We start from the raw sequence: 57671 nt of genomic DNA, 5'->3' as shown, positions 1-57671 counted from the left end.
TATACGCCGTGTTTTTTTATTAATGGTCAATAAATGATCAATAGAAGCTAAATCACTGTTTAGTAACACGACATCAGCGCTGTTTTTAGAGATATCAGCCCCTGATTCCATGGCAATAGATAAATGCGCGCTGGCAAACACGGGACTGTCGTTTACGCCATCGCCCACCATAGCAATTATTTCACCTTGTGAGGACCAGCGGTTAACAGCGTCTTGTTTATCTTTTGGACTGCAACTGGTTTGCACTGAGTTGAGCTTTAATTTTTTAGCAACTTTTGCGCCAGCATCGGAGGCATCCCCTGTCAACATATGACAGCTAAGGTTACTTGCTTTTAAAGAATCAATGAGTTTATCAGCATTTATTTTTATTTTATCTACAAAATAAAAGCGTGCAACTGCTTTTTTATTAATATAAAGCGAGGCTTGGGCATTGGTTTTTTTAGTGTCAAACCAGCCACTTTTACCAATGGCATAATGGGTGTTTTCATACTGAGCGCTGATCCCAATACCTGGGTGAAGTTGTACGTTATCAAATTTACGCTGTCCTTTAAATTCTTTAAACGCACTGGCAATAGGATGCTCAGAATAGCTTTCAAGTTGCGCTGCAATATCTAAAATTTGCTCTTTGGTGTAGTTATCATTAAGTATGTCAACAGCATCGAGGCTAAATTTACCTTGTGTCAGTGTGCCCGTTTTATCAAAAGCGAATAAAGTCAGCTTTGATAAGGTTTCTAGTACATGCGCTTGTTTGATTAATATACCTTTGCGAGTTAAGGTGGCCACAGCGCAGGTTAATGCGGTAGGGATGGCTAAACTTAATGCGCATGGGCAGGTGGCCACGAGTACTGAAATAGTGATCCAAAAAGCAAGGTCAGGGTCAATTTGATACCAACCAATGGCCGTTAAAGAGGCAAACACCAGTAATACAGCAACAAACCACTGCGCCACTTTATCGGTAATTTCTACTAATCTTGGGCGTTTTGTCAATGCGTTATGCTGTAGGCGAATTATTTGGTTCAGTAGGGTATTTTGACCTAGCTTATTGATTTTTATTTCAATAATACCATCATGATTAACACATCCTGCGTATACGTTATGATCAACATACTTTCGTACTGGCTGATGTTCGCCGGTCATCATTGATTCATCAACGCTGGTATGACCTTTTATTAAAATACCATCGGCAGGAATGGTTTCACCAGCCTTAATTAACACGATATCATTGAGTTTAAGCTTTTTGGCAGAAATGATGTCCTCATTCCCTTGCTCATCAAGTGTACGCGCTGTCAGTGGCAATAACTTTTGCAAGTTAGCGGTAAATTCACTCGCCTTTAACCGCGCTCTAAATTCTAGATATTTACCTAGTAACAGCAAAAAAGTAAACATACAAATTGATTCAAAATACACTTCGCCTACTTCCATTACCGTGGCGTAACAACTGGCACCATAGGCACCAAAAATGGCTAACGATACGGGTAAGTCCATATTTAGCTGTTTTGCTTTTAAGCCGTTAATAGCGTTACTTAAAAATGGCAGGGCGCTGTATAAAATAACCGGGGTGGCAAGTACTAGGCTGATCCATCTAAAGTACTGCTCAAAATTACTATCCATGCCAGAAAACATGCCAAAATACATAGCAAAGGCAAACATCATGACTTGCATGGTCATTAAGCCTGCAACACCCAGGCGGCGAATGTAGGCTTTGGCAGTTTGTTGTTTTTGTTGTTCTTCTAAATCAGATTGGAATGGGTAGGCTTTGTAGCCTATTTCAGCCAGTGAGGTGATCAGTTCACTTAAGGGGGTGGTGCTTTTATTCCACTGAATCATCGCACGGTTTGTTGCGGTGTTTACATCCACTCGTTTTACCGATGTAAGCTTAAGTAATTGCTTTTCAATCAGCCAAGCACAGGCCGCGCAGGTTATCCCCTCAACACTGAGCAGTACCTCTGAGCTATCGTTATGTGTGGAAATAAATTCATCTTGAATATCTTCGTTATCATAACTTTTAATAAAAGCGAGTTGTTCAGGTACCAGTTGCTCTACTTTACCGGCACTGACGGTACGGTATTTGTAGTAGTCGGTCATTCCTTGGTCAACGATATTTTGTGCAACCGCCTGACAGCCAATGCAACACATTGGCTGTGCGGTATTGTCTATAACAACCTGTGCGCTAAATCCTGCGGGCACACTTTCAAGGCAATGAAAGCAACTTTTAGACATACTAAATACTACTTATAATTAGGTGTAACTAAAACGGTGGCTGTGGTTGGTAAAGTGATACTTTCTTTCATTTTCCAACTCGTATCGAAAGGTTCAATAAACACCGAGTAAGCCCCTGGAGTGTAATCATCTAATAATGCAGTGAATTCTTGATTAGCATTAGGGGTAAGTGTTGCCTCAAAGTCGTGCACTTTAATTGTGCGATGAAAAAACGACAATTTTAGTGCGTGAATATTACTGGTATCGCCTTTAGTAAATTTAAAACTTACTCGTTTATCAGATACATTAAGGTCGCCATGTAAATACAAGGCTTTTGCTTTATCAAATTTAACAAGCTCTAAGTTAATCGCTTTGCCTTTTTTATAGTAGTCATCCACTACCATATCTGGACCATTACCGATGGCGGTAATAAATAACGAAATACAGCCGATCACGGTAACTAAAGGAAGAAAAATTAAAAACCAAGGCCAAAAATTTTTATACCACGGAGTAGGTTGCATAGTCGCTCAAAAAGTTAATTAGTGTGCAGCTATAGTATAATAAATAGAGTAAAAAGACTAAAAAAAAGCCTCCATTTGGAAGCTTTTTTGATTTGGATTAATCTATTGAAATAAAAAGATTAAAACTGAAACGTTTTGTTAACTTTGACGTTATTTTTGCTGCGACAAGCTATAAACATAAGCAGTTAAAAGGTGAATTTTCTCTTCGCCCAAAATCTCCTTAAATGCAGGCATTACACCCGCACGACCGTGGTTTAGTGTTTCTTCAACAGCACGTTGAGAGCCACCGTATAGCCAAATATTATCAGTTAAGTTTGGTGCACCAAATGGTAAGTTATGCGCAACTGAGCCTTTACCGTCTGCACCATGACACGCGGCACACATTGCAAATTTGGCTTTACCTGCTGCGGCATCTTTTTGATTCACAGTACGACCAGATAGGCTAAGTACATAAGCGGTCATTTCTTTTACACCTTGCTCGCCTAATGCATCACCCCAAGGTGGCATTGCAGCAACACGGCCTAAAAGTAATGTTTCTCTGATTTTATCAGGTGTACCACCGTACAGCCAATCAGCGTCAGTAAGGTTAGGGAAGCCAGTACCACCACGTGCGTCAGAGCCATGACATTGAGCACAATTTTGCGCGAATAAACGTTGACCAATTTCAACCGCTAATTGACCTTGCGTTTGCTCATGTTTGTCACCATTTTCCAGTGCAAGCTGTTGTGCTGCATCACCCGCTAGCTTAGATTCCATTAAATCTAAAACCGGTGTTTTTGCCAATTCGTTAAAAATTGGACCAAAACGTTCTTCAGCAGCGCGGTATTCAACATCTAACTTTACAAATCGACCGTCTTCTTTGGCTTGCTCAATTGCTTGTTTCGATTCTGTTAAAGAGGTAATGCCTTGGTTTGAGCTTGTCCATTTTGCTAAACCTTCCCAGTTACCTAAGCCAGGATAAGCTGCTAAATAATAAACAGCCCACACAAAGGTAGCGAAGAACATGTAAGTCCACCATTTTGGTAGTGGATTGTTTAATTCTTCAATGCCGTCAAACTCATGTCCACAGCTTTCACCTTCTTTTACGCCTACATAGTTTTTTAAGTTCCAAACTAGTAAACCAAAGATAATGATCAGGCATGCAAGGGTTAATACAATAACCCATATACTCCAAAAGCTAGTCATTTCTCAGACCCCTTTTCCTCATTAGAGAGTGTGTTGTTGTGTTTTTTTTCATCTTCAAAAATGACATTAGCAGCGTCTTTAAAGCGACTTTTGCTTCGTTTGCTATATGCCCATCCAACAATCACAATAAATAAAACTAATATTACCAGAGTTAAAATGCCTCTGTATGTTCCGTAGTCCATAATAATCTACTTTAAATGTGTACCAAGTTGTTGCAAATAGGCGATAAGGGCTTGCATTTCTGTTGCACCTTTACCGTCATTCATTGCATCAACTTTAGCAATGTCAGCAATTAGTTCTTCATCATCGCCATAACCTAGGCCATCGTAACGGTCTGTACGGCTATCGATTCCGAATTTGTCACGGAAAATTTGTAGTTTTTTCAGAGTAAGGCTTGTATCAAGCGTGTTCTCTGCTAACCAAGGAAAGCCTGGCATATTAGACTCAGGAACCACAGCACGTGGGTCAACTAAGTGAGCATAATGCCAGTCATCTGAGTAACGTTTACCAACGCGTGCTAAGTCAGGACCAGTCCGTTTAGAGCCCCATAGGAAAGGGTGATCCCATACTGATTCACCCGCTACAGAGTAGTGACCGTAACGCTCTACTTCATCACGAAATGGACGAATCATTTGAGAATGACAGTTAACACACCCTTCACGCACATAGATGTCGCGACCTTCAAATTCTAGTGCATTTAATGGACGTAGGCCATCAACCGGCTTTGTTGTATCTTCTTGGAACATTAGCGGGGTAATTTCTACCAACGCACCAAAGCTAATAGCGAACACAGTCAAGATGGCCATAAGGCCGATGTTTTTTTCAATAATTTCATGTTTATTTTGTGAATTTTTATTGCTCATTGTCTGACTCCGTTATGCTAACTGCGCTTGTTTATCAAGTTCGAGCGAGTTATTTTTCGCTGAAACTGTACGATAAACGTTATAAGCCATAACCAGCATACCTACTACAATAAATACACCGCCCAAGAAACGCATAACATAGAAAGGATGAGAGGCTTCTAACGACTGAACAAAGCTGTACATTAATGTACCGTCAGAGTTAACTGCGCGCCACATTAGACCTTGCATTACACCTGAGATCCACATTGCGACGATGTATAAAACAACACCCACAGTATGCAACCAGAAATGGGTATTAATTAACTTAATGCTGTACATACGACCTTGCGAGAATAAGGCAGGAATAAGGTGGTAAATAGCACCAATAGAAATCATTGCAACCCAACCTAATGCACCTGAGTGAACATGACCTACTGTCCAATCTGTGTAGTGCGAAAGCGCATTAACAGACTTAATAGCCATCATTGGCCCTTCAAACGTAGACATACCGTAAAAAGACAATGAAACCACTAAGAAGCGCAAAATTGGATCTGTACGTAGCTTATGCCATGCACCTGAAAGGGTCATAATACCGTTAATCATACCACCCCAAGACGGTACGAATAAGATAATAGACATAACCATACCTAAACTTTGCGTCCAGTCAGGCAGCGCAGTGTAGTGAAGGTGATGCGGACCTGCCCAAATATAAAGCGAAACAAGCGCCCAAAAGTGAACAACCGATAAACGGTATGAATAAACAGGACGACCAGCTTGTTTTGGTACAAAATAATACATCATCCCTAAGAAACCAGCCGTTAGCAGAAAACCTACTGCGTTGTGGCCGTACCACCACTGAACCATTGCATCCACTGCACCCGCGTAGATTGAGTATGATTTAGTCAGCGATACTGGCACAGCCATACTATTAACAATGTGTAAAACAGCAACAGTGATTATAAAGCCTGCATAGAACCAGTTAGCTACATAAATATGCGCTACTTTACGTTTAGCAATCGTGCCCATAAATACAATAGCGTATGTAACCCAAACAACAGCGATTAAAATATCGATTGGCCACTCAAGTTCTGCATATTCTTTTGAACTGGTAAGACCCATTGGTAAGGTAATTGCTGCAAGAACAATAACTAATTGCCAACCCCAAAAAGTAAAGGCGGCTAATTTATCTGAAAGGAGGCGCGTTTGACATGTGCGTTGTACAACGTAATAAGACGTCGCAAAAAGAGCACTTGTACCAAATGCGAAGATTACTGCGTTCGTGTGTAACGGACGAAGTCGAGAGTAAGTTAACCATGGTGTGTCAAAGTTAAGTGCTGGCCAAGCTAGTTGGGCAGCAATTAGAACCCCAATACCCATGCCAACGATGCCCCAAATCACTGTCATAATAGCGAATTGGCGTACAACTTTGTAGTTGTACTCAGTTTGTGATGCTACTGTTTGGCTCATTTTCTGGCTTCCGCTGCAATAAATGCGTTTAGAAATGAATTACCCACTTGTAAAAGTAGGACCTACTATTGTTCTAAAATATACTGCCTAAAACTTTCAATGTGAGATTATTAAAGGCAATATACTTGAGAAGTACTTGTTTTATTTGCGGTTGAAATGATAAATTTTTTGGCCTTAAAAAGATAGGTTAATTGCGTAATAATATGACATCAATCAAACTTTATTAACGTGCTGTCTATTTTTTGAGGTGATTTGTTACTTACTTGATCACTAAAGCCGATAATCAACCAACCTGCCCTGAAGTCGGGCTATACATTAAATATTTTGAGAATCTACATGAACATGTATAAAGTATATTTACTTTCCTTGCTATTATTTTTACTTGGCTGTGACTATTCTGGATCAACACCATCCCCAAAAACAACAGGTTCACAGCTAGCGTGCAAAAATAACGAACCATGCACTTTTGCTAATCAAGTTAAAGTATCGCTAAGTGAAACTAACCTATCACCTGAAACGCCCTTTACAGTTTATGCTCAGCTACCTGAAAAGTTAACGATAGTTGATGCTAAATTAGCAGGGGTTAGTATGTATATGGGTTATATTCCTCTACAGTTTAAGCAACAGGGTAGTGTGTGGTCAGCCAATACGATGGTTGGAATTTGTTCACAAAGGAACATGGTGTGGAAATTAATTTTGACTTTAGCTGACAAAAACAACCCGACAACACACCGAGTGGAATATTATTTTAATGTGACTTATTAATACCATTTAACACTGACGAATCCCCACAAAATAAAAATTAATGGTAGACTCTCATGATTATTTGTGATCAAATTTTTTCACTATAAAAAAACTCACTCATAATCATGAAAGCCACCGAAATATTACACAAAGATATTGCCATTGCCTACCCTGAAATTCATAAAACACGTTTAAATACAGTCTTTACGTTTGTTAACTCAGGCTTGCGTGACCAGCGCGTTACTGTCACTTACCTAGGCCGCGGATTAAAATCATTTTCTAATACCGATAAAAAACATGATATTAAACGCGCAGACCGTTTGATTGGTAATGCTAACCTGCATCAAGAACGTCTTTGTTTCTATGAACATATGACCGAATGCTTAGTAGGCCAGCAACAACACCCACTTATTATCGTTGACTGGTCACCTATTAATGGCGGCGAAATATTTCAAGTGCTCAGGGCAAGCATACCAATGGGGGGAAGAGCGTTAACGCTCTATGAAAAAGTGTATCCTGAAAGCGAATTAAATACCGAAGCGGCTCATCAACACTTACTCGATAGCTTGGCACAGTGTTTACCTGCAGATTGTCAGCCTATTATTTTATCTGATGCTATTTTTAGAACGCCATGGTTTAAAGCCATAGAAGATAAAGGCTGGTATTGGCTTGGGCGCGTCAGAGGCAATGTGACCTTATCTAGCGACCTTGAGACATGGCGAAATTGTAAATCATGGTTTGAGCAAGCAACAGATAAACCACACCTTCTGACACAGATTTACTACGGAAAAACAGTTCGTTTCGCGTGCCAAGGTGTTTTGTTTAGAGGGAAAAACAAGGGACGTAAAAAAATCAAAAAACGGGGTGGGCAATCTCAATGTACAACGGTTAAATACCAACAACAAAAGGCCAAAGAGCCTTGGCTACTTGTGTTTAATTTACCTACACAATTTACAGATAAGCCTCAACGGATTGTGACTTTATATAAACAACGTATGCAAATAGAAGAAAGTTTCAGAGACACTAAGAATGCAAAACTTGGCATTAGTTTAGCCTTTGCAAATTCAAGAAGCGCAGAAAGGTTTGATAATTTATTGCTCATAGCGGCGTTAATGTTGTTTGTCTTATGGTGCATAGGGTACACCGTGTCGGCACAACAAGGGGATGCGGCATTACAAGCGAATACAGAGAAAAAACGACGAGTATTGTCCTATATTTATCTTGGCAAAGAAGTGGTTGATGATCCTAGGTATGAGCCTGATGGGCAGTTCATTATTTATGTGTATAGCCAGTTGTCACTTCTGACTATACAAATTGATAATTTAGGCTAAATTCGTGGGGATCTCTCAGCATTTAACATAAGCATTTTGCTCAATTGTATTACTTTTACCACTTAGATTTAACACTCACACTTTTAACCTAAGTTTCCCCAGCCGCTAAACAGTGAACCACTTCATGCAAGACAGCATCTTTATCACCTATTTCATCTACCTGTGCATATAGCCAAATCCTGACAACCGTTGCTCATTGAGACGTGAGCAATGTGAAATCCTTAAAACATAAAATTCTCACTATTAAAGCTAGTAACCAAAGAGTTTAGACTAAATAAACAATTTACTTGCATAAATATGGTTAGTAATTAACACCTAGTTTTACCGTTTTAATAATGAGCTGTGATTAACATGTTAACTTTCCTTTTTTGGGCACATTGTTCGAATGATTACATTAAATTACAAACTACCTCCCTATGATTTCATCTGTGTTTTTTATGTGATTGGTATTGCTTTAGCTTATGATTTTAAATTGTTTTTATTAATTAACAATGAAACATTCTGCAACCTTTGTTTCTGATATGGGTCTTCCCATTTGTTGCTGTTTGCAAAATAGTCTGCTGTTAAGTTTTTATTCAGTTACAGGCGCCTAAGTTGCTCCCGCTCGCTAAAAGTTCTCAATAAAGTGAGTGTTACCAATTTAGGTAAATTTCCAACAAGTAGGGTTCATCCATGAAAAAATCAACTCTTGGTTTAGCTGTAATTGCAGCAATCCCAATGTTTTCAAGTATGCAAGTTTCAGCTGCTGAAGATGCAGCAAAATCAATCGAAAAAATTCAAGTAACCGGCTCTCGCATTAAGCGTTCAGATATGGAAACGGCTAGCCCAGTTACACTTATTAGTGCTGATGCAATTAGAGCATCTGGTGCAACATCTGTTGATAGCATATTACAACAAATGACCGCTACAGGCGGTGCAATGACAAACCCTGGCATCAATAATGGTTCTGGCGGTGGTGCATCTATAGATTTACGTGGTTTAGGTTCACAGCGTACTTTAGTACTTGTTAATGGTCGTCGTATGATCAACTCAGGTACTGGTGCGGCATCAACGGTTGACTTAAACACGATTCCTGTTTCGATGATTAAACAAATTGAAGTACTTAAAGACGGTGCTTCAGCTGTTTACGGCACAGATGCAGTCGCGGGTGTTGTTAACATTATCCTCAAAAATGATTTTGAAGGACTAGATTTAAACGTCAATACAGCGATGACTTCAAAGCATGACGCGGCAGAAACATCAATCGACTTTACCTTAGGTACAACATTTGACAAAGGTAATATGGTTTTTGGCATTCAATACACTGATCGTGGTGAAGCTAGTCAAGGCGATCGTGGTTTTTCTTCATGTCCTTTATTTGAAGGCGAGAATGGGCTTTTCTGTGGTGGCTCATCATTTAGCGAAGGCGGCCATATTCAAAGTGGAGTAACGGCTGAGATCTTCAATAAAGAAGGTGAATTAAAAGAAGCGGGGGTTGCTAATGATTCTGGTTTAAGTGGCCTTGGTGGTAACTTACATCGCTATACCGATGAAAACGATGCATACAACTATGCAGCTAAAAGTTATCTGTACACACCAATGGAACGCTTAAACATCACAGGTTTAGGTAACTATGAACTAAATGATAGCACAATGCTTTTCAGTGAATTTACCTATACTAAGCGCTGGTCTGAGCAACAGTTAGCGCCACAGCCTATTAACTTTGGCTTTAAATATGCTGAAAATATGGGTGACAGTCTGCTATCACAGACTTACGACAAGCGACAAGTCGTTGACGGTGTATTTGTAAAAGATGCTAATGATAAATACGTAACAACACCGACTAATTACGCGTTTGGTGATGAAATAAGCTACCGTCGTCGTATGGCTGAAAGCGGTACTCGTGACTTGTCGCAAACAGTTGATACTGTTCGTGTTGTTGTTGGTGCTGAAGGTTTTATTAGTGACTATTCATGGGATGTGTCAGCAAACTTTGGCCGCAATGATTCTGTTGATAAAATGAGTAATCTACACAATGTTTCTGCTATTACAGAAGACTTAGCTGCAGGCACATTTAACCCATTAAATGAAGCATCTTGGTCACAAGAGAACATTCAAAATTATATATACACAGAGCAAAATTCAGGCGGAAGCCAGTTATTTATTCTAGCGGCTTCATTGTCGGGTGAAATGTTTGAATTACCAGCCGGTTATGCTGCTTTTGCAGCGGGTGTAGAGCGTCGTCAAGAAAAAGCATGGTCTAATCCTGATTCAATTGCTGCCCAAGGCTTAGGTAACGATCCGCGTGTAGATCCAACCAGTGGTGGGTTTGATGTAAATGAAGCGTATGTTGAGTTTGCATTACCATTATTATCTGGACATCAATTTGCTGAATATGTTGAACTAAGTGCGGCGATTCGTGCGTTTGACTACAGCACGTTTGGTTCTGATGAAACATGGAAGCTTGGTTTTACTTGGAAAGCAAATGATGAACTAATGTTCCGTGGCGTGCGTTCAACCGCATTCCGTGCACCAACAGTGTATGAGCTTTATTCAGGTAATTCACCATCTTATGAGCAAGTAAAATACCCAGGTGCTGATAGCCAAGCAGAAGTCACAGTTGGCGGCAATCAAAATTTAACACCAGAAGAAGCGGATACATTAACTTTTGGTGTTGTATACGAACCACAATGGTTTGAAGGTTTCTCAATGACCGTAGATTACTACGACATAGAAATCGAAAATGCTATTTCAACATACAACAACCAATTTGTTGTTGATCAATGTATAGGTGGTGCAAGCAGCGGTTCAAGTGAACTTTGTGCAAGTACTGGTGCAATTTTACAAGCTGACGGTCGAATTGTTTTCAATAACCAACTACGTAACATTGGTTCTGAAAAGACTTCAGGAATTGATCTAAACTTAAAGTATTCATTTGATGCATTAGGTCTTAGTTGGAGAGCGGGTCTTGATACAACCTATTTAGATGAGTACGTTGTTGATACAGGTGCTGTGGTCGATTATGCAGGTTATATTACTGGTGGCGCGGGTAGTTACGCAGATATCAAATCAAACTTTAACTTAACGGTTAAAGGTGATAGCTGGGATGCGACTTATGAAGCACGTTACATTGCTGGCCTAGATAGCTTTGCGTGTATTGGTGATGAGCCGTGTCTTGCACCTACAACGCCTTCAATTGTGTATCATGATATCAGTGGTTCTTACTTAATTAATGATACAGTGACATTGTCTGCTGGTGTTAATAACTTATTTGATAAAGAGCCACCGTACTACTCAGGTAATAACGATTCAAATACTGACCCGTACACGTTTGATACGTTAGGCCGTCGTTTATTCGCTGGTGTAAACGTTAAGTTCTAATTTTTATCAATTACAACTACCAAAAGGCCTAGTTTTTACTAGGCCTTTTTTGTTGAACAAAATTAAAGAGGCACGTAAACTTAGCTTAACTAATTTAGGAGACGCTATTGTTAAAGCAAGACGAAAATTTATCTTTTGTGATTGAGCCGCAACTATCACCGCGTGCAGAGCAGCGATTAGATCTCTATTTTTCTATCCCTAACGAAATGGGTATTAACGCGCAAACACTTAGCGAAGAGTCTTACTTTAATAATCAATTTAAATCCTTCGTAGCTTATAATGCCAATAACATTCATCTTCCGTTGGTGCGAAGTCGTTTCGTAAGTAAAAACAAAGGTGAGCAACAAGGTTATCGACAAAATCTAAATTTATATTGTTATCAAGTACGCCTTGCAATTGATGCCGATATTAAAGAGGCGTTACAAATTCAACACAGTGATGAGTTTTATCAACGTGCCATTGAGCTTTGTGAACAAAGCCAAAGTTTACTTAGAAAACTTAGGCGCTACACCCCCGATAATGAAAAACTAATTCCATTTTATACCAACGCCGATAATTACCTAAGTTGGCAAATAGAACAAACGTTTTTAAAGTTACTTGATGAAGGGCCGCGCAGTAGCGATCACGCTAAAGAGCGCAATGACTTATTAAACTTTTGTAAGTCAGAGAGCGAATATCGGCAAGAGCAACAATATAATTCTGACTCAACGCTCAAAGATGCGAACAGAATTACTAATAAAATGCGTCTGTTACAGCGCTTAATAGAACACGGAGTTATTTTAAATCGCCAAACACGCTATCTTAATAGTTACCTAAAGCGGTTAGTTAAAGGCTCTGTGACCGCAGTTATTATGGCCTTTGTGATGGTAGTGATACTCAATGCGCGGTCAACATTTACTGAAATAACCGCCTCACTAATTTTAATATTAGGGGTTATTTACGGGCTCAGAGAAATATTTAAAGAAGATATTACCCGCGTTATTTGGCGTGCCATTGTCAGAGGCCGCCCAAAATGGCGTTTTATATTTAAAAATAGTATCACTAAAGATAAAGTTGCAAGTCAGTTTATTTGGTTGGAATATACGCGGTTTAAAAAAATCCCTAAAGAAGTGAGAACCATTTTTTCCAAACGACGTCAGCAAAATAAGCAAGCGGCACAATGGCTTCACTTTGCCAGTGAAACCCGGGTAAGTGCTAAAGAATTTTTGCCAGGCTACGATAGCTTACAGCAAACTTTGCAGTTTAATCTTGCGCCGTTCGCTCGTTATTTAAAAAAAGGGGAAGGGAAGCTCTATCATTTAGAGAATAATAAAATTTCTAAGCAGGGAGTTGAAAGGCGCTATCAGCTAAACATGGTGTTGGTACTCACTGAATCAGATAAAACGCTTTATCAGCGTTATAAAATTACTTTAAACCGCAGTAAAATAGTTAATATAGAGCTTATTTATAGCAGCGATGCAAATAAAGAAGAATAACCTAAGTTATTCCCCAGATTACAGGTTATTTATTGGTTAGGCCTTTTTTGTTGTACAGGGTTACCTTGTTGGATACTAGAGTGATCTCGATGTTTTTAGCGTTATCGCCCCAAGTACACTGGGTGTGTAGTGTTTTTTCTTGGCAGTTATCTGCCTTGCCTAAAATAGCTTCAACCTCGGTTTTATCCATACCAATTTTAATTTTTTCGTAATTTTCTAGGCTCACTTTAGAGCAAGCAGTTAAACTTAGTAACGCAACAACGACTAATAATTGTTTCATTATTATTTTCCTTTGATTAATGATTAAATTTTCGAATTTGTACAATCATTCCCATACGAGGGTGATCAAAATAATGAATATCCTCGCTGAATACACGTCTAAATTGTGAAAATCGTGCAGATTCTAGCTCACCGTTGTCACGCTTTTCATTAATATCAAAATCTGCAGCAATAAATAAATAGTGGCGCAAATGTATTTTAAATAATCCCTCTAATTCCCATTTTGAAGCCTGGGGTTGAGCTTCATCAAACAGTGGCACAGGGGTATTAACTAAGCTAATAAAATCAGAATTGGCGTAATTAAAAGCCGTGTTCACGTTACTTTTTAACTGACCACCTGCAAACAAATACAGACTTGGTGAATGAGACTTACTCGCGCCCTCAAACCGCCAACCTGTATGCAATAAAGGGGTGAGTCCTTTGCGGTTTAGCGCTTGGCGTTGTGATTCAAACTGCAACTGCTCAGGGGCTAACAGGTAAGTTTGCTCCATGGTCTCTTGTGCTGGCGCTTGAGGGGTAACGGGCAATACAGCGTAACTTTTTACATAATCTATGTTGTCGTTACACACTGCTGATTGCGGGTTTGAATGAATCAAAGTGTCGGCAAAAGTGCGTGTTTGAAAGCGTGGGTCGCCGTTTATACAGGCTTTCATAGCTTGGCTTTTATAAACAGGACTGAGTAAATCTAAGGTGTTTTTATCCTCTATAGGATCGTGTTTTAAACTAAAGTCTTCTTGTAAGTATGGAGCAGGGAGCTGTTTAAAAATTAATACTTCTACTTCAAACCAACGCTCTGCAAATGCAGTACTGCTAAATAAGCAGCATAAAATAACCAGCGATTTTTTCAGCAACATTAATGGCTAACCTTTTTTTCGAAATCTGCAATCATGGCAGTAATCATTTTTAAGCGTTCACGGGCATTTGCCTCGCTAATGGCAAAGCGTAATTTATTTGCGCCATCCATTTTATAAACGTGTGGTGCACTTTGTATCAAACCAATAATGAAGCTAGGATTAACTTTAGTATTTTGACTAAACTCAAAATAGCCCCCTTTTGGGTTTGCCTCTATTTTTGTTATGCCTAAATTACTCGCCTGCATTTTTAGTTGTTGTAAGCTAAATAAGTTTTTAGCTGCATCGGGTAATAAACCAAAGCGGTCAATTAATTCTACCTGCAGCTCATCCATATCGGTAAGGCTAGCACAACTAGCCACACGCTTGTACATACCTAAACGGGTGTTAACGTCATGAATATAGTCATCAGGTAACAATGCCGGCAGTTTTAAATCCACTTCGGTTTGTTTTTGTAATAAATTTTCAAGGGTTGGCTCTTTACCATTTTTAAGTGCGTTAACGGCTTGCTCAAGCATTTCCATGTATAAATTAAAGCCAATGGTTTGCATTTGCCCTGATTGATCATCGCCTAGCAGTTCGCCAGCTCCGCGAATTTCTAAATCGTGGGTTGCTAAAGCAAAGCCCGCGCCTAAATCCTCTAATGAGGCAATCGCATCTAAACGTTTTACCGCATCTTTAGAGAGTGACTTAGGGTTACCTGTAAGTAAATAAGCATAGGCTTGATGGTGGCTGCGACCAACACGTCCACGTAGTTGATGCAGCTGAGCAAGCCCCAGCTTATCGGCTCTGTCTATAATAATAGTGTTTGCTGTGGGTACATCAATACCGGTTTCAATAATAGTAGTACATACCAGCACATTGTACTTTTGATGATAAAAATCGGTCATGATCTGCTCAAGCTCTTGCTCTCGCATTTGCCCATGAGCTGAGGATACTGTGGCTTCTGGCACCCATTCACTGATTTCTTGAGCTACTCGTTCTATGGTTTCTACATTGTTATGTAAGAAGTACACTTGACCACCGCGTTTAATTTCACGTAACACGGCTTCACGAATAAGCTCTTCGTCGCGCTGGCGTACAAAGGTTTTAACCGCCAAACGTTTAGCCGGCGGGGTGGCAATAATAGATAAATCACGCATGCCGCTCATGGCCATATTTAACGTACGCGGAATAGGTGTTGCAGTAAGCGTTAGTATGTCTACATCGGCTCTCAGGGCCTTAATTTTTTCCTTTTGACGCACCCCAAAACGGTGCTCTTCATCTACAATTAACAGCCCTAAATCTTTAAACTTTATGTCTTGTTGTATAAGTTTGTGAGTACCAATAACGACATCAAGCTTGCCATTACTCATTTTTTCAAGGGTTTCTTTTTGCTCTTTGGTTGAGTTAAAGCGCGACAGTACACCTACCTCAATGGGAAAATCAGCAAAACGGTCTCTAAAATTATCATAATGCTGCTGAGCAAGCAGGGTAGTTGGTACTAAAATAGCTACTTGCTTATTATCGTTAACAGCCACAAAAGCCGCACGCATGGCCACTTCGGTTTTACCAAAACCCACATCACCACAGACTAAACGGTCCATGGCTTGCTTTGATTGCATGTCCCCTAATACAGCTTCAATGGCGGTACGTTGATCGTCTGTTTCTTCAAAGGGGAAGCTATCGCTGAATTGGCGATAAGCTTGAGCATCAAGGGTAAACTTATTGCCGGGTTTAGCTTGGCGCTGCGCGTATATGTCGAGTAACTCTGCTGCCACATCACGTACTTTTTCAGCGGCGCGTTTTTTCGCTTTTTCCCACGCATCAGAGCCAAGCCTATGCAATGGTGCACTCGCTTCTTCACCGCCAGAGTAACGACTGAGCATATGCAGCGCTGACACCGGCACATAGAGCTTTGCTTCACCGGCATAAGTAATAGTAACAAATTCAGTAACCACGCCTGCTGCATCAATCGTTTGTAGCCCTTGATAACGGCCAACACCATGATCAAGATGCACAACTGGTTGGCCTTCTTTTAATTCAGCAAGGTTACGAATGAGTGCATCTTGGCTGGCTTCATATTTGTGCTTACGGCGCCTGCGCTGTGATACCTTAATTCCAAGCAATTCTTGCTCGGTGATAATGCTCAGGCTAGGTTTAGTGCTCAGTACGACGCTTTGTTCAAGCGGACTGACAATTAAACCAACGTCATTACTGCTGTTAGTAAACTGCTCAAAGTTATCAAACTCTTTAAATTTTAAACCGCTTGGTTTTAATATACTCAGTAATGATTCACGCCGACCGTCCGACTCTACACTAATAACAACGCGGCCTTTGCTCTTTTTTTGCTCTGCCACATAGTCAATAAATGCGTTGTAGGGTTGATGCTGTTTATGATCAATGCGTATATTAGGCAATTCGTTAACTGCGAGGTTTTTATTGCCTGCTTTGGTGCCTAATTTTGCTTGCGATAAACGAATCCGGCCATAGTTGCCCAAGTTAGAAAAAAGCTCATTAATTGGCTGATATAACTCATCTGGAGGTAACAATGGGCGCAAAGGGTCCACACGGCGGTTTTCATAGCGTACATTTACATCGTGCCAAAAGTTATCTGCTGCATGTTCTAAATCACCAAACTGCATCACGGTCGTCGATTCAGGTAAGTAGTCAAAAATAGTGGCTAAGCCTTCAAAAAACAGCGGCATATAGTATTCAATACCGCCAGGCCAATTCCCTTTACTGACTTGCATATACACGGAGTCTTGCTCTGAGCTTGCGCCAAATTTTTCACGATAACTTATTCTAAATCGCTCAATATCGGTATTGTTAGTCGGAAACTCATGAGCAGGCAGTAGCTCAATCTTTTCTACTTTTTCGTCTGAGCGCTGTGTTTCAACATCAAATAAGCGAATAGTATCCAGCTCATCATCAAAAAAATCGAGCCTGAAGGGGTGCTTACTGCCCATCGGGTATAAATCAACAATAGAGCCACGTATGGCGTATTCGCCATGCTCCATGACTTGCTGCACATGTAAATAACCCGCTTGCTCTAAATTTTCACGCAGGGCGTGGGTGTCTAATCTATCGCCGACCTTAAAATTAAGTGTTGAGCCGTATATAAATGAGGCCGGGGCGGTGCGTAGCATCAGTGTTGACACCGGTACAATAAGCACGCTTTGTTGCTCTTTTTTTAACGTATTGAGGGTGGCCAAACGCGCTGAAATAATATCTTGGTGGGGAGAGAAGTGATCGTAAGGCAACGTTTCCCAATCCGGAAATATCATCACTGGGTTATCAGGAAGTAAATATTCTAATTCGGTTTCAAGGCGCAGAGCACTTGGTGTATCTGGGGTGACAATTAACACTAGGTTATCTTGTTGTTTCACACCTTGTGCTATGGCAATACTTAAACCACTGCCTAAAAGCTCGCCCCATTGAATTTTATCTTTGTTAGACTTTACCCAAGGCAAGGTTGCCCATTGCTCAAACGCCATTAATTACTCCATTTAATTAAGCTCTTAGCGACTAAGAGCCATACTATTATTTAACGTGGTTATTTAGTCGCGATATATTTTTGTTAAATCTTGATAATGATCAATTCTGCGGTCACGTAAATACGGCCAGATACGTCGTACGTTCTCGCTGCGTTTTTGATCAAGTTTAACTATTAATATTTGTTCATTTTGGTTATCGGCCTCTGCCAGCATTTCACCTTGAGGACCTGCAATAAACGAGTTGCCCCAAAATTGAATGCCGTCGCTTTGACCACTCGTATCGTTTTCATGGCCCACTCGGTTACAACTAATCACCGGAACGCCATTGGCTACAGCATGAGCTCGTTGGCTAATAACCCACGCATCTTTTTGACGAGTTTGTTCGTCTTTATCATCGCGCGGATCCCAGCCAATCGCGGTGGGATAAATTAATAGCTCGGCACCTGCCATTGCCATTAAACGCGCAGCCTCAGGAAACCATTGATCCCAACACACGAGTACGCCCAGCTTACCCACTGAGGTTTGAATAGGCTCAAAGCCTAAGTCACCTGGCGTAAAGTAAAACTTTTCATAAAACCCAGGGTCATCCGGTATATGCATTTTACGGTATTTACCCGCAATGCTGCCGTCTTTTTCGAGCACCACGGCGGTATTGTGGTAAAGGCCCGTAGCACGCTTTTCAAATAATGAGGCGACAATAACGATTCCCAATTCTTTAGCCAGCTCGCCAAGTGTGTTACTGCTTGGCCCTGGTATCGTTTCGGCTAAATCAAATACGTCGACATCTTCGGTTTGGCAAAAATATAAACTTCGGTGTAGTTCTTGTAGCACAACAAGTTGCGCACCTTTACTTGCGGCATCGCGAATACCAGCAATTGATTTTTCGATATTATCTTCAGCGTTGTTACTGTTGCTTTGCTGTACTAAGGCAACTGATAAATGTGCAGGGCATGTCATAGTGCTGCTCCAGCTAAAAATCCACGGGGTAATTGCATTGTAATGCAGTGAAGACTGCCAAATTGTTCAATAATAGGTAAACAATTTATGCCAATAATCGTGTGCTCTGGGTAGGCTTTTTGAACCTGTGCTAACGCACCTTGGTCACTCGCATCGTCATAAGTAGGCACCAATACTGTATTATTTATAATTAAGTAATTTGCATAGGTGGCGGGTAGACGCGTATTTTCATCATCGTATACGGCGTTTGGCCACGGTAACTCAATCAGGTTATATGGGGTGTTATCAGCGGTTTTAAAGCGTTGTAGTTGCTTTTGCATGGCATTAAGCGCGCTAAAGTGCTCATCATTTTTGTCATCACATTGCACATACACAAGGGTATTATTTGGTGCAAAGCGCACCAGCGTATCAATATGGCTATCGGTATCATCACCTGCTAAATAACCATGCTCAACCCATAAAAAGTCAGTGGCGCCTAAATGTGTTTTTAGTTGTGCTTCAATTTCTGCTTGGGTTAAATCAGGGTTGCGATTGTTATTGAGTAAACACTCGCTAGTAGTGAGCAATACGCCGTGTTCATTTATTTCAATACCGCCACCTTCTAGCACCATATCAAGCGCTTGATAATGGTTTTTAGTATTGCTTAGTTGTTCAACTAATGTGTGGTTTATTTGATTATCAAGGGCGCTTGCAAACTTATTACCCCAGCCATTAAAGGTGAAGTCGAAGACTTTTAATTGTTCAGGCGCATCTAAGGCGCGGCACGTTAGTGGGCCATGATCGCGTGCCCAGGTATCGTTAGTAGGAGTAACTACAAAATGAACACGGTTATGTTCAATACCTGCATTTTTGAGTAATGCGCTAATGTGGGCTTTTAATGCGTCATCATGAGCAACAATAACCAGCGCTTGTTGCGCACTAATCTGCTTGGCAAGTTCAATGTATACAGGCTCAACACGGGTTAAGTTATCAGCCCAATCGGTATTTTTGTGCGGCCATGTGAGCATAACAGCGTCTTGCTCGGCCCATTCAGGTAAAAGTCTAAAGTTCATGGATTTTTAATACAAATAAAGATGAGGCTAGTTTAGCAGCTCAATTACTGCTAAGTCACTTTTAAATAAGCGTTTGGATTGCATTTTTAGGCAATTTAAATCGCTAAATACACACTAATGTTTGTCGTGTGTGCTCTGTTTGGCTTTTTCAAGTTGCTGACGCTTTTTTAGTTGGCGTGTTTGCGCATGTAAGCTGGCTCTTACAACCAGCTCTTGGTCGCTGTCTCTTATCGACACAAATAATAAAGTATATTGATAATGCTCATTTTTTTGTTTTTCTATAGCCACCACTTCGCTATAACAATACACCGCAGACGCTTCATGCTGCAAAAATAATTTAGTACGAAATGTTTGCCCAAGTGTATAAAGCTGATCACTAGTAAACTTAATTCCACCGCCACCGTAGCTGTCACAGTAAATAGAGTCATCTTCAGCCTGTTCAGTTGCTAAAATATGGCTCATGATTAAATCTATTTTGCGCGATTGGGCTTGTAAAAAAGTAGTTAGTTCTTGGGCAATATCACCTAGGTTGCGCAAAGAGCCTAAGGCGCTTTGATCTAGACTGCTAACTTCGTTCGCAAGTTTAAACAAGGGCGGAATATCTGCGTCTAGTTCAGCTAAGCTTGTTGGTACTGCTGTATCATCGACAGCAAACAGGTTGACGCGATTACTTTCATCAATTTGAAAGTAAAGCTCAAAATCTGCTAATTTTTGATTATTCATAGGTAACTCCTCTAGCCGTCAATAGTAGCGCCGCCATTGGTAAATTACTACACAACAAGCCAATAAAAATAAGCATCTTGAAGTGGTTTGGGTATAAAAAGCGCCAGTTCAGATCACATTGTGCAACTTTTTAACCAGACATAGTAATTAAAAAACTTTAAAAGTTAATACATTTACATTGCACTGTTTATGTTAGCAACTAATAATTAACAAAATCTCTTGTAATTAACCCTAAAACTCGTAATCTTACGGTAATAATAATAACAAGGGACTACTCACGTGGCTCAAGGACTTAAACTTGCCAGTACATTTTCTGATATGTCTACTCAGTTAAGGCGTTTTGTATCTAAAATTGTGTTGCCTGACGATGTTGATGATATTGTTCAAGAAACTTTTGTTAAAAGTTATGAAGCAGAGTTAAAGCAAGATATTCAATACACTCGTAGCTACATGTTAAAAACAGCTAAACACCTTGCGCTTAACCATGTAGCTAAATGGGATAATAAATTTAGTACCCCTTTGAACCACGAAACTGAGCTCCCAAAATTGCTTAAATCAATGCAATTAGAGGATGAATACTCCTCAAAAGAACGTTTTTTATTATTTTGTCGAGCCACTGAGCAATTAAGCCCAACGGTTAGAAAGTGCTTTATATTAAAAAAAGTCTATGGGATGAGCCAAAAAGAGATCGCACAGCAAATGCAGTTAAGTCAAAGTACGGTCGAAAAGCATATCGCAAAAGGCTTGTTAAACACTATGATCTATATGCGCGAGCAGGCGCAAGATGAGAGCGAACACTGCCCAAAAAAAGCAACCCTAGGAGGGCAGTAAAATGGATAACGTGCATCAATTTACTTCAAAAGAAGTAATTTTAGAAAAAGCATCCCAGTGGATAAGTGCTATTGATCGTGGTTTAAGCGACAAAGAGCAAGCGCAATTTAAACTCTGGATGTTACAAAGCACCGCTCATCAAAATGCGCTGTATGAATTAGCTCAGCTATGGGATGATCTGAGTGTGCTTAACGAACTCAGCGTATTATTCCCTGATAAACAGCCCACACTCACTAAAAAAAAGCCTATGTATCTATTTGGTATTGCAGCAAGCGTTGTTGCGGCATTGATGATGTGCAGCTATTTACTACTAAACATACAGAGCAATTTCAAGCAAAATTTAGCTAAAGTCAATTATACAAAAATTTATAAAACAAAAGTGGGCGAGCAGGCAACCTATGTTTTACCGGATGGCACAATAGTACAACTCAATACCAATAGTTCATTGGAAGTGGCTTACAGCCAAGGACGCAGACAACTACTACTGAATCGTGGCGAGGGGCGTTTTAACGTTGCTAAAGATGCATCGCGTCCATTTAGTGTGATGGCAGGGAATAAAAGTTTTACTGCTTTGGGTACGGTGTTTAATGTACAGCGCAATACCTCCTCAGATCTGGAACTGGTGGTCACTGAGGGCAAAGTGTTGATCACCGATCCCAGCGTTGCTGTTAACGCTGATGATTTTAAAGCGTATCAGCAAGCTGACAACAGCAACCATGAAATTCGTCAAATTAATGCCAATATCGTGCTCTCAGGTGAAAAAGCCATTATCGAAAAAAGCGTGACTAAGCCGATTACGCAATTATCGGTTGATGATGTACAGCGTGATTTAGCCTGGCAAAATGGCATGTTGATATTTAATGGCGAACATCTGGTTGATGCTTTAAACGAGGTGAGCCGTTATACCGCCACGCGGTTTGAACTCTCATCTGATGAGTTAGCTCAGATTAAAGTTGCCGGTGTTTTTAAAGCGGGTGATGTGGCAGGGCTGTTAGAGAGCTTACAAAATAACTTTTCGATTGAACATGAACGCTTAGGCGAACATGTCGTTAGCCTAAAATATCAAAAAAAGTCATAGGAAATGGTAATAAAAATCACAAAAATGTTAATTTTTGCTACAGCATTTACTGCATTGTGTAACTTAAAAATTAAAAAAATGATAAAAAACGATAGAGGATTTTTGTTTGCTAACTGTTTATATACGTTGCGCAGTAACCATATGTGTCATTTAGTGCAGTTTTACTTAGTTGCATCGCTGTTTTTTAGTATCAGCGTGCAGGCAAGTCAAACTGAGGGGCAAATGATGCAATTTGATATAAAAGCGCAACGAGCAGACAAAGCCTTAATAGAATTTGCCAAGCAAACTGAACAAACAGTGGTTTTTTCGTACGAACTTGCCAAGCAATATCAGGCAAATTCGTTATATGGATTTTATTCTCAACTTGATGCTTTAAACGCATTATTAGCGGAGACACAGCTCGATGCGGTTATTGATAAAAATGGTTTACTGAGTATTCAACTCAAACAAATCAATAGGAAAGATAACAACATGATGAAGCTTTCAGGAGTGAGTGCTGCTGTATTACCCGCTATGCTTGCGGTTAATTCACCAGCAATAAATGCCGCTGAACAAAGCGCAGAACAAAACATTGAAAAAATTGCAATTGTAGGTAGCCGTGTTGCAGGGCGCTCAGTGGAAGACTTACCTGTTCCGGTAGATATTTTAAGCGCAGAAGCACTCGAAAATACCGGTCAAACGGAAGTTGGCCGCATGTTGCAGGCTATTGCACCGTCTTTTAACTTTTCAAGTTCATCCATCAGTGATGGCACTGATGCCCTCAGGCCTGCAACATTACGTGGCCTTGGGCCTGATCAAACATTGGTATTGATCAATGGTAAACGTCGTCACCAAGCCAGTATTATTCACATTAATACCTCGGTAGGGCGTGGTACAGCGGGCACTGACATGAACGCTATTCCTGCCTCAGCAATTAAACGTATTGAAGTACTGCGCGATGGTGCTGCCGCGCAATATGGCTCTGATGCAATTGCCGGTGTTATAAATATCGTACTTAAAGATGGCAGTGAAGGTGGTAAAGCCGCAGTTAACTACGGTGAGTACTCAGAGGGTGACGGCGAGACTGTTAATATAGATTTTAATAAAGGTTTTGCTTTAGGTGATAACGGCTATTTAAATACCACCATTAATTACCGCGATCGCGCGCCAACTAACCGTGCTGGGCTTCATGGTTCATGTCAATTTTACGGCTGTACGGAACTCAGTGACGGCACATTACTGGCAGGCGATCCGCGTGAATTAACCGCGCCACGCGATACATTTAGAATTGGGGATGCCGACTCGCAACAGTTTGGTTTAACAGTTAACACCGGCTACGAGTTAGGCGCGGGCGAGTTATACGGTTTTATTACCTATTCGACTCGTGATAACGAATCAGCGGCGTTTTTCCGTCATAATGCTAATGCAGGCGGTAACCCAGTACTACAAGATGGTGATGCGACTATTCCAACTGGCTTTTTACCAAAAATTAACACCACGATTGACGATATTTCATATAACTTTGGTTACAAAACTGACTTTGATAACGACGCTAGTTTAGATTTATCATACACCTATGGTGAAAATAGCATTGATTACACCACTAGCGATACGATTAACGCCTCTTACGCGAACTTCTTACGTTACGACCAAGGTTTAACTGCGGCAGATATTCGCGCTACGATTCCGCGTCAAGGTTACGCTTATGGCATGGAGCTATCACTGCAAACTATTAATCTTGATTTTACTCAAAATTTTGATGACTACTCATTAGCAATGGGGGCAGAAATACGCACCGATGAGTACCGAATTTTAGAGGGCAGTGAATACGCCTATCGCGACTACGATACCAACAACGGGGTTAATATTTATGATGGGCTAAGCGGTGGCATTGGCAGCGAAAACGCATCTGGTGGCACACAAGGCTTTGGTGGGTCATCACCGGCATCATCAGTTGATGAGTCGCGTGATGTCATTTCGTTTTATTTAGACGCTGAAGCCTATATCATTGATGATGTAATTATTTCTGGGGCATTACGTTACGATAATTACAAAGGATTTGGCGATACAGTTAACTTTAAACTAGCCGGTAATTGGTCAGTAACCGACGATATTTCATTACGTGGTGCACTAAGCTCAGGCTTTAGAGCGCCTTCAATGCAACAGTTGTACTTTAACAATATTAGCACCCAGTTTGTTGTAGACCCTAATGGCAATTTAGTCGCTGAAGAAGTGGGCACATTTAGAAACGATTCAAAACTTGCACAAAGTTTAGGTATTCCAAAACTAACAGAAGAAAAATCGCAAAACCGCAGTTTAGGTATTGTTTATAACGTAAGTAATAATATTAATGTCACCCTTGATTACTACTCAATCGATATTGATGACCGAATTGTAATTAGTAATCGCTTAGGCAAAGGTTTATCAAACGCCCTTGATGCCGCATTATTGAGCTCAGGGGCAGGTGCAGGGCAGTTTTTCTTAAATGGGGCTGACACCGAAACACAAGGTATCGACTTTGTAGCTACATGGAATACAGAAGGTCTAGGCGGCACGCTTGATTTTACATTAGCGGCTAACTTTACTAAAACCGATGTGGTGTCGTTATTTACACCAGCAGGCTCTGGCCTTGAAACCGTACCGGTTGACGATGTATTTTCTGATCAAGAAATTTCTATTATTGAACAGTGGCAACCCGAAGATCGGATCAACGTAAGTGCGCTTTATCGCCGTGATGATTGGACAGTTAATTTATCACTTAACCGTTTTGGTGAATACAGCGTTGAAGATGGCGGTCGCCAAACTTACGGCGCTGAAATTTTAACGGATATTAAAGTTAACTACTTTGTAACTGACGATTTATCAGTAAATATTGGCGCGAATAACTTATTTGATGTTTACCCAGATGAAAATACCATAGGTAATTCACGTTCAGGTACTATTGTAGATGCGCAAGGCAATACCATAGTTAGCAGCGATGGCGTATTTAAATATTCACGTCGTTCAGCGCCATTTGGTTTTAACGGTGCATACTATTACCTAGGCGCAGAATACCGCTTTTAATTCGCCTTTCTAATTAACTCCTATTGTTATTTAACAATCAAAGGGCCGTAAGGCCCTTTTATCGTTTTGAAACTTAATGTTTTTGCATTTTACTCATTTCAGCATGACAGCTTTGCATGGTTAGTAATACTTTTGATAATGCGGCTTCACAATCATGAGATTGCGGCTTTTTTAGGGCTATTTTAATTTCTTCTAGGGTTCTATCTTCTACTTGTTGCAACTCTTTAATATAGGTTTGATCGTTATTACTGGTAAACTTACTGATCAAAGCGGTAAATGCTCGACGTGCTTCAACAACAAACGATGAGCCATCTTCACGCGCACCTTGCTGATTAATTGCATAGGGTTGTAAGCTCTCAACACTGACTTTACGGGCGTCAATCATCCGCTGAAATAGGGCAACGATGGCTGGGTCTTGTACATTTTCTTGTGCTTTACTGTAAAAATCGATACCGCTATTCATTACTTGGATAATATCGGAAATATGATTAATCTCTTGTCCTTGATGGATGCTCATAATAATGACCTTAATTAGTTTAAAAACGCACTAGTATTAAAGCAAGTGGCATTCCAAGTTAGATTTTATACTTAATCGTTTGTATTTTATTGCTTTTTAAATAAAAAGAGGGGCTAGAGGCTTGCTAACCAGCTGCCAGCAAGCAAATTTTACATAAAGGCCTGTAAAAAGTTTATTTAAGCTCGTCTGCTACCTCAGCTACTTTTTGGCGTAACCAAATATGGCTAGCATCTCTATGTAACAAAGGGCTCCAAATCATATCAAGCTCAAATGGGGGGATAGGAAAGGGTGGCTCAAGTATTTTAAGCCCCGGATCGTCCATATAAATATTGGCTGCTTTTGAGGGGAGGGTGGCAATTAGATTTTTTTCTTTCGCTAAATGAATCGCTACATGGTAGTTACGGGTAAAAACAGCAATATTGCGGTGTTTTCCAAAGTGCGCCAACGCTTCATCTACCCAACCCAGTTTTTGCACATCTTTAGGGTCCATGCCAACCCCTACGCCAAAGCCTGTTTTGCTTACCCAAATATGGCGTGCTTTTAAATAACTGTCTAAGCTAAAGTTTTCAATAATAGGGTTGTCGGTTTTTACTAAGCAGCAAAAGCTATCTTTCCAAATCCGCTTATGATGAAACGATTGTGGTAAGTTTTCAAAGCGATTGATTGCCATGTCAACCTTGCCATTTTCAACATCATGAAAGGTCACGTCGCTGGGGGTTAAAATATCTAACGTGGTATCGGGGGCTTCTTCGTGTAATTTGCCTAAAAGACGAGGTGCCATAGTACTGGCAGCATAGTCACTGGCCATAATTCTAAACACCCGTTTACTTTGTTTTGCTTCAAATTCGCGATTTGGTGCCAAGGTTTCTTCAAGGGTCATTAAAATACCGCGAATAACAGGCTGTAATTCAATGGCGCGCTCAGTTGGGACCATACCATCACTGGTGCGCACTAAAATAGGGTCGTTAAAAAGGTTGCGAAGGCGTTTAAGCCCATTACTCATTGCTGGCTGAGTAATACTAAGTTGGTTCGCTGCACGGGTTACATTGCATTCGCGCAGTAATGTATCAAGGTAAACCAGTAAATTTAGATCTATTTTACTTATATTCATTGTGTGTCCTTAACGTTTACCAATCATGGATAAAACGTTGTGCTGTCGGATAGGGATAAATATGACTCACCTGTCCATTTTTTATATTTTGTTGTGCTTGTTTCCAAAAGTTCACATCAAGAAGCTCAGGGTGTGTGCTAATCAAAAATTGTTTATACATTGGATTTGGCATTACAAAAGTGCATAACTGCTCCGGAAATACATCTTGCGGTGCAACCGAGTAACTTTGTTCGCAGGTTAAATAATCGTCATAATTTTTAGCTTTAGGTAGCGCCCTAAAGTTCATGTCTGTTAAATATTGTACTTCGTCATAGTCATAAAAAATAATACGTTTGTGCTTACTTACACCAAAGTTTTTTAACAGCATGTCGCCAGGGAAAATATTCACCGCAATCATTTCTTTAAGCGCTTGACCATACTCTTCTATGGCATCGGCAGCACTTTTTTCATCGGCATTGTCTAAAAACAAATTAAGTGGGGTCATTCGCCGTTCAATATACAAATGTTTTATGATTAACCAATCCCCCTCAATCACCATTGATGAGCCTATGGTTTTATGTAATTGCGTTAATAAGTTACTATCAAAGCGTGCCAAAGGAAATACGACGTTTGAATACTCTATGGTGTCGGCCATTCGCCCAACACGATCATGGCTTTTAACTAATTGATAGCGCTTTAATACCGTATCACGACCAAATGGCTTACTTTCCCCAAATTTGTCTTTAATGACTTTAAATACATACCCAAATGAGGGCAAAGTGAACACCATCATCACCATGCCTGGTGTACCCGGTGCAATGGTAAACTCGTCATTAGAATGGGTTAAATGGTTTAAAAATTCACGGTAAAATTCGGTTTTACCTTGTTTGTGAAAACCAATGGCGTTGTATAATTCCGCTAAGGTTTTATTGGGCATAAGTTGGTTTAAAAACCGTACTAATGCTGAAGGAGCGTGAGTTTCTACCATAAAATAGGCGCGAGCAAAGCCAAAAATAACCCGCATTTGCGATGACTTGGTCAAAAGGGCATCAAGGTATAATCCTTTGTCTTCATGATGTAGCACAGCAATAATAAAAGGCTGAACGCCACTTTGTGATACTACGCGCCCTACAATATAAGCGGCTTTATTACGGTAAAACGGGGTATGTAATATATCAAAGCGCATTTGCCAGTGCTGGTGGTGTGTATCAGGTGCTTGCTTGTAAAATGCTTTGACCAATAAGCGAATATCACGCTCAAGGTTGACAAAATCTGCTTTAAAATCAAAGTGATTAATGATTTTCTTAATGGTTGGTTTTAAACCATCGACTACCGGGAAGTAGCTTCGATATTCTGCTTCTACCGGTACTGAAGGGGCATCTTTTAGAGTTGCTTCAACAAAAATAAAGTCGTTATGAAAATAACGGCGGTGATACAGGCGGCAAAATACAGAGTTATAAAAAGTTTCAGCAAGCTCTGCTTGAGGATGAAAACATAAAAAATGTTGGTAGAGCTTTTTTACTTCAAGCCATAAGCTTTCGTTTAGCTCGTCTGTTTGTTGACGTTCACGAAGCGTTTTTGTGGTTTCGTTTACCCGGTCATCGTAATAACTGATACGTAAGCGGCTAATGTCATTAATGGCTTGCCAGTCTCTTTTAGCAAACGCGTAAGGAGCCTTGGCTGTGGTTTTTTGAAACAGTAAGTAATGTTTTTTAAACCCATTTAAAATTAACTCAGCAATTTGGCGTGGTTGCATCAATACTCCTTAATAGACGTTTTGGCTGTTTAACGAATACTTTATTTTGAATTGATTACCGTTTGTTTTATAAAATAATCAAAAACTTATTACAGCGCATAACACGTATTAGAGTTTATGCTCTATAGATGTTGAGGATATGTTATTTTATATTTAAAACCAAGCTAATTAAGGTGATATTTATTTAGGTTAATTGTAAGCATCAATCTTTTTTTGTAATTTTTTAATCCGTTTTTCAATCAATGCTTTATCTTTTTTATATTGTTTATCTAAGACTTTTTGTGTGTTTTTAATATCCTTACTAATACGTTTTTTATCATCCACACTTAATATGCGGTTTAAGCGCTGTTGTTGTCTAAAATCAGCCCTGTCTTTTTCTCGTGAAAGTATCGCTAATTTATGTTGATTACTACGAAGTTCGGCTTCCAAGTCAGCGATGATTGTATCTCGTTCGAGTGCGTTTAACTGTTTGGTATAGTCTATTTCTTTACCTGTTTGCTTTGGCTCCGCTGATATAATTTTATGCATAGTTGCATCATCACTACACGGAAACTGAGAAAAAGTGGTGCCTTTAGGAGTAACGCATTTATAGTAAGTAGTTTGTGCTGCGGTGTAAGTGCTCAAGCAAAATAGCCAAGCAGCAAAGATCAGCTTAAAAAGGCTATACATAATGATTATCCTTAATTCATTGGTCATTTTTTTGATAATAAAAACTATAGCCTAGATTAGCACCAGTAGCCAGCCTGTCTCTTGATCACAAGTCGAGTTCTTTCATTAAAGCATAGGACTCGACTAAAAACACCAACTTCACCCAGCCATCCCATATGGCTTTTGTGCCAACACGCCCTGTTCGTTTACTATCGTGCCAACCTCCCAGTTTAGCTATTGCATAATATGCCCACTTTAACGATGGGGCTTCTTTTGGCATGGGAGCCTTTTGATTTGTCGCTTTAAATAGTAACTTCCAACTCAATGTGTCTAAATAGACTTCGCAGCTGACTTTTTCTGCTTCTTCTCTATTTTGAGCAAGCTCCCTTAATTGTAAGAGTCTGACCGCTATAAATGCCTCTATTACTGCTGCCTTTTTTAAATTATCTAAGTGTTGCATGCGTAACTTTTCAACTTCTGTTCCTTCCGTTTTCCAAATTTTATGGAATTCTTCTATCCGCCACCTTAACTCGTAATAACGCGCTATTTTTCTTGCCTCTGCTGCACTTGTAACCGACTCTGTTGTATACAGTAACCACTGTAATTTATTCTTGTTGTCGTTATTTTGTTCCGTACATACCACGAGGGTCAGCGGGGCTTCTTTTTCACCTTTTGCTCTTTGTGGCTTTTTCAATTTAATCGATGTAAAGCTCACATCTATATGGGCTGTTCGTGCTTTTCTCCCGCCTCTTTGTTGAATATCTATTTCATACTGACCTGCGGGAGTGAGTGTAGGTAAAATATCTTCTAATTTCTGATATTCACCTACAAGACGCCGATTGTCTTTTGCTCTAACAATAAAGCGGTGTTCATTTTGTATTTGGTAATCAAGGTATTCATACATGTCTGCTTCGCGGTCACATACGTCTATCACATTACTTAAATCACCCAGGCGCTCTTTAACTTCTTCAACGTTGTTTTGCCATTTGTAGCTTTCTTTTAGCTCTCTATCACGGCATTGCAGCGTATTTTGTTTGCCCGTTTGTTTCTTCTCTCTATACCAGTAATGTTGGTATGCAAGTCCTATTGCTTTTTCTTTTTCTTCATTTGCATCGAGCATCAGTGTTGAGTGAGCGTATAAAGTGCGACCTTTAGAGGTGCGCTTTTCATCAGATGCCGAATTGACCTCACCTAACTCATCACATACTGAATGTTTATAGCTCAGCCCTGTTGTATCTTGTAGAGCAAGCACGAGTGGTCGCTCTTTAACTATGGTGTCAGTATGCGCAAATCCAGCTTGCGCAATGTCATCAGCAGAAATATTATCGTTACGGATAAAGCGATATGCGCCTTCAACACTTGCAGGGTCTGGACAAGATGACATTAAGGACTTACCGGCATTACTTGCCAAAGAAGCGGCTATTTTTACAAGGCGTTTAGTGCGGCGAGGATCGTTAAGCTTAGCTTTACTAAAAATAAGTTGCGCCCATTCGAGAGATTCATTGCTTATCATATTCATGACCTAATTTTTTTGTTTATTAGATCATGAATATAAAAAAATAGAAACTTCTGTATAAGAGACAGGTAGCCAGCAACGAGCTTTTACACATTGCTGGCTATTGATTTTTGATTATTGAGTAAAGGTTTTGAGTTTTTTAATGCTGTGAACTAAAAAAGGAATGTCCAGTCCCTGTTCGATAGAGAACCCTTCAGCGGCTGAAATATTTCTAAAATTTCCATCACGATCAATAAGTGTAATTCTATCTTTTTTATATGCTATTACCACACCTTGCGAGTAATTAACCCCAATATTATTACTTTTACCGTATAAGTTCTCACCCAACATAGTTTGCTCTGCAAGTGTGGCACAGTTTAAGTATTGACCTAGGCTAGTGGCAATAATATCACTTGGTTGAATCAACCCATTTACTTTAGAGATAAACTTATCTGAGCTATATAGGGTTGAATTAGTTACCACTTCATTGCTATTTTGCGAAACACTAAATGCAAAAAACTCCGTGACATCTTCACGCAGCTCAGCATTTTCAACGCCTTTAATAATTCGTATGACACTGTCTTTTTGTGCTTGATCATTAATAAAGCTCAGCTCATCTATACCAAGCACCTCTACACTTCGACGTTGGCTTTGCCAGATGGGCAAAATTTGCTGCTCGATAATGTCGGTTTTATAAAATGCAGGCAGGCCATAAACCAGACCAAACAGCATGTCGCTATGATCAGTGGGTTGTAAAAACTGCTGATTTTTATAAATACCTTGCTTGTTAGCAACAAATTTTGCTACCTGCTCATCATTATCAAAAACGAGAATATCAACTTTAGCGACATTAAGGTCTTCACATTTGGCCAATGGAGCTGGCGCCAGGTAATTAATACCTTGATTATTAATTTTGACATTATGCGCTTGTTTATAGCTTTCGACATCCAATAAATCATTTTTAGCGAGTAAACTTTTTGCCGTGGTAGGGTATGAAAGCGGCAACACATTATCTTGTTTGGTAATATCAAATTTTAAATTTGCATCAGCCCATATATGAATGCTGTGGCTTAGCGCAAAACAAATTATTAAAAAAGAGCTGGCATAACGGGCAAATTTAAATTGTTTTAAACGTTCTAAATGATGCCAAGTAAAATTACTAACTGTAAGCTGAAATGCTAAAATAAGTAACACTACCCCCCCTGCGAATAAAGTAGTTAGTGCGGGGGAATTCGTTAAGCGATGCCATAATAATGAAATAATTTCAGGCAGTGCAGAGGTATTTAAGTGATAGCCTAAGTTAAAATAAACATAAGCATCTAAAGTGAGTATTGAAGCACCAATGGTTGCAATTATTGCAGCCATACCGCGTATATGCCTTGGGTAGGGGAATATCAAACTTAAAGGAAAAACCGTCAGCACAAACGCCAAAAATGCAATAAAACTCGTGTGGCTTAGCCAAGTGACCACCATGTAGGTAATACCCATAAATGTGGTCGGTGGCGAATCGGCAAATAAGTAGCTTAAGCTAATTAAAAGCACTAAGCCGATATTAGCAAAGGTAAACCAATGGCCCCAACTTAATAATTGACTCGCTTTTGATGAAAACTGGTTGTGCTGCGATAAATTCATAGTGTTTATTTAACCGACTGTGCGAGTGCTTTTGCAAAGTTCTCGGTAACAGCTTGTCTTTTCCCTGTTGGTACATGCTCTTTTAAGATATGCGTGATAGAATTTCCCAAACACATAAGACTTAAATCAACCGGCGCATTGTGTTTTGATAAAACATCAATAAGTTGATCGACGATTTGTTCTACTTCTTCATTAGAATATTTTGATAAGATTGGCATCAGTTGGTTCAATAAAAAGAGTTATATTCTCGTATTTTAACACCAGAGGCGTGAAAAACAAAGATGGCAATAGATGTTAAAAAATTAGTCGTTCACTACGTAGACAAAAAAGATGACGACACGCACATTCACCTTCGTAACGATGAAATGACAATCAACGACAAAGTGGCTGTATTCATTGAGCAACTACACCATGCCTATAATGGTAAACCCGGTAAAGGATTTTGCGCATTTAGCGGTGAAAAAAACAGTATTGTTGCCTCTACCATGCAAAGCTATCGCAACCATGAACTTGGTTTTTGGCATATGACCGAGCAGGCATCAGCCGTTCTTAAAGAAGAGCTAGATAAATACGCTTTTAATGAAATGGGCTATTTAGTATTTTGTCATTATCAATATGTTGCTACTGATTACATGCTAATTGCAATGATCAACATTAAAGAGCATTACTCTATAACTTCTGAGCTTGATTTAGCGTCATCACGTCATTTAGATATTTCACGCATGCAACTTGCTGCACGTATCGACTTGACTGCATGGGATACCCAAGCAGAAGATAATCGTTATATTTCATTTATAAAAGGGCGAGCAGGGCGAAAAGTGTCTGATTTTTTCTTAGACTTTTTAGGCTGTGAAGAAGGTATTGATCCTAAGCAACAAAGCCAAGTAATGCTAAGCGCGGTAGAAGATTACTTATCAGAGCAGCAATTTGATAAATCAGAAAAAGACGACTTACGTAAGCAAGTATTTGATTACTGTAACGATTGTGTCACCACCGGTGAAGAGGCCAATGTCAGTGAGCTTTCGGCAACGCTGACCAAAGGTGATGACAATCCGTTTGAAAGTTTTTGTAAAGAGCAAAGCTACGACTTAGAAGAGTCATTCCCAGTTGATAAAAAAACCCTAACCAGTATGGTGAAGTTTTCAGGCCTAGGTGGCGGTGTTAGCATTAGCTTTGAGCGTAAGCATTTAGGTGAACGTGTAACCTATAATGCGGAAACTGATACCTTAGTGATCAAGGGCATTCCACCTAACCTGAAAGATCAGTTACAACGGTTTATGGAACAAGAGCAAGATTAAACTCACATCGGGTTGCGGTCTACGTGGATCGGGTTTCGGGATCAGGCTCGCAACTCGTAACCCGTTAACTTTAATCTTTAACCATACGCGACATAAAGTCGCTGCTACGCCATGGTAAAATACACTGGTAGCAGCGGGTTTACCCCGCTTTCTTGATTAAACATGCGCGAGGTAAACTTCCGCCTACGGATTTGGTTGATACCGAGGTTTATTGTTTAACCTAACACCTTTAACCATACGCGACATAAAGTCGCTGCTACGCCATGGTTAAAAAAACTTGTAGCAGCGGGTTTACCCCGCGTTATTGATTAAATATGCGCTAGGTAAACTTCCGCCTACGGATTTGGTTGATACCGAGGTTTATTGTTTGACCTAACCCCTTTCATCTTTAACCTTTAACCATACGCGACATAAAGTCGCTGCTACGCCATGGTTAAATACAATGGTAGCAGCGGGTTTACCCCGCGTTCTTAATTAAACATGCGCGAGGTAAACTTCCGCCTACGGATTTGATTAACACCGAGGTTTATTGTTTGACCTAACCCCTTTCATCTTTAACCTTTAACCATACGCGACATAAACTTCCGCCTACGGATTTGGTTGATACCAAGGTTTATTGTTTAACCTAACACCTTTCATCTTTAACCTTTAACCATACGCGACATAAAGTCGCTGCTACACCATGGTTAAATACACTGGTAGCAGATGTATGGACTCCTCCCCATTAACGAGAGAGTACGGTATAAAGAAGTTGCAAAAAATCTTTTACCCAATAAGGAGTCCATACATGACACAGTCTAATTTAATTGCTATTGATTTAGCAAAAAACATTTTCCAAGTAGCGCAGTTTAAAGGCAATAAACTCAAATCTAATAAAGCAGTTAATCGCCAAGCATTACTTGAGTTATTAGTTAAAGCAAAACCATCAGTTGTTGCGATGGAGGCATGCGCAAGCGCTCAATATTTTGCACGCACAGCGCAATCCTTTGGTCATGAAGTCATGTTGCTTGACCCTTTATTTGTTAAAGCATTTAGACAAGGCCAAAAAACAGATGCAAACGATGCAATCGCAATCGCCGTTGCTAGTCGAGCCCCCAATGTTCGCTCATGTAAAATTCTTACCATTGAAGAGCAGGCTTTACAATCACTTAGCAAGGTAAGAGCGTTAGCAGATAAACAAAAAATTCAATTATCAAATCAAATACGCGGTTTGCTACTTGAGTTTGGTATTGTGATTAACCAAAGTGAAGCCGCATTTAAAGCAGCCATACCGGATATTTTGGAAGATGATGAAAATGCACTGCCGCTAGAACTAAAACATGCGCTCGCGCTGAGTTACGCTCTTTATAAACAGCAGTGCGACAATAAAGTAGAGTTGCAAAAACAAATAGAGCGTATTTCAAAACAAAATGATGGCTGTCAACGCTTAATGGCACTTGAAAGCGTCGGCCCTATAACGGCTATCGAGCTCCTGTCTTTTTTAGGCAATACATCACAGTTGTAATGGTCTAATGAAACTGGAGAGGTTTATAGCGTAAAATGAGCTAAACCGAAAAGGTATCAATATGACTAGAAAATCAAAAGTAACACTTAGCGCACAACAAAAACTCGAATATGCCAAGCTTATGGTGGAGGAAGGTTACATCAATAAGCAAATTGAAGAAATGTCTGGCGCTGGCAAGTCCGCCGTATCACGTTGGAAGCAACAATATTTATCTGAATTAGAGGGTAATAGCCCTGAAAATGCACACGCATTTACACCTGAACAGCAACGTATTCAATCATTGGAGAAGCAGCTACAGCGTGCTTTAAGGGATAATGACATATTAAAAAAAGCCACCGCTTTCTTCATTCGCGACAATCAAAACTTAAAGTAATGAAAGAATTGAAGAAAGCAAACACAGATTACACTATCACTGAATTGTGTCGTATTTTAGAGGTCAGTATGAGTAGCTATTACTATGAGCCTGTCAAACCCGATGAACAAGAGCAGGTGCTTTTAGATTTAATTGAATCGATAGCTGATGACTCCGGTTATACGTATGGCAGACGTAGAATACATGCTGAACTCAATGCGCTTGATCACACCATAGGGGTGTATAAAACGGCGACATTAATGAATAAGTTGAATATACAAGCCATTGCGCCGAAGAAAAAACATTATTATCCAGATTCAGGTGATGATCATAAATACGCACAAAACCTTTTAAAACGACAATTCAACCCAGATACACATAACACGCATTGGGTTGGTGATATTACTTACATTAGGAACCAGCAAGGCTGGAGTTACTTGGCCTGCGTGTTAGATTTATCAACGAAGGAAATTGTAGGTTATGCTTTATCAAAAAGCCCTAATGCTGAATTAGCCAAAGCCGCATTAAATAATGCGATTAAGCGCCAACAGCCGGTCCTTAATCAACTGATGTTTCATTCAGATCAAGGCTGTCAGTATTCAGCGGCCACGTTTAGAGAGCGGTTATCACAACTGACTATAACGCAAAGTATGAGTCGCCGAGGTAATTGTTGGGATAATGCCGTTATGGAGCGTTTTTTTAGAAGTTTAAAAACAGAGCGCCTGAATCGTCTTTCATTTATAAATCATGATTCAGTGGTAAGTGAGGTGGATAATTATATTCAGTTTTACAATTACAAACGCAGGCATTCAGCGCTTGATTATATGACACCACATCAGAAATATAATGAATTAAAAAATGCCGCTTAGGATCTCTCCAAAATTAGTTGACCATTACAAGTTTAGTGACGCAAGAGGTGCAGCAGCGTGTGCGGGTGTCACGCCATTACAATACTCAACAGGGGGTAAAGCAAAAATAGGCCGAATTCCAAAAAGACGAGGAGGCGCATTAAGACGCAATCTTTTTTTAGGCGCCCGTTCGGTTGTCAGTAAATTAAAAAATAGAGAAGCCAGGACAGAAAAAGAGCGGTGGATAAAAAACCTACTTACACGCAAAAGCGTCAAATGTGTTGCTATCGCATTAGCAAACAAAACAATGCGAACAGCCTATGCCTTACTTAAAAATGGAACGAGTTATGAACCAACATTACTGACAGCATAAAATAAAAGAGTAAAAAGTCAGTAAGCAACAGAATTGAACAAGCCAAGATAGAGCATTGAGTGGTGAGACCCACCCTTGAGAGCCTGAAAACCCGCTAGTGTACGAAGATACCGTGTAGCAGATAATGCACAAGGGCGCGAAAACATCAAAGTGGCCGAGGTAGCGCCTCATTAGAGCCCGTATATAAGCACGCAATCACATCATCTTAATGCAAAAAAGGCTTGTGCAATTGGAGGAGTCCATATAAGCGGGTTTACCCCGCGTTCTTGATTAAACATGCGCGAGGTAAACTTCCGCCCACGGATTTGGTTGATACCAAGGTTTATTGTTTAACCTTTAACCCTTACTCGGTCCCCGCAGCCCGAACCCCGTTACATTAATGTCAGACAATAAAAAACCGCGTTAAAAATAACGCGGCTTTTTTATGCTTTTAGCTAAACTCTGTACTTAGTCTGCACTTACAGTTTTAGTCATTGCTGAACTTGCACGACCGACAGGCTTAATCGAACCAGGGCGTAGGCCACTGCTAGGGATTAACTCGCGTTTGTCATGTGCCATTGCTACCGATGTATGCTTTGTTTCGCTATCGGCTACAGGCGTAGGCTGTGCCATTGCCGCACTTGCATGTCCTGCTGTAATCACTGTTTTAGCGTTTACATTAGTTGAACTCGATTGTGAAACTGTCTTAGGTTGATTTTCAACCGCAGGCGCTTCTTTAGCTTCTACCGGTGTTTCAGCAATGCTAACCGGCGTTGTTTCAGCTTCAACAGGCGCTTCTTCAGCTTGTACTGGTTCCTCAGTTTTCACTGGCTCTTCAGTTTGTACTGGTTCGTCAGTTTGTGCTGGCTCTTCAGTTTGTACTGGTTCTTCAGTTTGCACTGGCTCGTCAGTTTGCACTGGCTCGTCAGTTTGCACTGGTTCGTCAGTTTGTGCTGGTTCGTCAGTTTGTGCTGGTTCGTCAGTTTGTGCTGGTTCGTCAGTTTGCACTGGTTCGTCAGTTTTTACTGGTTCTTCAGCTTGAACTGGCTCGTCAGTTTGTGCTGGTTCGTCAGTTTGCACTGACTCTTCTTCAACAAGGTTTTCTTCAACCACATCAGATGCATTAACGGCTGCTTTGTGTGCTTTTGCTTTAAGCTCAGCATCGTATTCAACATCAAAACTATCAGCGTTTGTTGTCTGTGCTTTTGCTTTCAACTCGGCTTCGTACTGTGCAGCGGCTTGATCCGCAACAGGTACAAACGCAGGTGCTTCATCAGACTTGGTTTCTGTGCTTTCACCTTCAGGGCGACGACGACGCTGGCCAGATGCACGAAGATGACGCGGTGAACGACGTGAGCGTGTACGTGTTTGTTCTTGCTCTTCATCTTGTGTTGCCACGTTATCGTTTGAATCAACAACAGCTTCCGCTTCTTTAGCTGGTGCTGGTGCTTTTTCATCAACTGCAGGAGCAACCGATGTTTGCTTTTCAACAACTGGCGCTTGCTCTTTCGCTTGTGGCTTGTCTTCTTTAACTACTGGTTGCTCAATAGCCTGTTCAGCTGTTTGAACTTGCTCTTTGCTTTCGTCTTGTACACGCACTTTTTTACGTAAATTACGACGTTGACGACGAACCTTAGGATTTTGCTCTTTTGGCTCAACCGCTTTTTCAGACTTAGGAGCTGGCGTTGTATCTGGAGTTGTTTCAGATTTTACTTGTGCTACGTCTTCATTTTTATGTTCAGGGCGTTTACGCGTATTTGAACTGCGACGGCGCTTATTACGGTTCTCATTCTTTTCTTGAGTATCGTTTACAGCGGCTGATTCATTTTTAGTTTCAGTATCAGCAGGGCGCTCGTTACGTGGTTTATTACGTGGGTTATTATTACGACGACGTTGGTTATTATTACGACGGCGATTATCATTCCCGCGATTATCATTATCCCGATTGTTATTCGGTTCTTGGTTTTGCTTTTCAGTTAATTTTTCAGTTTGTTGCTTTTCTTCACTAGCAAAAAGCGATTTGAACCATTTTCCTATTGTAGTAAATAGGCTTATTTCTGCTTTAGCTTCAACGAGCGGTGCTGCTTTTGCTGCTGCTTGTGGGGCCGCAGGGCTTGAAGGCATAACAACACCTTTAAGCATGGGTTCTTCACGTACTGGTGCCGCTGGCGATTTTGACATTTCGAATGCTTCGGGCTCAGGCGCAACAACTTGATCATAACTGACGGTTTCAAGTGTTTCGTCTTGACGCAAACGCATAACTTCGTAGTGTGGTGTTTCCATGTGTTGATTAGGAATAATCACTACATCGCATTTATGCTGCTTTTCAATACGATCTACACTACGACGTTGCTCGTTTAATAAGTACGCTGCGACGGCAACAGGCACTTGTGCGTTTACTTGAGAGGTATTGTCTTTAATCGCTTCCTCTTCAATTAAACGTAAAATCGATAGCGCAATTGACTCGTTAGAACGAATCGTTCCTTGGCCACTACAGCGAGGGCAAGGCCCTTGGCTTGCTTCACCAAGTGAAGGACGTAGGCGCTGACGTGACATTTCTAGCAGACCAAAGCGAGATATTTTGCCTAGTTGTACACGGGCACGATCTGGGCCGGCGGCGTCTTTTAGGCGGTTTTCTACTTCACGCTGATGGCGCGGTGGGGTCATATCAATAAAATCAATAACAATTAAGCCACCCAAGTCACGTAAACGTAACTGTCGCGCAATTTCATCTGCCGCTTCTAAGTTGGTATTAAGTGCGGTTTCTTCAATATCACCGCCTTTAGTCGCTTTAGAGGAGTTGATATCAATAGAGGTCAGTGCTTCAGTTGGGTCAATAACAATCGAACCACCTGATGGAAGGCGTACTTCACGTTGGAATGCAAATTCAATTTGGCTTTCAATTTGGTAATGCGTAAATAACGGTGTGTCGCCTTGATAAAGTTTTACACGACTCATAAAGTCAGGACGAAAACGCTCAATGTGTGCTTTTGCTTCTTCAAATACACGTGGCTTATCAATTAAAATTTCGCCAATATCACGACGTAAATAATCGCGAATTGCGCGGAAAATCACATTGCTTTCTTGGTGAATTAAAAAGGGGGCTTTGGCGCTATCAGCTGCTTGCTGAATGGCTTCCCAGTGTACTAATAAAGCTTTTAAATCAAAATTAAGCTCTTCAAACGATTTGCCTACACCGGCAGTTCGCACAATCAAGCCCATACCTTTTGGTAACTCTAAACGGCCTAATGACTCTTTTAAATCTGTTCGTTCATCGCCTTCAATACGACGAGAAATACCGCCAGCACGAGGGTTATTAGGCATAAGTACTAAATAACTACCAGCAACGCTGATAAAGGTAGTCAGTGCGGCGCCTTTTTGGCCGCGTTCTTCTTTGTCAACTTGTACGATGACTTCTTGGCCTTCTTTGATCACGTCGCGAATATTCGGACGGCCGTGGAAAGTGTAGCCTTGCGGGAAGTAAGTGCGAGCAATTTCTTTTAAAGGAAGGAAACCATGGCGATCAGCACCATAATCAACAAATGCTGCTTCTAGTGATGGTTCAATACGTGTGATTTTGCCTTTGTAAATATTGGCTTTTTTCTGTTCATGACCTGGGCTTTCTATATCTAAATCATATAGGCGCTGGCCATCTACCAGTGCTACGCGCATCTCTTCTTGTTGCGTCGCATTGATTAGCATACGTTTCATAATGTTACTCTACTGTTTGTGTCTCTGACATGACGACGTTTCCTCGCCTGTTCAGGTGTTCCTATTTTTAGAATATGCAGCCTCACGACTGGGTCTTTAACGGAACTGCTCTGTATTTTGGTACGCAGTATTTTAAATGCTGGCAAACAATAGGGTGTTGTCACGCTATTAAATTCTTTAAAGGATACAAACTTGCCGGCTGTTTAGCATCGTTGCAAGTTTTATCCAGAAGTTGGCCTGTCATATCAATCTTATTAAGTGCATTCATATTAGGTGCGTAGGGCTCGTTAAGTTCAAACCATAATTTTGTTTTTAAAATTACCGTTATCTATTTTATGAGCAAAAATCACTACCGATATTAATGAACGCCTATTTATTAGATTTTTTAATTTTAAATAAGCTGCTGTACGGTATTACACTATTTGAGCGAATTCTGAACGGCGTGTTTAACGCCGTCACTATCAGACAAATTATCTGTTCATTGCTTTTACTATCACATTAAAAATCAATTCATGCTCAAACTTAAGCAGCAATATAGTACGCGCATTGCTGTTAATTGTACGCACGTGTTAACTGGGTATGTATAAAAGCTTTGGAAAACTTAACGCGGATCTGTATGATCGGTTACCCAGAATGTGCATCACGAATGTTTTAATGTGTTAAAAAGCACCGTTTTTATTTGCAAGTATTAACTACTCGCGCTGCTGATTATCCCACTATTATAACTGTGTTAGCAACTAAATTATTTTACTTAAATCAGTGATTAGGCAATGTCAGAAAAAACCGGCTTACAAGTAACTTTTGTCACTATCAACGAAGACCATTTAGGTCAACGTGTTGATAACTTTCTTATTACCCACTTAAAAGGGGTGCCTAAAAGCGCAATTTACAAAATTCTTCGTAAAGGCGAGGTGCGTGTAAATAAAAAACGTATTAAGCCTGTGTATAAATTGCAGCTAGACGACGTTATTCGTATTCCACCAATTAGAGTGTCTGAACGTGAAGAGTTTGTGCCTTCAAACCTTGATAAAGTGACACGCCTTGAAGATGATATTTTATTTGAAGATAAATACCTAATAGTCATTAACAAGCCATCAGGTATGGCCGTTCATGGCGGCAGTGGCTTAAGTTATGGGCTTATTGAGGCGTTACGTGTGCTACGTCCACAAGAGCGCAGCCTTGAACTTGTCCATCGTTTAGACCGTGATACTTCAGGCTGTTTACTCATTGCCAAGCGCCGCTCTGTACTGACTGCGCTGCATGAGCAATTGCGTGAAAAAACCATGGAAAAAAACTATTGGGCACTGGTAGAAGGTCAATGGGACTCTAAAACGAAAAATGTCACTGAGGGCCTACGTAAAAATACGCTCAAATCGGGTGAGCGGGTAGTGCGTGTTGATAACACCGAAGGTAAGCCATCGCATACGCGTTTTAAAGTACTTGAGCGTTTTAATGATTGCTCATTAGTACAAGCATCACCAGTAACTGGGCGTACCCACCAAATTCGTGTGCATACTCAATGCCAAGGTCACGCTATTGCGTGCGATGACAAATACGGCGACCAAGGCTTTGATGAGTCAATGCGCAAACGCGGCTTAAATCGCTTGTTTTTACACGCCCATGATCTGAGCTTTTATCATCCTAAAAATGAAACCACCATGCGCGTAGAAGCCCCCCTCGATAAAGCACTCTCAAGTTGTTTAGTTAAACTTAGAGCAGCAAAAGCATGAGTTTAACGCCGATTAAAAAATATAAGCTGGTGATTTTTGATTGGGATGGCACCATCATGGATTCAATTAATAAAATAGTTAACTGCATCCGCAAAAGTGCACAATCGCTTAATATTGAGCCGCCAAGCGACACCGCCAGTAAAAATATTATTGGCTTATCGCTTGAAAACGCAATAGCGACCTTGTTTCCTAATCACAGTGAGCATCACCAAGCGCTCATTGCAGGTTATAAACAACACTATGCGCTTGATAGTAGTGCAACACCGGTGTTTGAGCATGTAGCACAGGTACTTACTGCACTAAAAAATCAAGGCGTGATATTGGCGGTTGCCACAGGAAAAAGCCGAGTCGGGTTGGAACGTTTACTTGAAAAAAGCCAGCTGCGTCACTTTTTTAGTGCTACGCGCACCAGCGACGAGGCAAAATCAAAACCCGCTCCCGATATGCTTCATCAATTACTCCAAGAGCTAGGGATAAGTGTTGATGAAGCGCTTATGATAGGTGACACGCAAATCGACATGGCCATGGCAAAGGCCGCAGGCATGGATAGAGTAGGGGTGACAATGGGCGTTCATAATGCTCAACAACTTAACGAGTTTACGCCTGTTGCAACTGTCGATAATTACCTGCAGTTGCAACATTTACTTATTAGCTAAATTACGTGGTTGATTGGGCGCTAAGCACATCCAAACCAAACTCAGCCAATAATTGGCTGAGTTTAATCAGTGGTAAACCAATTAAACTGTTAGGATCGTCTCCGCTTAGTTTTTCAAATAAGCAAATACCAAGCCCTTCACTTTTAAAGCTGCCTGCGCAGTTATAAGGTTGCTCTGCATCGCAGTAGGCGCTAATGTGTTCATCGCTCAGGGTTTTAAAGGTAACGTTAAATGGTTCTACGCAGGTTTTTTTGTTCCCTGTTTTAATATCGTAGACGCACAGCCCAGTTAAAAAAGTGACTGTGTTAGCACTAAATAAACGAAGTTGTTTTACGGCGTTTTCTTTACTGTGCGGTTTACCTAACACGTGATTGTTAAACACGGCAACTTGATCTGAGCCGATCACTAAACCGTCACTAAAGTGTTTATTTGCCTCAGCCGCTTTTAATTCACTTAAACGTTTTACTAGTTCACTTGGTGTTTCGTTTGTATGTGGCGTTTCGTCAACATCAGGCGAAAAAGTGTCAAAAGGTAGATTAAATTTTTGTAATAAAGACTGCCTAAATGGCGAGCTTGAGGCTAATATAAGGGGGTGCTTCATGGTGTGCTTTCCTAACATAAATCAGATTGAGTTAGGATAAATCAGATCCGTGAGTAAAACACGTGAAAAACAACGTAAAATTGGTTTTTTACTTTGACTAACCCACTAACTATCTATATGATGCAGCCCCTATGCAAAAGGTGAAAATTCCCATCACTCTTCATCCAGGCAAAGCAGCGCAGCACCGTTTAAAGTACGACGGCATTGTACCGCTTGAAAAGCTTCCTCGTTTACGAGAAGTTATCCAGGAAGAAGTAGGTGAAATAGCGGTAAAAATACATTGCAAAAACGATGAGCAAGGTTTTGTTGTGATCAGTGGCAATTTGTCCACACACGTAACTGTAACTTGTCAACGTTGTAATGGTGATTTAGGGTTGGATTTGGATCAAGACTTTGTTTATTCGCCAGTCGGTTTGGATGCAGAGTCAGATGATCTTCCACAAAGCTACGATGAAGTAGCGCTTGATGAAAATGGTGAAATAGACGTGTTTGAGTTAATCGAAGACGAGCTTATTTTAGCAATTCCATTGGTGCCTACCCACAACGAAGCTTCATGCAGTTATATGCTAGAGCCTGCCAGCTTTGGTGTTTTAAAGGCGGAAGATGATAAACCAAATCCATTTGATATTTTGAAACAACTTAAGAAAGATTCTTAGGAGAAGACTATGGCTGTACAAAAAAGCAAAAAGTCTCGTGCAAGACGCGGCATGCGCCGTTCACACGATGCGATCAGTGGTCCAACTTTAACTGTAGACCAAACATCTGGTGAGACTCATCGTCGTCACCATGTGACTGCAGATGGTTACTACAAAGGCGTTCAAGTAATTTCTAACTAAGAGATTGCTATATGCTGAATAATCTAACCATAGCGTTAGATATGATGGGGGGCGATTATGGCCCCCGTTCATCTATCCCCGCAGCCGTTAACGCGGTAAATGCTAATGCCAACTTAAAACTCATTTTATGTGGCAACGAGCAAGTAATAGCTAAACAATTAGAATCACTCGATTCGCTTTCTCACCCTAGGCTAATAATTCGCCATTGTAATGACGTTGTCACCAATGCTTGCGAACCCGCTGTTGCTATACGTACAAAAAAAGATTCCTCAATGCGTGTTGCCCTCGATTTAGTTAAATCGGGTGAGGCGCAAGCCTGTGTTAGCTCGGGCAATACCGGGGCACTATTTTTTATGGCGCACTATGTATTAAAAATGCTACCAGGGGTTAAACGTCCGGCGCTTATATCTGCCGTGCCCACAGAGCGTAAAAACCCCGTTTACTTACTTGATTTAGGTGCCAATGTGCATTGCGATGCGCAAATGCTGTATCAGTTTGGCATTATGGGTTCAATCGTCGCTGGCCAAGCACTTGGATGTGATAACCCAAAAGTGAGCTTATTAAATATTGGCGCTGAAGATATAAAAGGTCATGACGAAATTAAGCAAGCTGCGCAACTCATGCAGCAAAGCGAGCTGATTAATTATATTGGATATAGCGAAGGCAGCGATATTTTTTCCGGTAAAGCCGATGTTATTGTCTGTGAAGGCTTTGTAGGTAATGTTGCACTTAAAACCTGCGAAGGCATTGCCAAACTTATCATGAAAAAGTTTAGCCGTGCGCTTGAAAAGCACCTAGTTTATAAATGTATGGCGTTTATGTTGGCGCCAATCATAAAAAAACTCTATAAAAGGGTGAACCCCGACCAGTATAACGGCGCTTCTCTGGTAGGATTGCGCGGTATTGTTGTTAAAAGTCATGGAAATGCTTCAGCTAAAGCTTTTCATGCCGCAATCGACGAAGCAGTGAAAGAAGTAGAACGTCAACTTCCTGATAAAATAGCTGCTATCTTCGAAAAAACACATTCTAAAAACACGGCGGTTGAATAACATAGTTAACGTGCCGTGTTACATATAATTTATTTTGTTTAATTAAAAGAGCAAACTATGGCACAAAAAATTGCACTTCTTTTTCCAGGTCAAGGTTCGCAAACTGTGGGTATGTTACAAGAGTTACTTGAGCGCTCAGACATAGTAAAAGCCACCTTTGCAGAGGCATCAACCGCACTAGGTTATGACCTAGCAGATCTTGTTCTTAACGGCCCAGAAGAAAAACTAAATCAAACCCACCGTACTCAGCCGGCATTATTAACTGCAAGCGTTGCGATTTATCGTGATTGGTTAGCTGCCAACCCAGATGCTGATGTTGTTATGGCGGGTCACAGCTTGGGTGAGTATTCAGCTTTAGTATGTAGTGATGTATTAAGTCTAAGCGAAGCCGTAAAACTGGTTGAAAACCGCGGTTTATACATGCAACAAGCTGTACCGGCTGGTGTGGGCTCTATGGCCGCTATTATTGGCCTAGGCGATGATGAAATTAAAGCTGCCTGTGCGGCGTCTGCACAAGGTGAAGTAGTTTCACCAGTTAATTACAATTCACCAGGGCAAGTGGTTATTGCAGGTCACAAAGACGCGGTAGATAGAGCATCTGTAGCGTGTAAAGAGGCCGGAGCAAAACGTGCACTGCCATTATCGGTCAGTGTACCGTCGCATTGTGAACTCATGAAACCAGCCGCTGAAAAATTAGCAGCCGATTTAGCCGCTTTAACATTTAATACACCTAAGTGTGATGTCATTAATAATGTTGATGTAAAAGCACAACGTTCAGCCGATGCCATTAAAAATGCATTAGTACGTCAGCTTTACAGCCCAGTACGCTGGACAGAAACAGTGCAAGCACTCGTGGCGCAAGGTATTACCCAAAGCTACGAGTTTGGCCCTGGTAAAGTACTAACAGGACTTGCAAAACGCATTGATAAAGCAATGGTGTGTGGCTCAGTTAACGACCTTGCATCAATCGATACAGCTAAATAAGAGTATATAATATGAGTAATTTATTTTCTTTAGAGGGCAAAATTGTCCTCATCACTGGCGCTAGCCGTGGCATTGGTAAAGCCATTGCAAACACCTTAGTAGCACAAGGTGCAAAAGTGGCTGGTACGGCAACAAGTGAGTCGGGTGCGGCTAAAATCAGTGAATACCTAGGTGATAATGGTAAAGGCTATGCGCTTAACGTTACCGATCCTGCGTCAATTGAGACAACATTAGCGGCGATTAAAGCCGATTTAGGCGATATTGATGTATTAGTAAATAATGCCGGTATTACCCGCGATAATTTATTAATGCGCATGAAAGAAAGCGAGTGGGACGATATCATCGACACCAACTTAAGCTCTATTTTCCGCTTGTCTAAAGCGGTACTTCGCCCAATGATGAAGAAAAAGAATGGCCGTATTATTAATATTGGCTCAGTAGTCGGTACTATGGGTAACGCTGGTCAAGCTAATTACGCTGCGGCTAAAGCGGGTGTTATTGGTTTTTCTAAGTCATTAGCTCGTGAAGTGGCTTCTCGTGGTATTACTGTAAACGTGGTGGCGCCTGGTTTTATTCAAACTGATATGACTGATGATTTGACAGATGAGCAAAAAGCAGCAACGCTTGCAAACGTGCCTGCAGGTCGATTAGGCCAGCCTGATGAGATTGCAGCGGCGGTGTGTTATTTGGCATCAGATGCTGCTGCGTATGTATCAGGTGAAACTTTGCATGTAAATGGTGCAATGTATATGGTTTAGTTTCGTAACGCGAAATAGTTAAACTACAAATTACCAATAGTATGCTAAAAAAGTGAATTTTTGGTAAACTTGCGTTAAACATACTTGAAATCGCAGTGAAAATAAGCGATAAAAGGTAAAAATAAACACGCAAGAGGTTTGACCAGCAAATTATTTATGGTCAAAAGATTGAATCAGAGAATTATCGGACGTAAACTACGCCGCAATCTGAAAATAACGCATTAGCGTTTTTAATAAAGGAAAGAAGAATGAGCGATATCCAAGAACGCGTAAGAAAAATTATCATCGAACAGCTAGGTGTTAAAGAAGAAGAAGTTAAAAACGAAGCTTCATTCGTTGATGACTTAGGTGCAGATTCTCTTGATACGGTTGAATTAGTAATGGCTCTTGAAGAAGAGTTTGACACTGAGATCCCAGATGAAGAAGCTGAAAAGATCACAACAGTTCAATCTGCAATCGATTACGTTACAGCTCACGCTGAGTAATTAATCGCAAATTAAGGGCAGCCTTCGCTGCCTTTAATCTTTATATCCAAACCACCTCAAAGTTCATGATTCAAATTTAAATCACACTCATTATCAACAGCAATGTTGTTATTGTTATGTACTGGTTATAATTTGAGACTCGCACTTTGAGGTAGCTTGGGTATGGTAATCCCAATACTAATAACATGACTAGCATCAGTATCAGTGTTTATGCTGAAAAAACTAAGCTACGTTAATTGGTATAATATTCCTTATTGGAGGCAAACCGTGGCTAAACGTCGTGTCGTCGTAACTGGCTTAGGAATGTTGACGCCGCTAGGCAATGATGTGCAATCAACCTGGCAAGGCTTATTAGATGGTAAAAGTGGCATTCAAAACATTACCCACTTTGACACATCAAAATTTGGTACTCACTTTGCTGGTTTAATTAACGATTTTGATGCATCGGCTTATATGTCGCCAAAAGATGCTAAAAAAATGGATTTATTTATCCAATATGGCATTGCAGCGGGTGTTCAAGCTTTTCAAGATTCAGGCCTTGAGGTCACTGAGCAAAACGCAGCCCGTATTGGTGTTGCTGTGGGTTCAGGGATTGGTGGCTTAACCCTCATTGAAGAAAACCACATTAAATTACTAAATAGCGGTCCACGTAAATTATCGCCGTTTTATGTACCCTCTACCATTATCAATATGATTTCGGGTCATTTATCAATCATGCACGGTTTGCGTGGTCCTAATATTTCTATTGTGACGGCATGTACTACAGGCTTGCATAACATTGGTCATGCAGCACGTATGATTGCGTATGGCGATGCGGATGCAATGGTTGCCGGTGGCGCAGAAAAAGCGTGTACCCCAATTGGTATGGGCGGCTTTAATGCCGCACGTGCGCTTTCAACGCGTAACGACGACCCACAAGCCGCGTCTCGTCCGTGGGATAAAGACCGTGACGGATTTGTGCTTTCTGATGGTGCTGGTGTAGTAGTGGTTGAAGAATACGAACACGCTAAAGCACGTGGCGCTAAAATGTATGCGGAACTGGTTGGTTTTGGCATGAGTGGCGATGCATATCACATGACCTCACCACCGGAAGACGGTGCAGGTGCCGCATTGGCTATGGAAAACGCATTAAACGATGCCAAGGTAAATGCTGAGCAAGTTGGCTACATAAACGCACACGGCACGTCTACTCACGCGGGTGATAAAGCCGAAACGTCAGCGGTTAAAACCATTTTTGGTGATGCGGCTAAAAATGTAATGGTAAGTTCATCTAAATCTATGATGGGTCATTTACTAGGTGCCGCAGGTTCGGTTGAATCGATAATATCAATATTATCGTTAACCGAGCAAAAAGTAACACCAACCATTAACCTAGATAACCCCGATGAGGGGTGTGACTTAGATTACGTGCCGCATACCGCACGAGACGCCAAACTTGATTACGCACTGTGTAACTCATTTGGTTTTGGTGGTACTAATGGCTCGTTACTGTTTAAAAAGGTATAATCTTTTTTTAACAACGAACGACAATAAGAGCCCAGTTGTTTAACTGGGTTTTTTTATGTGTAATAAAATATGCAAACAATATTAACAGCAACTAAAACCAGCCAAATAAGTACCCGCGATAGGGGCTTAAACTATGGCGATGGCTTTTTTACTACCGCCATTATTACTGATGAACAGGTTGAGCATTGGGCTTATCATAAAGCGCGTTTAATTGAATGTGCGCAGCGTTTAGGCTTTCCTGCTGTTGAGTTTAGCGCACTTGAATCGCACATTACTCAGCAAATAGCATTGCAACACCATGCGGTGCTTAAAATTGTGGTCACACGAGGTGAAGGTGGGCGAGGCTATGCACCACCAAGTATATGCAATTTAAACATTATTGTGAGTGTTTTACCTTATCCAACGCATTATCATAGCTTAAATAAAACTGGGATCAGCCTAGCTATTAGCCCGATTAAACTGGCAATACAACCGCATTTGGCAGGGCTTAAAACGTTAAATAGGCTTGAACAGGTTTTGATTAAAAATGCCCTACACACCCAGCAAAGCGATGATGCGTTAGTACTTGACTATAACAACAATGTAATAGAAACCTCAGCGGCTAATATTTTTGCAATTAAAAATAATAAAGTAATTAGCCCTAGGCTTGATGAGTGCGGTATTAAAGGTGTTTTCTTGCAATCTTTATGTGATAAATTAGCAATTGAATTTAAAACGATCAGTGTTGATGAACTTACGCAGGCCGACGCGGTATTTGTATGTAACAGCCTAATGAAAATTGTGCCGGTTAACAGTATTGGCAAGCATGGTTTTAATATTGCTCATAGTCAGTCATTATTAACTGCATTATTAGCCAAGGAGGCTCAGTGTTAAAAGTTATATTATCCGTATTATTACTGGCTTTTTTTAGCTCATTGATTGGCTATCAGCAACTACAGGCAACAATTCAAACGCCATTAAAGGTAGCTGATAACACCCAATTTGAAGTTAAAAAAGGCACGGGCTTTAATAAATTGTGCCGTCAATGGCAGCAACAACAGTGGCTAGAAGACTGCTGGCGGTTTCAAATATTAGCCAAGCTCGACCCAACCTTAACCGATTTAAAAGCAGGGCTGTACTCCCTCAGCAATGATAGTGTGCTCAACAACATTAAAAAAATAAATCAAGGGCAACAAATTAGCTTTAGTTTTACCATTATTGAAGGTCAAGCTTTACGAGATGTTTTAAAAGCCTTAATTAACACTGCGCACTTACAAAACGATTTACAATTTGAACAACTTGGTGAGCAAATACTCGGTGAGCAAACCCATCTAGAAGGTTGGTTATTCCCTGATACCTACCATTACCATAATAATGATACTGCCAGCAGCTTATTAAAACGCGCGGCGCAAAAAATGCAGCAAACGCTGGCTGATGCATGGCAACAGCGGGCAAGCGATTTACCTTATGATACCGCCTATGAAGCACTGATCATGGCCTCTATTATCGAAAAAGAAACCGCACTTGCTAGTGAGCGCCCACTCATTGCTTCTGCGTTTATAAACAGATTAAACACCAATATGCGCTTACAAACCGATCCAACCGTAATATATGGGCTAGGGGAAGATTTTGACGGTGACATTAAACGCAAAGACTTAAAAAATTACACACCGTATAATACCTATCGTATTAACGGATTACCGCCTACGCCAATTGCCATGCCATCTAAAGAAGCTATTTTAGCTGCAGTTAACCCGCCTAAAAGCGACTATGTTTACTTTGTAGCAAAAGGCGATGGTAGTCATCAGTTTTCAACCACATTAGAGCAACATAATGCGGCTGTTAGAAAATACATTTTAAATAAAAAGAATTAGTAGTTATGAAACCAAAATTTATAGTTATAGAGGGCCTAGAGGGCGCGGGTAAATCAACAGCTATTGCCCTGTGCCAAGACTTTTTAAACCACCATCATGTTGACTTTATTAATGTACGCGAACCCGGAGGCACCCCACTTGCCGAAGCATTACGAACGCTGGTTAAAGCAGCTCACGATGAGGACATTGCCTTTGAAACTGAGTTGCTTATTATGTACGCCGCACGTTCACAATTAATGCACAATGTAATTACGCCAGCGCTTGAGCAAGGTAAATGGGTTTTAGCTGACCGTCATGATTTATCATCACAAGCGTATCAAGGTGGCGGGCGAGGCATTGGTGCCAACACCTTAGCATCACTTTCTTCTATGGTATTAAAAGGGTTAAAACCCGACTTAACCATATACCTTGATATAGACCCCGTTATTGGCCTTGAACGCGCAAAAGGTCGGGGTGAGCTTGACCGAATAGAGCAAGAAGCCATTGAGTTTTTTCAGCGCACCCGTATGCGTTACATAGAGCTGGCAAACGATGACGACAGCATAAAAACAGTTGATGCTAACCAAAGTATTGATAAAGTACACCGTGATATTACCAATGTACTGCGTACGTTTTTTTCAGGGTTAAAATAATATGCCATTACCTTGGCTTAACGATGTAGAGCAACGCTTAGCCCAAAGCTATAAAGCGCAGCGCTTTCATCATGCGCAGTTATTTTGCGGGCCTATTGGCGTTGGCAAGTTTGAGCTAAGCGAGCAATTGGCCAACAGTTTGTTATGCCAAAACACCCAAGCGCAGTTAGCTGCTCCAAAGAGTGTGTTAACTCCGTGTGGGCAATGCAAAAGTTGCTTATTAAATTTGGCAGGTACACATCCAGACAAACGCGTAACTCAGGTAGAGGGGCAAAGCATTGGTGTCGATGATATTCGCGGTATCAGTGATTTTATGCACCAGTCGGCGGCGCAAAATGGCAATAAAGTGGCGATTATTGAAAACTGCGAGAAAATGACAACGGCAGCAGCAAATGCATTATTAAAAACCTTAGAAGAGCCAAGTAACAGCCGGTTTTTAATACTTACAACCAGCCAAGCGGCGCAATTACCCGCGACTATTTTAAGCCGCTGTGCTAAAACCGACGTAAAAGTAACAAATTACCAACAGGCTCAGCAGTGGCTTGAATCATCAGCTATTGCAAATTATGCATGGCTACCATTATTTTACAGCCAACCCCTGCAGGTACAACAGTGGCAACAGCAAAATCAGCTGCAAAGTATTGATACACTCTATAAATTTGCAACTGAGTTTAAACAAAGCCATAATTTTACTGCGTTAGTCGATATTATAAATAAGCAGCCTGAGCTTGTGCGTATTTTTACTTTATTTTTAAGCGAGCAGCTAAAACAGCAGCTTTTAAATGGTATGTCCTTTGCTGCCTACCAAGTAGCCCAGCAAGCTTTGAATGACTTTTTACAAAATAATATACAAATTTTAGGGTTAAACTTACCGCTTGCGGTATCACGACTAGCGTATAGGTTACGTAATCAATAAAAAGGATTAGATATGCAAGAGCTGTTAGTAGATATAGATGATCTTGACGAATTATATCGTTGTTATATGCCTTTTTTAAGTAAAGGCGGCCTGTTTGTTCCGACCAATATGCGTTATGAACCTGGGTATTCATTGGCTTTGCGCGTTACCTTACCTGACGCCCTTGAAGATGACGTAGTAACCGGAAAAGTAGTTTGGATCACCCCACAAGGAGCACAAAGTTCTAACCCACCAGGCATTGGGGTTAGTTTTTTAGATGATAAAACAAACCTAAACGCTAAAATCGAAAAACTACTGGGGACTATGTTAAACTCCGGTAATCCATCGTATACCATGTAGTAAAACAGGCCTTATTTTGATTGTAGATTCTCATTGCCATTTAGACCGTCTTGATTTTGATAAACTCGATTTAAACCTAGACCAAGTGCTTAATAACGCACGTGCAAAAAAAGTAGAACACTTTTTATGTGTTAGCGTCACGCTTGATCAGTTCCCTAATATGCTTGCGCAAATTAACCACTACGATGACGTATCAGCGTCGTGTGGTGTGCATCCGCTTGATCAAAAAGATGCACTTAACAAACAGCAATTAATAGAGCTTGCCTCACATAAAAAAGTGGTGGCCATTGGTGAAACTGGGCTTGACTACTATTACGCTAAAGATACGCATGCCGTGCAACAAGCCAGCTTTGTTGGCCATATTGAAGTGGCCAACGAGTTACAAAAACCGCTTATTATTCATACTCGTGATGCACGTGCCGACACCATTAATTTAATGCGCGAACACAACGCTGAAAATTGCGGTGGCGTATTACATTGCTTTACCGAAGATTGGGATATGGCAAAAAAAGCCATAGATATGGGGTTTTATATTTCTATTTCAGGCATTGTTACTTTTAAAAATGCCACTGAACTTAAAGACGTAGTAAAACAAATCCCACTTGATCGACTGCTTATCGAAACCGACTCGCCGTATTTAGCGCCCGTGCCGTATCGAGGGAAAACTAATCAGCCAGCGTATGTTGAAGACGTTGCCTATTATATCAGTGAACTAAAAGGCATTAGCTTTAACGAATTGGCAAAAGCCACCACCGACAATTTTTACTCTTTATTTAAATTAGCGGCCAAAGGCTAATACAATGACAATGCGCTCGGTGCAACACCCGCTGTTACTTATGGGGCCTATGGTGCGCCGAGCAGACAAAACCGCAGTATGTATTGAGTTTGCCACGCTAAAGCCGGTAAACTGCCGTATAGAGCTTGTTGACCAAGAATGTGATAGCACGCAAAGCACTGTAATATTAGGTAAGCATTTATACCTGCAGTTTGTAGTGATTAAACCCATAAATAACCAGTTTCCGCACGATATATTACTACAATACCAATTATTTTTTGATGACAGCCTTGTTGATTTATCGGCATTTAGTTTTAATGATGGCGCGTTACCTGCGTTTGTGATCCCCAAAAAGCTCACGCAAATTTTGCATGGCTCTTGCCGTAATGCGCATCATCCCGCAAAAGACAGCCTAGTAAGCGCAAGTGCTTGGCAAGGTACTCAACGCAGTAATGATCAGCAAGGCGCGCAGCTGTTATTGCTCTCGGGTGATCAGGTTTATGCCGATGATGTAGCAGGCCCCATGTTATTAGCTATACATCAACTCATTGATCAGTTAGGTATTTATAAAGAGCAGCCTTTAGCACTTAATTTACCAACGCAGGCCAGTGAACACCTTTATGAACGTCATCAATTTTTGCCAACGACCTCGTGGAAAAAACGCTCTAAATTTGGCATAGGGTATTGGTTAAAAAAAGATGACCCGCATTTTTCTAGTGTAAAAGCTTATAACCACCTTATTCATTTTGAAGAATTTGTTGCCCTGTATTTACTTAATTTTAGTCGCGCCGCATGGCAATATATTGATATAGCTACGCTTAGCTATTTAGGCAGCAATAATAAAAATAAAGCACTATTTAGTGCTGAAAAAATAGCGCTAATTGACTATGTGCAAGGCTTAGCCGAGGTCGAGCGGTTATTTGCTAACGTGTCTACTTTAATGATGTTTGACGATCATGATGTTACCGATGACTGGAACCTAACCGCAGGGTGGGAGCAAGCCATTAATCAAAACCCCAGCAGTAAGCGCATTGTAAATAACGGCTTGGCAAGTTATTGGTTGTTTCAGGGAATGGGGAACGATGCACTTAAAAAAACAGGTGCATTACTTAGCTCATTTAATAACAGCCTAACGAGCGATAAGTATTGGCAATTTAAAAGCTTTGATAAACAACTCACCAATTTTAACCATTGGCATTACGAGCTTACCACGATCCCTAAAGTGGTGGTGCTTGATACCCGAACGCACCGTTGGCGCAATGAGCAAAACTTTAACGAGCCCTCTGGCTTGTTAGATTGGGAGCGGCTCACTGAGCTTGAAGAAAGCTTATTGAGTCACGATAAAGTGATTATAGTATCACCTGCACCGGTATTTGGAGTTAAATCAATAGAGGCAATTCAAGCGGTGTTTAACCTGTGTGGTCAACCGCTTATGGTGGATGTAGAAAACTGGATGGCACATGAAGGATCGGCAAAAAAACTGCTCGACACATTTAGGCGCACCGACACCCCAAACGAAACGCTTATTTTATCGGGCGATGTGCATTATTCGTTTTGTTTTTCAGTACAAAAACGTTTTGGCGATCACCACAACAGAATTTGGCAACTTACAGCCAGCGGCATTAAAAACGAGTTTCCGCGTAAGCTAATAAATGTGCTTGATAAGCTCGACTCTATTTTATACGGCCCTAAGAGCCCGCTTAATTTTTTTACCAAACGATGGCACATGGAAGTAGATAAACACCCAACCAAAGGAAAAGGGCAAAAATACTTAGTAAGCGATTCAGCCATAAGTTTAGTCACATTAGAAACTGGCAATTTAACTCGCTACCAGCTAATCCATGGCGACGGGCACACCACCGAATTTGATTTAGAAGAGCAGTAAATTTAAAACAGGTATTAGGTTGATATTATCACCGACTTGTAGCAGCGACCTTATGTCGCGTCATTTTTAATGTCGTGGGAGACGGGAGACGGGAGACGGGCAACGGGCGACGAGTTTCGAGCGACGGGTTCCACCGAAAAACCTCGGTGTTAACCTTATTCGTAGGCGAGAGTTTACCTCGCGCATGAAGCGCAGCTTCAAAATATTAAAATCAAATAAAAACGCGGGGTAAACCCGCTGCTACAAGTGTATTTAACCATGGCGTAGCAGCGACTTTATGTCGCGTCATTTTTAATGTCGTGGGCGACGGGTTCCACCGAAAAACCTCGGCGTTAACCTACGAGGTTTGAGGCTTCGAGTCGCGAGCTTCGAGACCCGAACCCCACAACCCGTCAGCTTTATTTAAAACCTTTATTCTTGAACCACAGAGGACACCGAGGCGCTGCGCGCTGCACAGAGAATACAAAGTATTTGCTAATACTTTGTATTTAGTCATTTTCTCTTTTTTCTCCTACCCTCTGTGGTAAATAAATCACTAAGATCTTATTGTAATGATATAACTGGATGAAGTGTTAGGTGTTAGGCTCGTAACCCGATCCCCGCAACCCGTCAGCTTTATTTAAAACCTTTATTCTTGAACCACAGAGGACACCGAGGCGCTGCGCGCTGCACAGAGGATGCAAAGTATTTGCTAATACTTTGTATTTAGTCATTTTCTCTTTTTTCTCCTACCCTCTGTGGTAGATAAATCACTGAGATCTTATTTGAACAAAGAGAAGCGAATGAGAAGACAGAACAGGTGTTAGGCTCGTAACCCGATCCCCGCAGCCCGAAACCCGTTAACTTCGTCGCTTTTTAACCCGTTTTGGGGCCGGTAACTTGTTGGTTAATATCGCTAAACATAACACCACTATAAACAACATAGAATTTGCGCCCGCTTGCAGCGAGTAATCAACCGATGAATGCAGCATCATCGCTACAATGGCCGTGGCGCAGCCAAAAGCAACGCCCTGATACAACGCCGTTTTACGCGTTCGCATGGTATTAATACACAACCACAAACAATATAGCACCAGCAGCCCCAATAACGCCGTAGCCGGAACACCCAACTCAACTGCAAATTGCACGTAATCGTTATGTGCATTGTCGTAATAACCAGAGTAGGGCTCAGATTGATGCGCCGGAAAGGCAGTGTAAAAAGTACCGCCGCCAGAGCCTAGTAACGGGTTATCTAAAATAAGTGGGATTGAGTCGCGAACCACTTCATCGCGCGTTTCCGACTTTAAACTGGTTTCGCTAATGCGTTGTTTTACTTTTTCTACATCAAAAATAGCCCCAATAATAATTAAATCGATAATAAAAAAGCTCACAATCAGCAATTTAAATGCTTTGGGTTTTTGTTTATAAACAAACAGCGCCAATAAACTTACTATTATTAAAGCGATAAAAAAGGCCGAATTACCCATACGGCTTCGGGTTAATATTAGTGCCACAATAATAATAATGAGCGATATGCGTAAAATTATTTTAGAGCTCAACAGCACTTCAGCCCAAGCACGCAGTGTTTGTTTTAAAGTGGGCTTATAGCCATTATTTGTACGCTTTAGTTCGCTAATTAAAACACCAATGCCTAAACACAAACACAGCGCTAAATAATTAGCTAAAAAGTTAGAATAGGTAAAAGTGCCAATAGCGCGGTCAGTGTGTTTGTAGCCAAATAAAGGGCTAACAATATCGGGCGATAAGTTTAAGTAACTTGCATACAAAGCCTGAAAAACACCGGCGCAAATTACCGCGTAAATTAATTTTTTAATTCGCGCGGCATTATTACAGTAATTAAATATTAACCAGCTCAACATGATTAAAAAGCTGGTTTTTAACAACATTTGTTTGGTTTGAAAAGCATCAACACTTACACCAAAAAGTTGCACTGCACACACTAAAGTAATAATACCTAGGGTTAAAAATAAAGGCCACGTGTACCGAGCTGGGAGCATAGTTTGGTTATCATTTAAAACACTGTGCGCAAGGTGAGCAATAAAGGTAAAGC

At 40.7% G+C, this 57671-nt stretch carries 49 protein-coding genes (2 of these 49 cut by a window edge); 27 read left to right on the top strand and 22 right to left on the bottom strand.

The features are described from left to right. From AC6H44_RS09170 to ccoN, 6 genes are all read right to left on the bottom strand, one after another. Window positions 1-2220, bottom strand: the 5' portion of a protein-coding gene (locus AC6H44_RS09170; protein ID WP_500735176.1) for a heavy metal translocating P-type ATPase. The gene continues 153 nt to the left of window position 1, outside the view; only the first 2220 of its 2373 coding nucleotides appear in the window; the start codon lies at window positions 2218-2220; the stop codon falls past the left edge of the window. 8 nt (window positions 2221-2228) lie between these two features. After that, window positions 2229-2720 (bottom strand): FixH family protein, encoded by a 492-nt coding sequence (locus AC6H44_RS09165; RefSeq protein WP_500735175.1) that lies wholly within the window; start codon window positions 2718-2720, stop codon window positions 2229-2231. A gap of 150 nt (window positions 2721-2870) precedes the next feature. Further along, window positions 2871-3905: a cytochrome-c oxidase, cbb3-type subunit III gene (gene ccoP, locus AC6H44_RS09160; RefSeq protein WP_500735174.1), complete on the bottom strand. Its 1035-nt coding sequence runs from the start codon at window positions 3903-3905 to the stop codon at window positions 2871-2873. Continuing rightward, entirely contained in the window at window positions 3902-4087 is a 186-nt protein-coding gene (locus AC6H44_RS09155; protein ID WP_010389598.1) for a cbb3-type cytochrome oxidase subunit 3, read from the bottom strand. Before AC6H44_RS09155 ends, ccoP begins: the two co-directional genes overlap by 4 nt. Window positions 4088-4093: 6 nt before the next feature. Further along, window positions 4094-4768 (bottom strand): cytochrome-c oxidase, cbb3-type subunit II, encoded by a 675-nt coding sequence (gene ccoO / locus AC6H44_RS09150; RefSeq protein ID WP_500735173.1) that lies wholly within the window; start codon window positions 4766-4768, stop codon window positions 4094-4096. Between the two features lie 12 nt (window positions 4769-4780). Further along, window positions 4781-6214, bottom strand: a complete 1434-nt coding sequence (ccoN, locus tag AC6H44_RS09145) for a cytochrome-c oxidase, cbb3-type subunit I (RefSeq protein ID WP_500735172.1) — start codon at window positions 6212-6214, stop codon at window positions 4781-4783. Window positions 6215-6550: 336 nt separating this feature from the next. On the opposite strand from ccoN, the gene AC6H44_RS09140 reads away from it, so the two are divergent. The 4 genes from AC6H44_RS09140 (at window position 6551) to AC6H44_RS09125 (ending at window position 13124) form a co-directional block, all read left to right on the top strand. Next, window positions 6551-6979 carry a hypothetical protein gene (locus tag AC6H44_RS09140; protein WP_500735171.1) on the top strand — a complete coding sequence of 143 codons (429 nt, stop codon included), beginning with the start codon at window positions 6551-6553 and terminating at the stop codon, window positions 6977-6979. 104 nt (window positions 6980-7083) lie between these two features. Beyond that, window positions 7084-8289 (top strand): IS4 family transposase, encoded by a 1206-nt coding sequence (locus tag AC6H44_RS09135; protein WP_500735106.1) that lies wholly within the window; start codon window positions 7084-7086, stop codon window positions 8287-8289. A 672-nt stretch (window positions 8290-8961) separates the two neighbouring features. Further along, window positions 8962-11649: a TonB-dependent receptor plug domain-containing protein gene (locus AC6H44_RS09130; protein WP_500735170.1), complete on the top strand. Its 2688-nt coding sequence runs from the start codon at window positions 8962-8964 to the stop codon at window positions 11647-11649. A 107-nt stretch (window positions 11650-11756) separates the two neighbouring features. Next, window positions 11757-13124 (top strand): hypothetical protein, encoded by a 1368-nt coding sequence (locus AC6H44_RS09125; RefSeq protein WP_500735169.1) that lies wholly within the window; start codon window positions 11757-11759, stop codon window positions 13122-13124. A gap of 25 nt (window positions 13125-13149) precedes the next feature. On the opposite strand, the gene AC6H44_RS09120 is transcribed toward AC6H44_RS09125, so the two are convergent. The 6 genes from AC6H44_RS09120 to AC6H44_RS09095 all read right to left on the bottom strand — a co-directional run bounded on the left by AC6H44_RS09120 (window position 13150) and on the right by AC6H44_RS09095 (window position 20462). Beyond that, window positions 13150-13404 (bottom strand): DUF3862 domain-containing protein, encoded by a 255-nt coding sequence (locus AC6H44_RS09120; RefSeq protein ID WP_500735168.1) that lies wholly within the window; start codon window positions 13402-13404, stop codon window positions 13150-13152. A 16-nt stretch (window positions 13405-13420) separates the two neighbouring features. Next, complete coding sequence (locus tag AC6H44_RS09115) at window positions 13421-14257, bottom strand: peptidoglycan binding protein CsiV (RefSeq protein WP_500735167.1); 837 nt, start codon at window positions 14255-14257, stop codon at window positions 13421-13423. Next, entirely contained in the window at window positions 14257-17730 is a 3474-nt protein-coding gene (mfd, locus tag AC6H44_RS09110; protein ID WP_500735166.1) for a transcription-repair coupling factor, read from the bottom strand. Before mfd ends, AC6H44_RS09115 begins: the two co-directional genes overlap by 1 nt. 63 nt (window positions 17731-17793) lie before the next feature. Further along, entirely contained in the window at window positions 17794-18687 is an 894-nt protein-coding gene (locus AC6H44_RS09105) for a carbon-nitrogen hydrolase (protein ID WP_500735165.1), read from the bottom strand. Then, window positions 18684-19739, bottom strand: a complete 1056-nt coding sequence (locus tag AC6H44_RS09100) for an agmatine deiminase family protein (protein WP_500735164.1) — start codon at window positions 19737-19739, stop codon at window positions 18684-18686. The genes AC6H44_RS09105 and AC6H44_RS09100 overlap by 4 nt, the downstream gene beginning before the upstream one ends. Before the next feature lie 114 nt (window positions 19740-19853). Next, window positions 19854-20462, bottom strand: coding sequence for a PilZ domain-containing protein (locus AC6H44_RS09095; protein WP_500735163.1), 609 nt, complete (start codon window positions 20460-20462; stop codon window positions 19854-19856). A 279-nt stretch (window positions 20463-20741) separates the two neighbouring features. On the opposite strand from AC6H44_RS09095, the gene AC6H44_RS09090 reads away from it, so the two are divergent. The 3 genes from AC6H44_RS09090 to AC6H44_RS09080 are packed head-to-tail and all read left to right on the top strand — an operon-like array spanning window position 20742 to window position 25413. Then, entirely contained in the window at window positions 20742-21293 is a 552-nt protein-coding gene (locus tag AC6H44_RS09090) for an RNA polymerase sigma factor (RefSeq protein ID WP_500735162.1), read from the top strand. A 1-nt stretch (window position 21294) separates the two neighbouring features. Beyond that, window positions 21295-22371, top strand: coding sequence for a FecR family protein (locus AC6H44_RS09085; RefSeq protein WP_500735161.1), 1077 nt, complete (start codon window positions 21295-21297; stop codon window positions 22369-22371). Between the two features lie 9 nt (window positions 22372-22380). Beyond that, a complete protein-coding gene (locus AC6H44_RS09080; protein WP_500738412.1) occupies window positions 22381-25413 on the top strand; it encodes a TonB-dependent receptor plug domain-containing protein in 3033 nt (1010 codons plus the stop codon). Window positions 25414-25486: 73 nt separating this feature from the next. On the opposite strand, the gene AC6H44_RS09075 is transcribed toward AC6H44_RS09080, so the two are convergent. From AC6H44_RS09075 to AC6H44_RS09045, 7 genes are all read right to left on the bottom strand, one after another. Then, a complete protein-coding gene (locus AC6H44_RS09075; RefSeq protein WP_500735160.1) occupies window positions 25487-25930 on the bottom strand; it encodes a ferritin-like domain-containing protein in 444 nt (147 codons plus the stop codon). A 172-nt stretch (window positions 25931-26102) separates the two neighbouring features. Beyond that, complete coding sequence (locus AC6H44_RS09070) at window positions 26103-27041, bottom strand: LysR family transcriptional regulator (protein ID WP_500735159.1); 939 nt, start codon at window positions 27039-27041, stop codon at window positions 26103-26105. Window positions 27042-27057: 16 nt separating this feature from the next. After that, the gene (gene aceK / locus AC6H44_RS09065; protein WP_500735158.1) at window positions 27058-28776 is read right to left on the bottom strand and encodes a bifunctional isocitrate dehydrogenase kinase/phosphatase; all 1719 of its coding nucleotides are present in this window, start codon (window positions 28774-28776) and stop codon (window positions 27058-27060) included. Between the two features lie 189 nt (window positions 28777-28965). After that, window positions 28966-29445, bottom strand: a complete 480-nt coding sequence (locus AC6H44_RS09060) for a DUF4124 domain-containing protein (RefSeq protein WP_500735157.1) — start codon at window positions 29443-29445, stop codon at window positions 28966-28968. A gap of 85 nt (window positions 29446-29530) precedes the next feature. After that, the gene (locus AC6H44_RS09055; protein WP_500735156.1) at window positions 29531-30937 is read right to left on the bottom strand and encodes an IS4 family transposase; all 1407 of its coding nucleotides are present in this window, start codon (window positions 30935-30937) and stop codon (window positions 29531-29533) included. A 117-nt stretch (window positions 30938-31054) separates the two neighbouring features. Further along, complete coding sequence (locus AC6H44_RS09050; protein ID WP_500735155.1) at window positions 31055-32551, bottom strand: DUF3413 domain-containing protein; 1497 nt, start codon at window positions 32549-32551, stop codon at window positions 31055-31057. 5 nt (window positions 32552-32556) lie between these two features. After that, window positions 32557-32769 (bottom strand): YejL family protein, encoded by a 213-nt coding sequence (locus tag AC6H44_RS09045; protein WP_008109847.1) that lies wholly within the window; start codon window positions 32767-32769, stop codon window positions 32557-32559. Window positions 32770-32832: 63 nt separating this feature from the next. On the opposite strand from AC6H44_RS09045, the gene yejK reads away from it, so the two are divergent. From yejK to AC6H44_RS09025, 4 genes are all read left to right on the top strand, one after another. After that, window positions 32833-33849, top strand: a complete 1017-nt coding sequence (gene yejK, locus AC6H44_RS09040) for a nucleoid-associated protein YejK (RefSeq protein WP_500735154.1) — start codon at window positions 32833-32835, stop codon at window positions 33847-33849. A 787-nt stretch (window positions 33850-34636) separates the two neighbouring features. Then, the gene (locus AC6H44_RS09035; protein WP_500735153.1) at window positions 34637-35353 is read left to right on the top strand and encodes an IS110 family RNA-guided transposase; all 717 of its coding nucleotides are present in this window, start codon (window positions 34637-34639) and stop codon (window positions 35351-35353) included. Between the two features lie 61 nt (window positions 35354-35414). Further along, window positions 35415-36574 (top strand): IS3 family transposase gene (locus tag AC6H44_RS09030; RefSeq protein WP_500735152.1). Its coding sequence is split into 2 segments (ribosomal slippage): window positions 35415-35688 and window positions 35688-36574, totalling 1161 coding nucleotides; the frame shifts between segments, so codons are not numbered across the junction. Then, window positions 36564-36926, top strand: coding sequence for a transposase (locus AC6H44_RS09025; RefSeq protein WP_500735151.1), 363 nt, complete (start codon window positions 36564-36566; stop codon window positions 36924-36926). The genes AC6H44_RS09030 and AC6H44_RS09025 overlap by 11 nt, the downstream gene beginning before the upstream one ends. Before the next feature lie 447 nt (window positions 36927-37373). On the opposite strand, the gene rne is transcribed toward AC6H44_RS09025, so the two are convergent. Next, the gene (rne, locus tag AC6H44_RS09020) at window positions 37374-40616 is read right to left on the bottom strand and encodes a ribonuclease E (protein ID WP_500735150.1); all 3243 of its coding nucleotides are present in this window, start codon (window positions 40614-40616) and stop codon (window positions 37374-37376) included. 770 nt (window positions 40617-41386) lie between these two features. Between rne and rluC the strand changes: the two genes are divergently transcribed. Together rluC and AC6H44_RS09010 are read left to right on the top strand one after the other, a co-directional pair. After that, window positions 41387-42346 (top strand): 23S rRNA pseudouridine(955/2504/2580) synthase RluC, encoded by a 960-nt coding sequence (rluC, locus tag AC6H44_RS09015; RefSeq protein ID WP_500735149.1) that lies wholly within the window; start codon window positions 41387-41389, stop codon window positions 42344-42346. Continuing rightward, on the top strand, window positions 42343-43002 hold the full coding sequence (locus AC6H44_RS09010) for an HAD-IA family hydrolase (RefSeq protein WP_500735148.1): 660 nt from the start codon (window positions 42343-42345) through the stop codon (window positions 43000-43002). The genes rluC and AC6H44_RS09010 overlap by 4 nt, the downstream gene beginning before the upstream one ends. Window position 43003: 1 nt before the next feature. On the opposite strand, the gene AC6H44_RS09005 is transcribed toward AC6H44_RS09010, so the two are convergent. Continuing rightward, window positions 43004-43603 carry a Maf family protein gene (locus tag AC6H44_RS09005; RefSeq protein WP_500735147.1) on the bottom strand — a complete coding sequence of 200 codons (600 nt, stop codon included), beginning with the start codon at window positions 43601-43603 and terminating at the stop codon, window positions 43004-43006. 131 nt (window positions 43604-43734) lie between these two features. Here AC6H44_RS09005 and yceD point away from each other — a divergent pair, with 131 nt between their 5' ends. The 14 genes from yceD to AC6H44_RS08935 all read left to right on the top strand — a co-directional run bounded on the left by yceD (window position 43735) and on the right by AC6H44_RS08935 (window position 55621). After that, window positions 43735-44259: a 23S rRNA accumulation protein YceD gene (yceD, locus tag AC6H44_RS09000; RefSeq protein ID WP_500735146.1), complete on the top strand. Its 525-nt coding sequence runs from the start codon at window positions 43735-43737 to the stop codon at window positions 44257-44259. A gap of 9 nt (window positions 44260-44268) precedes the next feature. After that, window positions 44269-44439 (top strand): 50S ribosomal protein L32, encoded by a 171-nt coding sequence (gene rpmF, locus AC6H44_RS08995; protein WP_008109865.1) that lies wholly within the window; start codon window positions 44269-44271, stop codon window positions 44437-44439. An 11-nt stretch (window positions 44440-44450) separates the two neighbouring features. Then, window positions 44451-45488: a phosphate acyltransferase PlsX gene (gene plsX / locus AC6H44_RS08990; RefSeq protein ID WP_500735145.1), complete on the top strand. Its 1038-nt coding sequence runs from the start codon at window positions 44451-44453 to the stop codon at window positions 45486-45488. A gap of 57 nt (window positions 45489-45545) precedes the next feature. Then, complete coding sequence (gene fabD / locus AC6H44_RS08985) at window positions 45546-46472, top strand: ACP S-malonyltransferase (RefSeq protein WP_500735144.1); 927 nt, start codon at window positions 45546-45548, stop codon at window positions 46470-46472. Window positions 46473-46483: 11 nt separating this feature from the next. Then, window positions 46484-47230, top strand: a complete 747-nt coding sequence (fabG, locus tag AC6H44_RS08980) for a 3-oxoacyl-ACP reductase FabG (protein WP_500735143.1) — start codon at window positions 46484-46486, stop codon at window positions 47228-47230. 248 nt (window positions 47231-47478) lie between these two features. After that, window positions 47479-47715, top strand: coding sequence for an acyl carrier protein (gene acpP / locus AC6H44_RS08975; RefSeq protein ID WP_500735142.1), 237 nt, complete (start codon window positions 47479-47481; stop codon window positions 47713-47715). 267 nt (window positions 47716-47982) lie between these two features. Next, entirely contained in the window at window positions 47983-49221 is a 1239-nt protein-coding gene (gene fabF / locus AC6H44_RS08970; protein WP_500735141.1) for a beta-ketoacyl-ACP synthase II, read from the top strand. 69 nt (window positions 49222-49290) lie between these two features. Continuing rightward, window positions 49291-50094 carry an aminodeoxychorismate lyase gene (gene pabC / locus AC6H44_RS08965; RefSeq protein WP_500735140.1) on the top strand — a complete coding sequence of 268 codons (804 nt, stop codon included), beginning with the start codon at window positions 49291-49293 and terminating at the stop codon, window positions 50092-50094. After that, complete coding sequence (mltG, locus tag AC6H44_RS08960; RefSeq protein WP_500735139.1) at window positions 50088-51074, top strand: endolytic transglycosylase MltG; 987 nt, start codon at window positions 50088-50090, stop codon at window positions 51072-51074. The genes pabC and mltG overlap by 7 nt, the downstream gene beginning before the upstream one ends. Window positions 51075-51079: 5 nt before the next feature. Next, a complete protein-coding gene (gene tmk / locus AC6H44_RS08955; protein WP_500735138.1) occupies window positions 51080-51706 on the top strand; it encodes a dTMP kinase in 627 nt (208 codons plus the stop codon). Between the two features lies 1 nt (window position 51707). Next, window positions 51708-52622 carry a DNA polymerase III subunit gene (locus AC6H44_RS08950; protein ID WP_500735137.1) on the top strand — a complete coding sequence of 305 codons (915 nt, stop codon included), beginning with the start codon at window positions 51708-51710 and terminating at the stop codon, window positions 52620-52622. Between the two features lie 12 nt (window positions 52623-52634). Continuing rightward, window positions 52635-52961: a PilZ domain-containing protein gene (locus AC6H44_RS08945; protein ID WP_500735136.1), complete on the top strand. Its 327-nt coding sequence runs from the start codon at window positions 52635-52637 to the stop codon at window positions 52959-52961. A gap of 16 nt (window positions 52962-52977) precedes the next feature. Then, window positions 52978-53757 carry a TatD family hydrolase gene (locus AC6H44_RS08940; protein ID WP_500735135.1) on the top strand — a complete coding sequence of 260 codons (780 nt, stop codon included), beginning with the start codon at window positions 52978-52980 and terminating at the stop codon, window positions 53755-53757. Between the two features lie 4 nt (window positions 53758-53761). Then, the gene (locus AC6H44_RS08935) at window positions 53762-55621 is read left to right on the top strand and encodes an alkaline phosphatase D family protein (RefSeq protein ID WP_500735134.1); all 1860 of its coding nucleotides are present in this window, start codon (window positions 53762-53764) and stop codon (window positions 55619-55621) included. A gap of 839 nt (window positions 55622-56460) precedes the next feature. Here the strand turns inward: AC6H44_RS08935 and AC6H44_RS08930 are convergent. Then, a protein-coding gene (locus tag AC6H44_RS08930; RefSeq protein ID WP_500735133.1) for an O-antigen ligase family protein crosses the window boundary here: on the bottom strand, window positions 56461-57671 show its 3' portion. Its footprint extends 106 nt past the window's final position; only the last 1211 of its 1317 coding nucleotides appear in the window; the start codon falls outside the window, past its right edge; it ends in the stop codon at window positions 56461-56463.

Source organism: Pseudoalteromonas sp. TAP-3C, assembly GCF_059888565.1.
The sequence above is the reverse complement of the archived record's forward strand: the minus strand, read 5'-3'. Positions and strand labels throughout refer to the sequence as shown.

Coding starts and splice junctions, on each gene's coding strand:
- AC6H44_RS09100 (WP_500735164.1), bottom strand. CDS start 19,739: ATGAACTTTAGACTTTTACCTGAATGGGCCGAGCAAGACGCTGTTATG.
- AC6H44_RS09095 (WP_500735163.1), bottom strand. CDS start 20,462: ATGAATAATCAAAAATTAGCAGATTTTGAGCTTTACTTTCAAATTGAT.
- AC6H44_RS09155 (WP_010389598.1), bottom strand. CDS start 4,087: ATGGACTACGGAACATACAGAGGCATTTTAACTCTGGTAATATTAGTT.
- ccoO (WP_500735173.1), bottom strand. CDS start 4,768: ATGAGCAATAAAAATTCACAAAATAAACATGAAATTATTGAAAAAAAC.
- rluC (WP_500735149.1), top strand. CDS start 41,387: ATGTCAGAAAAAACCGGCTTACAAGTAACTTTTGTCACTATCAACGAA.
- rpmF (WP_008109865.1), top strand. CDS start 44,269: ATGGCTGTACAAAAAAGCAAAAAGTCTCGTGCAAGACGCGGCATGCGC.
- AC6H44_RS09165 (WP_500735175.1), bottom strand. CDS start 2,720: ATGCAACCTACTCCGTGGTATAAAAATTTTTGGCCTTGGTTTTTAATT.
- AC6H44_RS09075 (WP_500735160.1), bottom strand. CDS start 25,930: ATGAGCATCCATCAAGGACAAGAGATTAATCATATTTCCGATATTATC.
- AC6H44_RS08935 (WP_500735134.1), top strand. CDS start 53,762: ATGACAATGCGCTCGGTGCAACACCCGCTGTTACTTATGGGGCCTATG.
- pabC (WP_500735140.1), top strand. CDS start 49,291: ATGCAAACAATATTAACAGCAACTAAAACCAGCCAAATAAGTACCCGC.
- AC6H44_RS09135 (WP_500735106.1), top strand. CDS start 7,084: ATGAAAGCCACCGAAATATTACACAAAGATATTGCCATTGCCTACCCT.
- AC6H44_RS09060 (WP_500735157.1), bottom strand. CDS start 29,445: ATGTATAGCCTTTTTAAGCTGATCTTTGCTGCTTGGCTATTTTGCTTG.
- yejK (WP_500735154.1), top strand. CDS start 32,833: ATGGCAATAGATGTTAAAAAATTAGTCGTTCACTACGTAGACAAAAAA.
- AC6H44_RS09025 (WP_500735151.1), top strand. CDS start 36,564: ATGCCGCTTAGGATCTCTCCAAAATTAGTTGACCATTACAAGTTTAGT.
- fabG (WP_500735143.1), top strand. CDS start 46,484: ATGAGTAATTTATTTTCTTTAGAGGGCAAAATTGTCCTCATCACTGGC.
- ccoP (WP_500735174.1), bottom strand. CDS start 3,905: ATGACTAGCTTTTGGAGTATATGGGTTATTGTATTAACCCTTGCATGC.
- AC6H44_RS09055 (WP_500735156.1), bottom strand. CDS start 30,937: ATGATAAGCAATGAATCTCTCGAATGGGCGCAACTTATTTTTAGTAAA.
- AC6H44_RS09105 (WP_500735165.1), bottom strand. CDS start 18,687: ATGACATGCCCTGCACATTTATCAGTTGCCTTAGTACAGCAAAGCAAC.
- tmk (WP_500735138.1), top strand. CDS start 51,080: ATGAAACCAAAATTTATAGTTATAGAGGGCCTAGAGGGCGCGGGTAAA.
- AC6H44_RS09120 (WP_500735168.1), bottom strand. CDS start 13,404: ATGAAACAATTATTAGTCGTTGTTGCGTTACTAAGTTTAACTGCTTGC.
- AC6H44_RS09130 (WP_500735170.1), top strand. CDS start 8,962: ATGAAAAAATCAACTCTTGGTTTAGCTGTAATTGCAGCAATCCCAATG.
- aceK (WP_500735158.1), bottom strand. CDS start 28,776: ATGCAACCACGCCAAATTGCTGAGTTAATTTTAAATGGGTTTAAAAAA.
- AC6H44_RS09140 (WP_500735171.1), top strand. CDS start 6,551: ATGAACATGTATAAAGTATATTTACTTTCCTTGCTATTATTTTTACTT.
- acpP (WP_500735142.1), top strand. CDS start 47,479: ATGAGCGATATCCAAGAACGCGTAAGAAAAATTATCATCGAACAGCTA.
- fabD (WP_500735144.1), top strand. CDS start 45,546: ATGGCACAAAAAATTGCACTTCTTTTTCCAGGTCAAGGTTCGCAAACT.
- yceD (WP_500735146.1), top strand. CDS start 43,735: ATGCAAAAGGTGAAAATTCCCATCACTCTTCATCCAGGCAAAGCAGCG.
- AC6H44_RS08950 (WP_500735137.1), top strand. CDS start 51,708: ATGCCATTACCTTGGCTTAACGATGTAGAGCAACGCTTAGCCCAAAGC.
- plsX (WP_500735145.1), top strand. CDS start 44,451: ATGCTGAATAATCTAACCATAGCGTTAGATATGATGGGGGGCGATTAT.
- ccoN (WP_500735172.1), bottom strand. CDS start 6,214: ATGAGCCAAACAGTAGCATCACAAACTGAGTACAACTACAAAGTTGTA.
- AC6H44_RS09005 (WP_500735147.1), bottom strand. CDS start 43,603: ATGAAGCACCCCCTTATATTAGCCTCAAGCTCGCCATTTAGGCAGTCT.
- AC6H44_RS09050 (WP_500735155.1), bottom strand. CDS start 32,551: ATGAATTTATCGCAGCACAACCAGTTTTCATCAAAAGCGAGTCAATTA.
- AC6H44_RS09115 (WP_500735167.1), bottom strand. CDS start 14,257: ATGTTGCTGAAAAAATCGCTGGTTATTTTATGCTGCTTATTTAGCAGT.
- AC6H44_RS09010 (WP_500735148.1), top strand. CDS start 42,343: ATGAGTTTAACGCCGATTAAAAAATATAAGCTGGTGATTTTTGATTGG.
- AC6H44_RS09070 (WP_500735159.1), bottom strand. CDS start 27,041: ATGAATATAAGTAAAATAGATCTAAATTTACTGGTTTACCTTGATACA.
- AC6H44_RS08945 (WP_500735136.1), top strand. CDS start 52,635: ATGCAAGAGCTGTTAGTAGATATAGATGATCTTGACGAATTATATCGT.
- AC6H44_RS09045 (WP_008109847.1), bottom strand. CDS start 32,769: ATGCCAATCTTATCAAAATATTCTAATGAAGAAGTAGAACAAATCGTC.
- rne (WP_500735150.1), bottom strand. CDS start 40,616: ATGAAACGTATGCTAATCAATGCGACGCAACAAGAAGAGATGCGCGTA.
- mfd (WP_500735166.1), bottom strand. CDS start 17,730: ATGGCGTTTGAGCAATGGGCAACCTTGCCTTGGGTAAAGTCTAACAAA.
- AC6H44_RS09035 (WP_500735153.1), top strand. CDS start 34,637: ATGACACAGTCTAATTTAATTGCTATTGATTTAGCAAAAAACATTTTC.
- AC6H44_RS09085 (WP_500735161.1), top strand. CDS start 21,295: ATGGATAACGTGCATCAATTTACTTCAAAAGAAGTAATTTTAGAAAAA.